The organism is Arthrobacter sp. Soil_N43, assembly GCF_057655195.1.
The window spans coordinates 56,814-109,013 of the sequence record NZ_JBDGML010000100.1; the positions used below are offsets into that span (position 1 = coordinate 56,814).

The 52,200-nt window shown below is 60.6% G+C and carries 43 protein-coding genes and 1 pseudogene; 33 read left to right on the plus strand and 11 right to left on the minus strand.

Features of this window, described 5'->3' with window-relative positions; genetic code table 11:
- Positions 1–616: 616 nt before the first annotated feature.
- The 7 genes and pseudogenes from AC3A3W_RS13310 (at position 617) to AC3A3W_RS13340 (ending at position 10,046) form a co-directional block, all read left to right on the plus strand.
- A complete protein-coding gene (locus tag AC3A3W_RS13310; protein ID WP_487443495.1) occupies positions 617–2,074 on the plus strand; it encodes a hypothetical protein in 1,458 nt (485 codons plus the stop codon).
- Positions 2,075–2,242: 168 nt separating this feature from the next.
- On the plus strand, positions 2,243–3,643 hold the full coding sequence (locus AC3A3W_RS13315; protein WP_487443497.1) for an ApeA N-terminal domain 1-containing protein: 1,401 nt from the start codon (positions 2,243–2,245) through the stop codon (positions 3,641–3,643).
- A gap of 79 nt (positions 3,644–3,722) precedes the next feature.
- A pseudogene (locus AC3A3W_RS13320) lies at positions 3,723–3,860 on the plus strand (SDR family NAD(P)-dependent oxidoreductase); the annotation flags it as partial.
- Positions 3,861–3,866: 6 nt separating this feature from the next.
- On the plus strand, positions 3,867–4,058 hold the full coding sequence (locus AC3A3W_RS13325; protein WP_487443499.1) for a hypothetical protein: 192 nt from the start codon (positions 3,867–3,869) through the stop codon (positions 4,056–4,058).
- Positions 4,059–4,753: 695 nt separating this feature from the next.
- Positions 4,754–7,789, plus strand: coding sequence for an RHS repeat-associated core domain-containing protein (locus tag AC3A3W_RS13330; protein ID WP_487443501.1), 3,036 nt, complete (start codon positions 4,754–4,756; stop codon positions 7,787–7,789).
- Between the two features lie 873 nt (positions 7,790–8,662).
- The gene (locus AC3A3W_RS13335; RefSeq protein WP_487443503.1) at positions 8,663–8,884 is read left to right on the plus strand and encodes a hypothetical protein; all 222 of its coding nucleotides are present in this window, start codon (positions 8,663–8,665) and stop codon (positions 8,882–8,884) included.
- A gap of 625 nt (positions 8,885–9,509) precedes the next feature.
- Positions 9,510–10,046 (plus strand): hypothetical protein, encoded by a 537-nt coding sequence (locus AC3A3W_RS13340; protein WP_487443504.1) that lies wholly within the window; start codon positions 9,510–9,512, stop codon positions 10,044–10,046.
- Here the strand turns inward: AC3A3W_RS13340 and AC3A3W_RS13345 are convergent.
- Positions 10,043–10,999 carry an RNase H family protein gene (locus tag AC3A3W_RS13345; RefSeq protein WP_487443506.1) on the minus strand — a complete coding sequence of 319 codons (957 nt, stop codon included), beginning with the start codon at positions 10,997–10,999 and terminating at the stop codon, positions 10,043–10,045. The two genes, AC3A3W_RS13340 and AC3A3W_RS13345, sit on opposite strands and share 4 nt — an antisense overlap.
- A gap of 92 nt (positions 11,000–11,091) precedes the next feature.
- Between AC3A3W_RS13345 and AC3A3W_RS13350 the strand changes: the two genes are divergently transcribed.
- Both AC3A3W_RS13350 and AC3A3W_RS13355 read left to right on the plus strand, forming a co-directional pair.
- Entirely contained in the window at positions 11,092–11,754 is a 663-nt protein-coding gene (locus tag AC3A3W_RS13350) for a hypothetical protein (protein ID WP_487443508.1), read from the plus strand.
- Positions 11,755–12,045: 291 nt separating this feature from the next.
- Positions 12,046–13,086, plus strand: coding sequence for an ATP-grasp domain-containing protein (locus tag AC3A3W_RS13355; RefSeq protein ID WP_487443510.1), 1,041 nt, complete (start codon positions 12,046–12,048; stop codon positions 13,084–13,086).
- On the opposite strand, the gene AC3A3W_RS13360 is transcribed toward AC3A3W_RS13355, so the two are convergent.
- Positions 13,037–13,402 (minus strand): histone-like nucleoid-structuring protein Lsr2, encoded by a 366-nt coding sequence (locus tag AC3A3W_RS13360; RefSeq protein WP_487443512.1) that lies wholly within the window; start codon positions 13,400–13,402, stop codon positions 13,037–13,039. The genes AC3A3W_RS13355 and AC3A3W_RS13360 overlap by 50 nt on opposite strands.
- A gap of 51 nt (positions 13,403–13,453) precedes the next feature.
- The gene (locus AC3A3W_RS13365; protein WP_487443514.1) at positions 13,454–13,597 is read right to left on the minus strand and encodes a hypothetical protein; all 144 of its coding nucleotides are present in this window, start codon (positions 13,595–13,597) and stop codon (positions 13,454–13,456) included.
- Between the two features lie 173 nt (positions 13,598–13,770).
- Between AC3A3W_RS13365 and AC3A3W_RS13370 the strand changes: the two genes are divergently transcribed.
- The 5 genes from AC3A3W_RS13370 (at position 13,771) to AC3A3W_RS13390 (ending at position 18,234) form a co-directional block, all read left to right on the plus strand.
- Positions 13,771–14,130, plus strand: coding sequence for a hypothetical protein (locus AC3A3W_RS13370; RefSeq protein WP_487443516.1), 360 nt, complete (start codon positions 13,771–13,773; stop codon positions 14,128–14,130).
- Positions 14,131–15,038: 908 nt separating this feature from the next.
- Positions 15,039–15,641, plus strand: a complete 603-nt coding sequence (iscB, locus tag AC3A3W_RS13375) for an RNA-guided endonuclease IscB (protein ID WP_487443518.1) — start codon at positions 15,039–15,041, stop codon at positions 15,639–15,641.
- Positions 15,632–16,312, plus strand: coding sequence for an HNH endonuclease (locus AC3A3W_RS13380; RefSeq protein WP_487443520.1), 681 nt, complete (start codon positions 15,632–15,634; stop codon positions 16,310–16,312). The genes iscB and AC3A3W_RS13380 overlap by 10 nt, the downstream gene beginning before the upstream one ends.
- A gap of 118 nt (positions 16,313–16,430) precedes the next feature.
- Entirely contained in the window at positions 16,431–17,018 is a 588-nt protein-coding gene (locus AC3A3W_RS13385; protein ID WP_487443522.1) for a hypothetical protein, read from the plus strand.
- Positions 17,019–17,469: 451 nt separating this feature from the next.
- Positions 17,470–18,234: a hypothetical protein gene (locus tag AC3A3W_RS13390; RefSeq protein WP_487443524.1), complete on the plus strand. Its 765-nt coding sequence runs from the start codon at positions 17,470–17,472 to the stop codon at positions 18,232–18,234.
- Positions 18,235–18,494: 260 nt separating this feature from the next.
- On the opposite strand, the gene AC3A3W_RS13395 is transcribed toward AC3A3W_RS13390, so the two are convergent.
- Positions 18,495–18,803, minus strand: a complete 309-nt coding sequence (locus AC3A3W_RS13395) for a transposase (RefSeq protein WP_487443526.1) — start codon at positions 18,801–18,803, stop codon at positions 18,495–18,497.
- Between the two features lie 935 nt (positions 18,804–19,738).
- Here AC3A3W_RS13395 and AC3A3W_RS13400 point away from each other — a divergent pair.
- From AC3A3W_RS13400 to AC3A3W_RS13410, 3 genes are all read left to right on the plus strand, one after another.
- Positions 19,739–20,380 carry a hypothetical protein gene (locus AC3A3W_RS13400; RefSeq protein WP_487443528.1) on the plus strand — a complete coding sequence of 214 codons (642 nt, stop codon included), beginning with the start codon at positions 19,739–19,741 and terminating at the stop codon, positions 20,378–20,380.
- Between the two features lie 1,110 nt (positions 20,381–21,490).
- Complete coding sequence (locus tag AC3A3W_RS13405) at positions 21,491–22,093, plus strand: ATP-binding cassette domain-containing protein (protein WP_487443554.1); 603 nt, start codon at positions 21,491–21,493, stop codon at positions 22,091–22,093.
- Entirely contained in the window at positions 22,090–23,142 is a 1,053-nt protein-coding gene (locus AC3A3W_RS13410; protein ID WP_487443529.1) for a hypothetical protein, read from the plus strand. The genes AC3A3W_RS13405 and AC3A3W_RS13410 overlap by 4 nt, the downstream gene beginning before the upstream one ends.
- Before the next feature lie 1,221 nt (positions 23,143–24,363).
- On the opposite strand, the gene AC3A3W_RS13415 is transcribed toward AC3A3W_RS13410, so the two are convergent.
- Positions 24,364–25,551: a hypothetical protein gene (locus AC3A3W_RS13415; RefSeq protein WP_487443530.1), complete on the minus strand. Its 1,188-nt coding sequence runs from the start codon at positions 25,549–25,551 to the stop codon at positions 24,364–24,366.
- Between the two features lie 229 nt (positions 25,552–25,780).
- Here AC3A3W_RS13415 and AC3A3W_RS13420 point away from each other — a divergent pair, with 229 nt between their 5' ends.
- The 4 genes from AC3A3W_RS13420 (at position 25,781) to AC3A3W_RS13435 (ending at position 29,728) form a co-directional block, all read left to right on the plus strand.
- Positions 25,781–26,143 (plus strand): hypothetical protein, encoded by a 363-nt coding sequence (locus AC3A3W_RS13420; protein ID WP_487443531.1) that lies wholly within the window; start codon positions 25,781–25,783, stop codon positions 26,141–26,143.
- Between the two features lie 32 nt (positions 26,144–26,175).
- Entirely contained in the window at positions 26,176–26,427 is a 252-nt protein-coding gene (locus tag AC3A3W_RS13425) for a hypothetical protein (RefSeq protein ID WP_487443532.1), read from the plus strand.
- 22 nt (positions 26,428–26,449) lie between these two features.
- On the plus strand, positions 26,450–28,504 hold the full coding sequence (locus tag AC3A3W_RS13430) for a hypothetical protein (RefSeq protein WP_487443533.1): 2,055 nt from the start codon (positions 26,450–26,452) through the stop codon (positions 28,502–28,504).
- 321 nt (positions 28,505–28,825) lie between these two features.
- Entirely contained in the window at positions 28,826–29,728 is a 903-nt protein-coding gene (locus tag AC3A3W_RS13435) for a hypothetical protein (RefSeq protein ID WP_487443534.1), read from the plus strand.
- A gap of 563 nt (positions 29,729–30,291) precedes the next feature.
- Here AC3A3W_RS13435 and AC3A3W_RS13440 read toward each other — a convergent pair.
- Both AC3A3W_RS13440 and AC3A3W_RS13445 read right to left on the minus strand, forming a co-directional pair.
- On the minus strand, positions 30,292–30,774 hold the full coding sequence (locus AC3A3W_RS13440) for a hypothetical protein (RefSeq protein ID WP_487443535.1): 483 nt from the start codon (positions 30,772–30,774) through the stop codon (positions 30,292–30,294).
- A 97-nt stretch (positions 30,775–30,871) separates the two neighbouring features.
- Entirely contained in the window at positions 30,872–31,915 is a 1,044-nt protein-coding gene (locus tag AC3A3W_RS13445) for a DNA methyltransferase (protein ID WP_487443536.1), read from the minus strand.
- A gap of 342 nt (positions 31,916–32,257) precedes the next feature.
- Here AC3A3W_RS13445 and AC3A3W_RS13450 point away from each other — a divergent pair, with 342 nt between their 5' ends.
- The 8 genes from AC3A3W_RS13450 (at position 32,258) to AC3A3W_RS13485 (ending at position 42,313) form a co-directional block, all read left to right on the plus strand.
- Entirely contained in the window at positions 32,258–35,632 is a 3,375-nt protein-coding gene (locus tag AC3A3W_RS13450; protein ID WP_487443537.1) for a DNA primase family protein, read from the plus strand.
- A 146-nt stretch (positions 35,633–35,778) separates the two neighbouring features.
- Positions 35,779–37,452: a DNA polymerase gene (locus AC3A3W_RS13455; protein WP_487443538.1), complete on the plus strand. Its 1,674-nt coding sequence runs from the start codon at positions 35,779–35,781 to the stop codon at positions 37,450–37,452.
- A gap of 382 nt (positions 37,453–37,834) precedes the next feature.
- A complete protein-coding gene (locus AC3A3W_RS13460) occupies positions 37,835–38,692 on the plus strand; it encodes a competence protein CoiA family protein (RefSeq protein WP_487443539.1) in 858 nt (285 codons plus the stop codon).
- 43 nt (positions 38,693–38,735) lie between these two features.
- Complete coding sequence (locus tag AC3A3W_RS13465; RefSeq protein WP_487443540.1) at positions 38,736–39,089, plus strand: hypothetical protein; 354 nt, start codon at positions 38,736–38,738, stop codon at positions 39,087–39,089.
- Between the two features lie 105 nt (positions 39,090–39,194).
- On the plus strand, positions 39,195–39,740 hold the full coding sequence (locus AC3A3W_RS13470; protein ID WP_487443541.1) for a hypothetical protein: 546 nt from the start codon (positions 39,195–39,197) through the stop codon (positions 39,738–39,740).
- Positions 39,741–39,825: 85 nt separating this feature from the next.
- Positions 39,826–40,122 (plus strand): thioredoxin family protein, encoded by a 297-nt coding sequence (locus tag AC3A3W_RS13475; protein ID WP_487443542.1) that lies wholly within the window; start codon positions 39,826–39,828, stop codon positions 40,120–40,122.
- A 309-nt stretch (positions 40,123–40,431) separates the two neighbouring features.
- The gene (locus AC3A3W_RS13480; RefSeq protein WP_487443543.1) at positions 40,432–41,358 is read left to right on the plus strand and encodes a hypothetical protein; all 927 of its coding nucleotides are present in this window, start codon (positions 40,432–40,434) and stop codon (positions 41,356–41,358) included.
- 517 nt (positions 41,359–41,875) lie between these two features.
- Positions 41,876–42,313 carry a L,D-transpeptidase gene (locus tag AC3A3W_RS13485; protein WP_487443544.1) on the plus strand — a complete coding sequence of 146 codons (438 nt, stop codon included), beginning with the start codon at positions 41,876–41,878 and terminating at the stop codon, positions 42,311–42,313.
- A gap of 171 nt (positions 42,314–42,484) precedes the next feature.
- Here the strand turns inward: AC3A3W_RS13485 and AC3A3W_RS13490 are convergent, their stop codons facing one another.
- On the minus strand, positions 42,485–43,045 hold the full coding sequence (locus AC3A3W_RS13490) for a hypothetical protein (RefSeq protein ID WP_487443545.1): 561 nt from the start codon (positions 43,043–43,045) through the stop codon (positions 42,485–42,487).
- 277 nt (positions 43,046–43,322) lie between these two features.
- Between AC3A3W_RS13490 and tcmP the strand changes: the two genes are divergently transcribed.
- A complete protein-coding gene (tcmP, locus tag AC3A3W_RS13495; RefSeq protein WP_487443546.1) occupies positions 43,323–44,471 on the plus strand; it encodes a three-Cys-motif partner protein TcmP in 1,149 nt (382 codons plus the stop codon).
- Here the strand turns inward: tcmP and AC3A3W_RS13500 are convergent.
- Positions 44,468–45,220 carry a DUF5131 family protein gene (locus AC3A3W_RS13500; RefSeq protein WP_487443547.1) on the minus strand — a complete coding sequence of 251 codons (753 nt, stop codon included), beginning with the start codon at positions 45,218–45,220 and terminating at the stop codon, positions 44,468–44,470. The two genes, tcmP and AC3A3W_RS13500, sit on opposite strands and share 4 nt — an antisense overlap.
- Before the next feature lie 375 nt (positions 45,221–45,595).
- On the minus strand, positions 45,596–46,240 hold the full coding sequence (locus tag AC3A3W_RS13505; protein WP_487443548.1) for a hypothetical protein: 645 nt from the start codon (positions 46,238–46,240) through the stop codon (positions 45,596–45,598).
- Positions 46,241–46,577: 337 nt separating this feature from the next.
- On the opposite strand from AC3A3W_RS13505, the gene AC3A3W_RS13510 reads away from it, so the two are divergent.
- Both AC3A3W_RS13510 and AC3A3W_RS13515 read left to right on the plus strand, forming a co-directional pair.
- Positions 46,578–47,621 (plus strand): ATP-dependent DNA ligase, encoded by a 1,044-nt coding sequence (locus AC3A3W_RS13510; RefSeq protein ID WP_487443549.1) that lies wholly within the window; start codon positions 46,578–46,580, stop codon positions 47,619–47,621.
- A gap of 517 nt (positions 47,622–48,138) precedes the next feature.
- Complete coding sequence (locus AC3A3W_RS13515) at positions 48,139–50,124, plus strand: AAA family ATPase (protein ID WP_487443550.1); 1,986 nt, start codon at positions 48,139–48,141, stop codon at positions 50,122–50,124.
- 33 nt (positions 50,125–50,157) lie between these two features.
- On the opposite strand, the gene AC3A3W_RS13520 is transcribed toward AC3A3W_RS13515, so the two are convergent.
- Positions 50,158–50,727, minus strand: coding sequence for a recombinase family protein (locus AC3A3W_RS13520; RefSeq protein ID WP_487443551.1), 570 nt, complete (start codon positions 50,725–50,727; stop codon positions 50,158–50,160).
- A gap of 310 nt (positions 50,728–51,037) precedes the next feature.
- On the opposite strand from AC3A3W_RS13520, the gene AC3A3W_RS13525 reads away from it, so the two are divergent.
- A protein-coding gene (locus AC3A3W_RS13525; RefSeq protein WP_487443552.1) for an IS3 family transposase occupies positions 51,038–52,185 on the plus strand; the annotation gives its coding sequence in 2 pieces (ribosomal slippage) (positions 51,038–51,311 and positions 51,311–52,185; 1,149 coding nt in all).
- Positions 52,186–52,200 lie beyond the last annotated feature (15 nt).

The following is a 52,200-nucleotide window of genomic DNA, read 5'->3' on the forward strand; positions in this document are numbered from 1 at the left end:
AGAGAGAAACAGGAAGAGGAACCAGGAAGAGAACCGGAGAGGAAGCAGAACGGTGTTGAGAGAAACAGAAAGAGAATCATATTGGTCATCAAGAAGCCTTCTGCCCGGATCCGGTTACTCAACGATCGACGTCTTGTTCGTCGGATCGAAAACCCTGCAAGCCGTAACGGAGGGCGCAGCCCGTAGTGAAGGTGGCAGCCGTAACGCCAACCACCACGAACAACGACACGGGAATACGTAGAACCAACAAAGCGAACCCCACAGAACAGTCGGCCTTCCCTTGCTCCGCCGCCCTATCCGATTCCCTCCATGCAGTGCGTTCAGCCGCCGGAACGAATCATGCCAGCTGCCGGCTCTTCCCTTCTCCCCGCGGCTCCTTCACCACTACCGCGGTCCGCGGCGAACCACCACAACTCCCTTCTAGCAACAATCGTGTTTCTTTTAGCCTTCTACTGCCGCTTGGTCGCTACGCTCCAAGCGGCATAGAGGGTATAGAATAATTGTCATGAGACCGTTGCATTCTACCGATCCCGCTCTGATTGAAGCCTTGATCAAAACCGCCTCTAGTCTTCCCTCTACCCGAGCCACCCCCTCAGAGTTCGTCAAGGCTGTCGCAGTGCGTGCGTTCTCGCTCGGTCTGTCTGAAAACGACTTGAGTCTCTTCCTGAAAAGGCAAACAGCTTCCCATCCCGGCCTCTCCGAACTGCTGGCAGCCCGCTCCACTTACAGCCGCCTCGTTTCGTCCTGCCGCGCAGCGTCTTTTGATTCCTCTCCCCAGGCGGCGGCCGCCAACTCACTCAAGACCGCCCGGCTTACACTGGGCCGGATCCTGTCCCCGGTGGCAATGAGCGAGGTCGAGCCGGCTCCGCTGGAAGACGGCACTGCGGTGGAGCCGAAGCTGGTTCCGGTGCTGACGCCGGCACGGCAGATCCGGGCCCGGGCCACTCTGGCCATCCTTTGTGTGGAGCAGCTCAAATCCATCCAGGGGGAGAAGGGCTGGAATACCTTGATGGTGTCCTACGCGTGGCTGTCGCTGCGGATGGGCGTGTCGTGGCCCACTGGCAAGGCGGCGCTGAATGACCTCGTGGCCCTCGGCTGGCTCAAGGAGGTCGGCGGGGTCAGGGTGGACTCGGCCAGGCGGTTCAAAATCGCTGGCAAGCTCACCCGTGAGCAGGGTCAGGTCATTGCGCCGGCTCACCTCTATGAGGCCATCGGCTCACTGGCCGGGCGCAATGATGAACCGGCTCAGACGGCTATCGTCACCCGGTCCGTGACCCACCCTGCGTGGAACTATGGCGATGAACCGGTCGGCTTCCGCTCCTGGTTCGTGGCCCTGGCCCAGGCGGCTGATGTTGACCCGGTTCAGCTGGGTGTCCCGAAGCGCTCCCTGGCGGGGTCAAGGAAGGCTCTGACCCTGGCCGGGCTGAACCTGTCGGACCGGTCCAAGAAAGGGGACACCGTTGACGTAAATGACCGGCTCACCGAGTGGGCTCACCGAACCGGGTCATTCGATGCCGCAGCCGAGGCCAAGGGTACCTACAAGGCTCAGGCCGCGGAACGCATTGCGGAGTTGACCCGGGTCAGGGAGGGGCGGGCCAAGGCCAGGACGGACCTCGAATCGGCATTCGGTCCGGCCAGCTCAATCCCGACCGCGGACGCACCGGTAGACCGTCGGAATGCCTGGCTACAGGGAGCTGCCCAAGCTCTTTCCCGAGAGCCGATCATCGACGACCGCCGGAAGGCTCTGCAATACGAGCTCACCAGACGGCTCAAGCTCCGGGGCTACAAAGGGAACACTGTAACTCGTCGGGTGGACCACCTGCTGAATCACGCACCTGCCCTGCTCGGATCCGAGGAGACCATCCCGGCCTCGACGGAAGATGCGTCGGTGAAGCGGGAATGGCTCCAGGGTGCGGCGGCGACCATGGCTGGCCGGGTCATGCGGTCCAGCGAACGCGATGCGTTCAGAGATGAGATGTTCAGGAAGTTCCGCCGACGCGGCTACGAAAAGGCGAAGGCGCAGCAGCTCTCTGACCTGATAGTGGAGGATGTCCACATGGCCGATACGGTCTAGATAGGGGACACCACTCCCGCTCGCTGAAGCCGTTACGCACCACACGTTGTCGAGCAAAACACACACGTAATGGTTGTGGAAGGATCGGAAATGGCTATGGTCAAACGATAAGAACCGGCTTGGGCGTCTGCCTGTCGGGCACGTTTAGCGAAACTACGGGGAGAGCTGATGGGCACGGGCAGTTTCACGATGGGGGACACTGTTCCGGGTCTCATTGTCGACAACGTCGAGGGGACGCCGTATGTGACGGGGATGCTTGCCTTTGAGCAGCTGAAAGGGATCAATCTCTTGATCCCGTTTCTCAACAACACTCCTCAGTTCGCATCAGTGAAAGGTTGGGCCCGCGCGGGTCGGCCTCCTTCCAACCTCCAGTTGCTGACTGGCAGCGGTCGATTCACGTTGTATGGTTGCCGCACCTCTGGATCCTCGCTCAACTTTGGGGGCCAGGGGTTTTCGACAGTGCAAGTCAAGCCGCAGGAAGTGGTCTTCAAGGATCGTGACGGCGACTTCGAGGACGCGTTAGAAGTCACAGAGCTTCGCTCGCATATTGACGGGCTTACCGAGTGGACTGATATGGGTGCCACGTCGTACTCCTTCATTCCAGACGAGAACAACCGCGTTCAGAAGATCAGCGTTGAGGTTGAGTCCCCGCCGCCTCTGACGTGGAGTCACGGGGATGTGACGTTCGACTTGAGCACTAAGTGGATGACGGACCAAGAAGAGCCGGGTTTTCGCATCCGCGAGTGGGTCTGTCTTACGACGAGGTACGAAACGTCGCGGCCGTGCTCGGACCATTTCGAGGAACAGCGCAAGGTCATCGCGCTATTGACGCTGATGTACGGTCAGCCGGTCGTTTTTCGGCGTCATGAAATACGCGACTCCCGGTTCAGTGCAAAGGTCATGACCGGCAAGGTTGTTGACGTGCCGTTCTTTGAGATGGTCTCCGAGAATACAGTTTCGGACTACTGGCGGCCGCTTCCGGAGAAGCTGAAGCATCCACTAGCGACTGCTTCGGAAATTGCTGTTGTGGGCCTCGAACGCTGGGCAGCTGAGTTCGACAAGTGGCAACGTGTTATCCATCCTGCCGCTGGAACGTTGAGGCGGCCAGAATCGTACCTTGAGGACCATGTTGTAAATGCTTCCGTGAGTTTGGAAGCGGCGGGCCACATCATCGGCGAGGTGGAGGGCGAGAAGTCTTCGTGGCACCGAGGACGCCCGACTACTGCCACCTTCGTGTTCCGGAGTCTGGCCACAGTCAATCTCGATTGGTCCGATTTTGCCGAATCTCCTATGGCCCTGGCCAAGGCGATCGCGGGCAACTATAACGACGTCAAGCACGCCAAACGGGGACCAATGCCTCCCGCAGAACATACATACGTCGCCGGAGAGGTGGCCCTTCTGGTTGTGCGGCTCTTGGCACTGCGGCTTATGGAGCCGACCATGACCCTGATTAAGGCTTACGGTAAGGACTGGAAGTTCGGGCACTTCAAGAAACAGATAGTCGATCTGAATATCTACATCGATGCCGATGGCAAGTTTGGCCCGTGCCCGCAGGAACAGAGCCCATGAATCGCCTGATTGACGTGTCGGCGGTCTGATCAAGCAGTAAGGCCCCTCTCGGAGCCCAGAACTTAGTTCGGGGCTCCGAGGCGTCACCCCACGCGGAACTTACTCTGCGGCGAAGGCGTGGGTCATCAACTTCAGCCGCTGGGCCAACGCGCACTACGGCCCGCAGGGCATTCCGGTCGCCTCTGTCTGCCCGGGGTTCGTCCGTACCAAATTCCACGGGCGCATGGGCGCCGACACGTCCGGAATCAAGGGCTGGATGTGGCTGGATGTGGACCGGGTAGTCAGCGAAGGGCTAAAGGACGCGTTCGCCGGCAAGGGTGTCTCGATCCCCACGAAGCGCTACAAGGTGCTCACGGCAGTCTCGAAGAATCTTCCTGATGCCCTCGTTACGAGGCTTGCAGTGCGGGGCAGGTAGGCTCCAATCAGGGACCGGCCTACGTTCAGGTGGAACTGCCCGGACTTCGTACTGCTGATGCTCTGGGCTATCGACAGGGTTCGCCGAATTTTGGGGTTGTCCCTATGGGTGACAACCCCGCGGGCCATGCCAAGGCGGCCACGAGCACTCCATGCTGAAAATGTCGAGAACGTGACAATTCTGTAAGCCTCTTGTCAGAGCGTGCTTCTTAGACGATAGACACGCTGCAGCGTGGGGCCATGCTGCGCGCAGCAGACTTGGTTTGTATGGCTGGAAAATTCCGCAAATCGCCCGTACTGGGGGATGGTCTGAGCCGTCCCCGGCAATCTCTTGAAAGCTGGTTGTGCGGCTACTGCCTCGTCATACGCCAAGGCGGCGGTCCGGTCGTGCCGGGCCGGGTTACACCAGTGTCTGGAAAAATCGCAGGCATATGTATTGCAATGTGTGCGTGGCGTCGCTGATGATCATCCTGTGCTCGCTGGGGAGCGCGAAGCGGCTCACTGGGGAGCACATCATATTGGGGGCACAGCGTGGCTGCATGTCGGTCTCTTTTGTCAGGTCTCGTTCTTTCCGCGGTTGTTCTGACAGGGGTCAGCGCCCCGGCCAGCAACGCCCAAATACCGACAGCCGTCCAGCCTCCCTCTCTGGCTCCCGCGGCTCTCGCACCGGCCGTCTCCGAGCCGATGAACCTGGCGGTGGCGCAGAGCCTGCCGCTCGATGATGACCTGCCGCCGTCCATGGGCCCGAATGGTCATCTGGCAGGTTCGAGGTCCGCGGCCGGGATGGTCTCGCGCAGCCTGACGGACCGGATTGACCTGGCGTGGAACCCGACGACGGGGAACATCCTGGCCACCGGGAAGCTGTTGAGCCTGTCCGGGCAGAACCGGGGGATCGACCTGTCGTGGCGGTACAACAGCATCAGCGACGACCGGCCCACCCTCTCCGAAGGCACGGCCGAGACTGCGCTGACCGTCGGCACGGATAACTCGGTGACGTACCGCGCAGCGGACGGCGGGACCTACAAGTTCGTGCCCAAGACGGGCGGCGGCTGGACTACGCCGCCGGGCCTGAAAGCGACCGTCACCCAACTCACCGCCACCGCTGCGGCGATCCGCTTCAACGACACGGGGAACGCGAACTGGTACGAGAAGGTCGGTGGCGTGTACCGCCTCGCCTACACAGGCGACCGCCACAGCCTTGTCCCAGACCGGAACGCCTACGCCTACGATACCGACGGGCGCCTGGAAACCATCACGATGGCAAACGGCCGCCAGATCCTCTTCGAGTACAACGACGACAACAACACCGGCCAGCCCTCCAAGATCACGGACCAGAGCCTGAACCGGGCCATCTCCATCGAGTACGACAGCGACGGAAGGATGAAGGACCTCACCGACGCCGCCGGCGCTCCCACCAGGCTGGAGTACACCAACGGGCGGATGGCGCTGGTCAGGGACGGCCTGGGCACCGAAAACCAGCTGTCCTATGACGGGAACGGAAAAGCAGCCGAAATCGTCTACGCCGCCGCCACCGGTGCCTCAACGGTTCATACTTTGGACGCCGTCGATGGCACCACATCTACCCTGACGGATACCGCCGGCCGGGTGACGACGTACAAGTTCAACGCCGCCCGCCAGATCACCTCCATCACCGACCCGCTGGGGAACGTCACCAACAAGACGTTCAACGCCCACGATGACCAGCTCACCAACATCGACGCCCTGGCCAACACGACCACCTCGGTCTACAACCCGAACAACACGCTGAAGAACATCACGGCCCAGGCCAGCGATCCCGGCGCCAAGAGCGGGCAGATCGCGTTCAACTACCCGGCGGCCACCGCAGGGGAGGCCTGGCTCGAGTTCCAGCCCACCTCCTCCGTGAACACTGAAACCGAGACGACGAGCTACACCTATGACACGGTGTTGGGACTGCCGTACCAGACCATCACCCCCAACGGGGCCGGCGGCACTCCCAGGAGGCAGTACCAAGGTGACGCGGCGGCCACCACCTGCGGGGGCCTGCGTGGCCAGCTGTGCAAGATGATCGACGGCAAGGGCAACACCACGTCCATCACCTACAACGCTTCCCGCTACCCGGTCACCGTTACCCGCCCCGCACCGCTCGGGGCCATAACGAACACCTTCGACGCCGCCGGCCGGATCGCCACCAGCAAGGACGGCAAGGGCCAGACCGCCACCTACGTCTACGACGGCAACGACCGGCTGCTGCAGACCCGCTTCGGCGCCACCTGCGTGCCCGCGACCTGCGTGACCTACACCTACGACGCCAACGGCAACCTCAAGACCCGCGTCGACGGCTCCGGCACCACCACCCACAACTACGACCAGCAAAACAGGCCGACCTCAAAGACCATCGGCGGGGTGACCACCTCCCTGACCTATGACGCGGCATCCAACGTCACCAGCTTCACCGACCCGACCGGCACCGTGAACTACCGCTACGACGCCTCCGACCGGTTGACCGCCCTGGCCGAACCCGGAGGATCGTGTCCGACCACACCTGTCTTCCCCAACAGCACCAAATGCACCGGCTTCGACTACGACAAAAACGACCGCCGCACCGGAACCAAGTATCCGAACGGCGTAAAGAACACCACGCTCTATGACAAGGCCGGACGGATCACCTCCATTACCGCGACCAACACCGCGGCCACGGTTCTGGCCAAGCGGGAATACAACTACAAGACGTACGGGATCGAGCTCCAGGAAGGGCGGCTGCGGCAGGCCATGGTCACCGAAACCGGCGCCGTCACCATGTACGACTACGATGCCATGGGGCGGTTGACCCTCGCCGCAACCGACCTGGTGGATGAAACCTGGACCTACGACGCCAACGGCAACCGGCTGACCTCCGCCAAGACCGGGACCACCACCGTCCGCGCAGCCTATAACGCCGCCGACCAGCTCTGCTGGACGTCCACCGGGACGGGCACCTGTGCTGCCCCGCCAGTGGGCGCAACAACGTACACCTATGACGCCAACGGCAACCAGACCAAGGGCGGTACGCCCACCAGCACATGGAACACCTTCGACCAGCTGGCCACCCACAACACGACAAGCTTCACCTACGCCGGACAAGGCAACACCGAACGGCTCACCTCCGGCGGGACGTCCTTCCTGAACGGCTCCCTGGGCATCACCAGGCAGACCAACGCCAGCGGAACCACCTCGTTTATCAGGGACCCGGAGGGTACGCTCATCAGCATGCGCAACAGTGCCGGTGCGAGCTTCTACTACACCAATGATGCGCTGGGCTCCACGATCCTGCTCACTGACAGCGCCCAAGCCAAAGCCGCCACCTACCTCTACGACTCCTGGGGCAACACCACCACCCAAACCGGAACCCAGGCGGCGGTCAACCCGTGGCGGTACGCGGGCGGGTACAAGGACGACGCCACCGGATACACCAAATTCGGCGCCCGCTACTACGCCCCTGGCATCGGCCGCTTCAGCCAACCAGACCCTTCCTGGCAGGAAGCCAACCGCTACGCCTATGCAGCCTGCAACCCCACCAACTTGACCGATCCGACGGGCCTTGATGCTTGGTCCTGCTTTACGAACTGGTTCGGGCTGACCACAGGCATAGTCGCATTCGGCGCCGGAGTGCTCTCTGCACCACTATCGTTTGGCGGAGGTGTTCTGCTGGCTGCTGGCGGCGCTGGTGTCGTATTTTCAGGAATATCGGCAATCAAGGATGGGTGTTACTGATGTTGGGTAAGACAGCCAGAGCTATCTTTTTCGGCGTTGCGATTGCGTGCACAGTAGTGCTCCTCATACTGCTGCTTGTGGCTAATCGGCCGGAGCTGCTAGTTCTCCCGGCCATTCCCCTGATCGTCAGCGTTGGGTTCCTGGTCATGGACAGAAATAAGAACAAACGAGCCTAATGACTGGGTTCACCTAGGCGTTTCTGGGATCAGAATGTACCGCTCGTGTCGCTCATGCTGCTCGAATCCTTTCTTCAAGTCCTTGTCGGAGCAGCCACTTTCTACGTGATCGGTCTCGTCAGCGGCGGCTGGGAGGGTGCCCCCTTCACGGCTCTTACTGGAGGCGTAGTGGCTGTACCGGCAGCCTTCGCAATGCGAGCGGCCCCACGTTCCCAAGCCCCTTCCGCCAAAGCCAAAGCAGACTGGCTCCGGAAGCGCGCAGGAACGACAGGTCGGCGACGAGGTCTATTTGCCGGCGGAACCACCTCGTTTATCCGCGACCCCCAAGGTACCCTCCAGCATGCGCAACAGTGCCGGTGCGAAATCTGACAGAAAGAGGCCAACATGGCAAACGTAGGACCGAAGAGCAAAGCGGGCCCAATCTACCAGCGCTCAGAAACTTGGCTCGCGGCCGGCAGTCCCGAGGACGTCAAAGCCAAGGTTCTAGAGGCCTTCAACAGCAGTCAATATAGCGTCAGAACGACTGGACCTGAGGTCGAGGTCACGACGGGATCGAAAACCTTGTACAGACTCTGGGGGGAACTGATCCCGTGGGGTAAGAACAATGCTCCAGTGGGCCTTACCCTCTCGATACGGTCAGCTCCGGGAGGTGCAGAAGTGAAGGCGTCAGCCTTCGACAGGTTCGGATGGAGGCTAAGTGACAAAGCTTTTTTCGGTGCTGACGAAACATTCACCGCAAAGATGGACCACCTCATTCAAATGGCCCGGTCTGCCTCCGCAGGATAACTCGAGCAGCATCGAGACCTATGTGGGACAGTCCCAGCGAAACTGGCTGCGGCAGAAAACAAGCATTCCGGCGGCGAACAGCTCGAGAGGCTCCTCGGCCAATAACTTTGATCCGACGGTGCTGGCGTGGTGATCTGGCATGCAGCCTTCCTCGGGGAGGGACGCAGGAGCGGGGCACAGGATCCCTGGTCGGCCTCTGAGGGTTCCGTGGGGAGGACTGTCCAAGGCGAAGGACAACGATTAGACAGAGTCCACGGATAATTGCCGAGGTTCAGCCGGGAATGGAGAGTGTTGAGCGGACTCAACTTCCCAACGTCAGAATCTAACGACCGATGGGCTGAGGCTGAACGCCGGGCCCAGGGCCTAGGACCTCCTACAGATCGGAAAGGTGCTACATGGCTCGCAACCCGCGGTTACGAAATGTGCTGGTCTCATCAATCGTGACCTTTGTCGGAAGCGTAGGCCTCACTCTCGTCCTACGCAGTCTGTTTCCTCAGGCAGGAGTAGCGATACATCTCATCCCCATGGCTCTCTGCGTTGCCATAATCGTGCCGGTGGTGCTCGGCTACATCCGGCAAGGCCCAGTCGATAGTGATCGGTCGTGACCGTTACTAGGCCACGGGCGGGACACTGACCAGCACCTGGAACACCTTCGACCAGATGAGCGGCCTTGACGACTTGCGTCAGAATCCAACGACCGATGGGCTGAGGCCGAACGCCGGGCCCAGGGGCTGGCTGACCACGGCCTCGGCGCGGCGTTGCGAACGTACTACACGCTCTACTTCCCGGTCGGGTTTCTGGTGTTTGTGTCCTTGGGCACCCTGGTGGCGACTCTGGCATTCGGTGATGAAGTGGGGTGGCCTGAATCTTTGGGTGGAGGTTTCATCTTTGCCGGCCTGGGAGCGCTGGTCGGCGGCCTAATCTATAACTCGAAGAAGGTGGTCCCAGCGGCCGAGTACGGACAGCTGAGTGTGGTCATGTCCCTTCGGGATGACGAAAGGAAGCACATTCGCAGGCAGGTCCTCGGTAAAGATCACCTAGTCCCGGCGCACGTCGCTGTTGCCCGCGGGTTCGCTGTTCAGACGAGGAAGGCGTTGGCGACCCAGATCCTCATGCTACCCATGCTCCCGCTTATCCTCACCCCGCAGGCCCTTCGGCCAGACGGCTTCATCTGGTGGCTCACCGCTCTTGCCTACGCTGTCCAGATCCTCGCGTCCATCGTGGCGGTGCGTCAGTTCCGCCAGGCCGGCCGGTTCCTGGAGAGCACTGGTCCGATGGTCTCAAGGTCCGGTTAGGCTGCGAGCGGTGAAACCAGTTCGTCCCGCAGGTCCCGGAACATCCTGGTGCCGACCTCACTGGTGACACCGAATTCCCGGTTCCGGCGGGCGAGTACAGCCAGCCGGTCGGCGGCCTCGTTGGCCTCGTTCCCCTGATGACCTTTCACCCAGCGGAACTGGACCGGCATGTTGCCGATCTCGTCCAGGATGCGCTTGGCCAGCTTGACCTGTTCGGTGGTGCAGCCGGACGGGTGCCGGTCGGCTCCGAGGGTTTTCAGCAGCCGCAGTGCCGCCCTTGAGTCTGATTGAATGACGACGGTTCCCTGCCCGTGAGCGGGAATCGGGTGCCGGCTGATGACGGACTGCAGGCCCCAGCGGATCGCGAGCAGCTCACCGCTCAGGATGTCCCCGCAGCGGCTCACATCGGCCGTTTTCTGGCCGACGGACAGCACGGTGCCATCGTCGGTGGCAATGATCCAGCCGAGGCCGGCGACCAGGCCGCCGTTGGCGATGGAGGCGTCGGTGCTGACCACCATGCTGCGGGCGTCAGGGTTGAACCGCACCTCTGTGCTGACGGGGATGGCTTCGATGGCCTTGAGCACGGCTGTGCGGTTGTCGCAGACAGCTGTCGTCTCGGAGAGCAGAACGTTCGGCACGCTGTCGATCATGGCGGCAATGGCTTTACGCACCAGAATGTTCGACACATCCAGGACCACGTACTGACGTGTAGCGGCGACCTCAAGGACCGCGGAGAAGGCGGCGATCACGGGTTCGGTGCGGGTGGCGCTGAAAGACTCCTGCGGCTCGACCTCGCCGGTGCGGATGCTGAGGCTGCCGTCACCTTCGAGCACACCGATGCCCCACTGGCCGACCTCGTCAAGGACACGGACATGGAAGATGACGTCGGTGGGTGCGCCTGTGGCGGCAATGATCTCGGGTGCGGCGGGCATGAGGCTGTTCTTTCGGTTCACGATGCGGCACCATGCCGCTCACAACTCATGTGTGCGGCAAATTCCCCGGGAGTGCCCGGAACCGACAAGACCGTCTACGCATGTTCATCTGTATGGACTTGACGCGCGACCTTCGGATGTTAGAAGCATCCTTCAGCCGGAACTTTTACAACGGCGATGTCCTCGACGCTGTGCGCCAGCACAAGTCGGACGGATACTTCCTTTTGACGGCACCGCACGCGACCAACCGGTGGCAGGACGGCCGCCGGAAGTTCGCCGACCAGTACACCGGAGCGATGGTGCAACTGCTTGGGTCCACGGCCGGCCAGAGCTGGCTGGCAACGGACGGCATCGCCTCGGACTGGACATACTGGGATGAGCGCAACGACCCGTTCAAGCTCGCCCTGGACAGCCCGCTGGACGAAGGGAAGTACCTCATCAACGTCGTGGGCGTGAGCGCCCGCTACGGGGCGGACATCTACGTCGGGCTCGGAAGTGACCCCCGCGAGGAAGAGCTCGAGATGGCCGAGATGATCGAGGACACCTTCGGCGACTTCCTGGTGGTGGCCGGCGGCCAGTTCAACGCCGTCAGCCCCAAGTCAGTCCGGACCTATGCCCGGTCCACCGGCAGCGGCGGCATCCAGCTGGAGCTCGCGCCGAGCATGCGTGACCCGCTGGCGCACCCGGACACCGCGGGGGAGTTCGTGCTCCGGTTCTCTGAGCTGCTGTCCACGCGATCCGCCCGCTGTATGGCTCTGGAATCTGCTCTCGTCTAAGCCTTCACCACAGGATCAAGCCGCCACACCTGAAACCCCGGTAAGGGTACTGTTTTTCGGATGGGGAAGCTGACGCACAAGCGCTCGAATAGGCAACTAGGCGCCACGGCAATGTGGCTTGGTGTTGGCTCTGTTGCCCTGGCTCGTCGGGAACGCCCGTGGCCGGCGGTGGTTCCCCTCTTCATAGTGGTAGGGCTGCTCGTGAATTGGGCCGCCCGCTGGTGATTCCGCGGGGAGCCCCGGACCGGACTCCGCACACATGAGGGGAAGAATCTGTCCCTGAGGAGACCCATGCCCTGGCTTGTAACCATCGTCGACCGAGACGCCCCCGTGCGCCGCCACGCCACACCCAGGGTCCAGGACCGCAAAGAGGAACTCCTGGCGCTGTGGCGCACATACGTTGGCCCGGTTGCCGAGGGCGGCAATGGTGACTACGAGGACTTCTATGAACAGGCCTACCGGCTCCAGGCCGCCATCCATGGGTTTGGCCGGGAGAACATCTGGCTGACCCTCTCGAGCAACCGCGAAGAGTACGCCGTCCACCTCGGCACCGGGGAGCGCCGGCCGGTCGCCGACCTTCAGGACCTGCCCAAGTACGGGGCCCAGTCCAGCGCGCGCCACCAGTTCGTCCGGCAGCCCCAGGCGCTGCTCGCTGACCACTACTGGCGCTACGAGGCGTTCCGGTCACGGGCAGGACGCCGAATCCAAATCTGCGGAGTCAGCCCCGAAGGCGGAGGATCGGACATCCAGGCTGTCCTGGCCGGTTTCGCCGGCGGCGGGACCCCCAAGGCGTTCGTGAAGGTGAACCTGAACAAGTACGCGACATTCCCGGTGAACCTGGCGGGTGTGAAGGATTTCAACGACCTGGGGGCTGTGTTCGACCACGAACAGGTCTGGAGCCTGATCTATCTGGAAGGCGCCCGGGACTCCCTCCAGGTGCAGGAGTTCGTCGCCATTGAGTACGAGTACCGGATCTTTGTGGTGAATCAGCGTCCGGTCACCGGAGCCGGCTGCATCGAGGAGTTCACCCCACTCGATAACACCGGGAACGCCTTCGATGACAAGGTTCGCCGCAACCGCTCCGAGATGAGCGAGGTCGAGGTCGCCCCGGGGATTACCGGGATGCTGACTGCGTACGCCCGGGAGGCCATTGAAGCCCTGGCCAAGGAAGTCCCGGAGCTGACCGACTACGTCATTGACGTTGCGTTGGGCGCCGACGGCGAGCCGCTTGTGGTTGAACTGAACCCGCTGCTGAATTCCGGTCTGTACGCTTCGCAGCCGGTCAGGGTGACCTTGGCGATGGCGGCAGCTGGGGACTTGCCTGTCGGCTAGTTGGCCGCAGGTACTGCTGCACGATTGAATCGGCGACACGGCCGCGCGGGCTGACGTCCAGCCCCTGCGCTACAGCCCAAGCCCGGACGGCCTTAGGGTGCAGGCCGCCGGTGCGGATCTCGGATGTGCTCTGCTTCCGGCCTCCGGCGCGGCGCGCCTTCGCCGCGAACGGGGCCAGCGATGACCGAAGTGCCTCAGCATTCTCGTCGCTGAGCTCCATCTCGTAGGAGGCGCCATCAAGGGCGAGGGAGACGGTCTGGGTCGCGACGGATCCGTCGAGGTCATCGATGAGTTCGATCATTACTTTTTGAGCCACCCGAAGAGGCCACCATCGGCCCTGACCTGCGTTTTTGTCACAGGCGGCAGGTCACCGCTCCGTCATGATGGACAGCAGCTGCCATCCTTCAGGAACCTGCGCCTTCAGCGCGTCACGGGCGTCCTCGTAGCTCTCGCCCTCAGCCCTGATTTCCCGCTTCTCTGTGGGGCTCATGACGCCCACGACTTTGACCATGCACCCATCGTAGGGTGCCGTGGAGCGGCAACAGGGCATTCCCGGTTTGCTGTGGGACACCGCACGGCGGTGCTCCCCGGTTCGGCGTGTCGAAGCCCGGGAGGCTGCGGCGGCTGCCGAACCGGGGAAACATGTGTGTGTGTGTGTAGATACAAATTAAGAAGGAGGAAATTATGATCACCCATCTCGTCCCTCAAGGAGAAGGAACCCGTCCAGCTTGTGGAGTGACTTGGTCCCCGAGAATATCGGACATCACCTCGTTCAAAAACTATGTCACTTGCAACAAGTGCAGAGGGACCAAGTTGTTTCTGGAAGCTGAGAACGGTCTTGAACCAGTACATACTTCAGCCCTCCACTACCTCGGGATAGCGCTTCGAGCTAACGAGGCATCCATCCAAACAGCCGTTGACGAAAACAAGGAGAAAGATGACCCTGGCGAGTGGGAACGCCTGGCTGAGGAGCGAGACCAGCTACTTATTTCCATCGCCACCTTGAAGGCTCTCCAGTCAGTTGAACTTATGGTCCAAAAATAGATGTAGAAAATGATATTGGAGATGCCACCGCCTCGGGCGCCAGTAGAATGGGATTCAGGCGCTCGAACATTGACTTGTAGTTTCCGCTCAGGGCCTCCCGAAATTGTTGCATTGACTGTTGGAGCGATTCCCCGAACTTCCTCATACTCAGCCTTTTCCTCATCACTGAGATATAACGGCCCCCGGCAGCGACTGCGTTCTCAATCTCGCGGTATCGGTCAATGGTCATGCCATCTCATGTCGTCCGGAAGATGGAACACGTTCGGGGTTCGTCGCGTTGGTTCATGAAAGCATCCTAGGCTTCCCTTGAGATTGGCTCGGGCGACGGCGCCAGCGCCAGTTCCTCCGGGGCCTGTGCGGTTACCGACTCGGAGAATGGCGCAAGCTCAGGCGCTAGGAGCACGCAAAAGCTCATAGAGGACACCACTCCTCCTACACGCCAGAGTCGGTCTCTGCCACTGGGCCCGCCCTGATTCGGACATTGCGCCCGAGGGATCGGCAGCGCACACTCGACGCATGGAAGGCGTCAACCCTTTCAACGCACACATGACCGGCGGCAGCCGCTCGGACCCTCATGGGTTTGGCTGTCCAGATCCAGACATCAGCTGCGTGAGGTGACTCAGATGTCTACGTTGCACGTGAGCAAAAAGACCGACGGACGGGTGCTTCCTCAGCCCGGCCCAATCGAAACCGCATCAGCAGACCCTCCTCGGGTAGGTTCGAAACGGGGTGTGGTTGACGGGCATTTGCCCCGAAAGACTGACGTGCAACCTGATCGAGGGGAGACTTCCGACAGTTCACCTGCTGCCGGAAGCGTCACGGCCGCGCCGGACAAACCCGGCCGGCCAGACCAGGGCCGTAAGGCTCCAATCATCGTTCCTGTTCTCGGCAGAGACAAGGAACCGCTCATGCCGACCAGCCCAGCTAGGGCCCGGAGGCTGCTGAAGCACGGGCAGGCGGTCAACGCTTCGGAGGCACCTTTTGTCATCAGGATGAAGCACATCACGACCACAGATGGCAGCGCCATGGTGCAAGGGATGGGGCTTGGTATAGATCCCGGTTCCAAGCACACCGGTCTCGCCGTCTTCACGTCGACCAGCTCATGCAAGGATGCCCGTCATGGCGTCTTCGCTGTCCATCTCGATCACCGGTCTGACGTAATCACCCGACAGCTGCGGTCCCGTTCCCAGCACCGTCGCGGTCGTCGTCACCGGCTACGCTACCGTCAGCCCCGCTTCATGCATCGGACCAAGCCACGTGGCTGGTTGGCCCCGTCCCTTCAGCACAGGGTCGATGGGATCACGTCCATGGTCCACAAGCTGAGGCGCTGGTTTCCGATCACCGCGATCCACCAAGAATTGGTGCTCTTTGACACTCAGCAGATGGGGGACACTGAAATCAGTGGTGTCCATTATCAGCAGGGGACCCTGGCGGGATTCGAGGTCCGGGAATTCCTACTGGCCAAATACGACCGAAATGCGTTTACTGTGGCGCCCGCGGCGTGCCGCTAAATCTTGACCACGTCCTGCCAAAGTCCAGGGGCGGATCTGACCGGCTCTCCAACCTCGTGCTTGCCTGCATCCCGTGCAACGAGGCCAAAGGTAGCCAGCGTGTAGAGGATTTCGTCATGGATCCGGCTCGTCTCGCGCGGATCCAGTTACAGGCCGAACAACCCCTGGGAGATGCGGCGGCAGTAAATTCGACAAGATGGGCCCTTTGGCGCGAGCTCCAGGAAACCGGGCTCCCGGTCCATGTCGGGTCCGCAGGGCAGACAAAATTCAACCGGACCCGCAACGGTCTGAGCAAGAGTCATTGGAACGATGCCCTGGCTGTAGGGGACGTAGAAATCATCACGTCGAATATCGATTCGGTGCTCGTAGCTGATCAAACGGGTCGAGGATCCTATGCGAGGACGAGGTCGGACAGGTTTGGCTTCCCTCGGCTGATCTTCCCCAGGCGCAAAGAACACTTCGGTTTCATCACCGGTGACACGGTCCGTGCTGTCGTTCCCAAGGGTAAGTACTCAGGCAGTTACGTCGGGCGGGTCTCGATCCGAGCCAGTGGATCGTTCGCGATCAGGACCACCGGAGGCACAATCCCGGCGGTCTGGCACAAGCACTGCGTCCGTGTGCAGCGCGGGGCTGGCTGGTACTTCACGACTGAGAAGGCGGGGACAAGGTAATCGAATCGTCTACCGAGGTAGCGGAGTGCCGACGACGGCGCGCTGCTCGAACCAAGGATGTCGTTCCACCTCACGTTTGCTGGTTAGGATCAGCCCAGACAATGTCAGGGGAGGACACATGAACGCCAAAGACCAGCCGACTGAAGAAGAACTGCGATTCCTCAAAGAGATGGGAATGACCGAGGTCGAGCCCGGCCGCTGGAGTAGTGGGTGGCAGGGGAGTGACCCGGACACGCAGGAGTGGTTCGACAATCTGGGCGGCGCCGGCGAAGAGCAGTTGGACCTGCTCATGCGGGCCGGCCGGGTGCAGAACGAATTTGACATGGAGCAGACCGGAGGCGTCGCTGCGTCCAACGTTCAGCTCATCACCGACGGTCCCCTAGCGGACTCACCGCCGCTTGAGGCCCACCAACAAGCCGCGCTGGCCGTCTTCGTAGCCATCAAGGAATCCAGTGCCGAAGACTTTGATGATCTGGATGGCGAAGCCATCGAGTCGGCACTCGAGTCGATCTTCGAGAAGTTCGAGGCACTGCCTCCGTCGGATGCGATCGCCGCGGCCCTCCGCAAGCTCGGGATCAAGAGCAAGGCCATCCACAACGACGCGCACACGGCAGGGCCTGACGAAGGGCCTGATCCCCGCGACTATCCCGGGTTCCGTGCGGTCCTGATCCATTTCCCCGGCGCGGTGCGGCTCTGGCTGGACTAGCTATTAGCACTGCCCTCCGGGGACATATAAACAGCGGGCCAGCATCGGTGGCGGTTCAGAAGAGACTGCTTCGCTTAGGAGTCGTCATCGAGCTCGTCCACCTCAACGGCGTCCAGGAGAGATTCGACCGGCTCGTTGCGGGTCCTGGCGAGAGAGTCCAGGGCAATGAAATGCTGTCAGGCGAGGGCAATCGCCTGGTCTATGGCGCCTTCCGGTCCGCTCCGGGTCATGAGGTCCGGGCCACGGAACGCATCCTGCCTGTGAGTGTCCCCGGGCCGTCATTCTCTACGGCCTCGATTCGAGTGAGCGTGACGGCCGCCAATCCGGCGCGATCGTAAATGAGTCTCATGGAGCAAAGTTAAGCTCCAGCGTTCCAGGGTGCGGGGTTTCGTAGGTCGTCATCGGCTCATCGCCTAGACTCACACAAATACAGGCCCTCGCAAAGGACCCCGTGAAGAATCCATTCCGTCCAACTGCCGGAGCTACTCCGCCAGAGGTCATCGGTCGCGAAGGCCTGCTGGACGAGTTCGAGTACGGGCTTACGCTCGGTTCGGGTGTACCGGGACTCCTGACCATTATTACCGGGGCCCGCGGCATCGGAAAGACCGTGATGCTCGGCGCGGCCCAGGCCTTGGCGCGGGACCACGGCTGGGCTGTCGTCGCCGAAACCGCAACCGCCAGCTTCATGGGGCGAATCGTTGAATCGATGCGTCGGCTAGGTGAGAATGGCACGGGACTACTTATCACCGTCGACGAGATCCACGCTGCCGACCGTCTGGAACTGGAACAGCTCGCGGCCACCGTCCAACTTTTCGTTCGCGACAGGCTCCCCATCGCCCTGGTTCTGGCGGGCCTGCCGGCAGGAGTAAGCGAACTTCTGAACGAAGGTGCGGTGACATTCATGCGCCGAGCGACCCGGCTCGAGCTGGGCAACGTGGCCGTCAGGGACGTTGCGACATCGTTCCGCGACACCTTCGCCGATGCGGGGTTCGATTCCACGCTCAACGACATACACCGCGCAGCCGAAGCCACCGGCGGTTACCCGTTCCTCGTTCAACTGGTGGGGTATTTCCTCTTTCGCGAAGCCGAAACTGACGGCTCCATCACCTCGGCATCCGTGGACCGCGCCATTGAACGGGCCAACAACTGGTATGCCCGCACAGCCCTCGCTGCAGCATTCCCGGGGGACGACGGGCAGCCTTCCCCCGGAACCTGAAGTCAGCACACTCAGAACGAGCCCGAAAATTCGTCCAGGGGACAAGGAGACTCACTTAGCGCAGGAGGCGTCAGTCGCCGTCGATGATTGAGGCCAAATGCCAGGCAGGAGAACGGGGATCCGTTGCAGATGGAAGATCGGCAGCCGAGCTTGAGCCGAGTCGGATTATCTGCCCCCAGCGGACGTTTGGGGTGGTCGCTGAGGTATCCCACCACGAGGCATGTTGGGCACGTTGGAAATTCTGGCGTTGTTGTCACAATTCAAAGGGAAGTGAGACAACACGAATGTGGCCCTTCGCAATTTGGGTGTGGTTGGTCTGCTTGATCCGGAGAGGTGGTGGACGCCGACGGCGAGTAGGCATCTGAGCCACTAGTTGGAAAGTTCCGGAAGTCGCGGACGAATCTGCGGATGGTTTCGATGACGCCGATGATGGCGTCGGTGGGTCCGTTCGAGGCGCCGTCGGTGTTGAAGTAGGCCCCGATCGCTGTCTTCCAAGCCGGCAGGGTCCGTCCGATTTGGGCGCACTCCGGGATCGGGCGGGACGGGAATGATGCGATCGCCTCGATCACGAGCTCCTGTCCCTTCCCCAGGCTGGGGGTAGATGTTTTGCGGGCTTCTGGTGGCTCTGCCGTGCGATGGTGACTTCCTGGCAGGGTTCCCCAGCGGTACGTTTGGCATCCGGCCGCGCGGTCTGCTTCTCGGTGAGGTGTACGGCTTTTCCCCGCACCAAGCTGCAGCGGAAACTTAGATTCGCCAGCCTCCGGGAGTAAGACAGCCCTAACCGCGCTCAAATGCGAAGCCGCTTAACAGCTGTCCTACTTTAAGTACTGTGCATGGACATGAAATACGAAGTCGGCCTCAGAATCCGCCACGAGCGGACAACGTGGGTTCCCAGATTGCTTCAAAGACGTCTCAGACCCTCGTCCGTCCAGTAAGACTTTGGTCTGTTTTGTAACGGATCAACATCAAATCACACAGAGAAAAAATCTCCCAAGCTTTTAACTATCCAAGGCCCATCCTCCATGCTATTTTTCACTCATATGGTCTCAGTTGAAAAAAATCGGGGGGTTCACTGTGTTCAAAAAAAAGATAATTACTGCTACTTGCACGGCGCTTTTCGCGCTAGGTGTGACGGTATCCGCAGCAGGTCCGGCCAATGCCGGAGCTAGTGGGTGTGACTGGGCCTCTGGAGGGTTTGGTGCGAGTACTTGCATCAACACTTATGGCTCGGGTCTATACCCTCGGGACACTAACGTCGAGTATTGGTCAGGGTGGTACTCGACGAATGTCTGTTATCCGCAAGCTAAAAGTTGGGGACAGTCATACTGGACCGGTGGTTACGCGGAGAAATGGTCGACGAGGGGTACGGGCTGCTTCCCGAATTACGGTCAACGGTGGGTATATTGGGGTACGGCTGCAATGAAGATGAACTCGCGCGTATGCTCGCATTTCTACGCCACGTTCGACGCCGCCCAAGCGATCACATATAAGGGTGGCACTCCCTGTGTCACGATTTCGTAGGCTGAGTTTTCGAGACGAGGCACGCCGAGGGCGATTCAGCACTCCCGCACTGATCGTTGCCTGTCTCACAGCAGCCACGCTGGTCCCTTCCTGCGCCGCTGCAGAGCAGCGGCCCCAAGTAAATATTGACGAACTGCTCGCTCGAACTTCTCCATTCCAGAAAGAAATTCTCAAAGATGGAAAAGTCAGCAGGGATGAGTACGAGAAGTCAATTCTCGCCTGGAGAGCCTGTGTTGTTGACACAGGCGCCGAGGCGGGAGAGATCGTCGTCGTGGATGGTTTCGGACTTGGATTTGAGGTGAGCATTAACGCTCCAAATAAGGAACTAGGAGAAAAGATTTCCGCCGCGTCTCAGGAATGTGGGACTGAATACAATTCCGATATTGCCGTCGCCTGGTTCCACCAGAATCTCTTAACGGAATCTGAAAAGGATAGGATTCGACCCGAGGTTATTCGATGCCTGAATGATGCGGGATTGGCACTCAAAGAAGAATCAAACTTTGCTGAAATCAATGAGGCGGTGCAGCAAAGCCTAAAAAAGCGCGAGACGATAAGCAAGGTGTGTATTGAAAAGTTTCCTCAATACTTCGCCATATCCGACGAGGATGCCCGACGACTCAAATAGAAAGGAGGACCGCAGTCGCTTTTGGGGGACATTTCTGCCCGGTGTAATTCTAATTGCAGCTTTTGTATTCCCCACAGCGGTGCTCGCTATGGCGCTATGGGCGGCGAGCAACCCTCAACCTCTAGTTCCGCCCGTTCACGACGTTCTGAGCCAACCGCTAAGCGAGACCGCCTCGAGCGACGAGCAACCCATAACGTTGAGCGTCTCTTGGAGCGACGGCATTTCCATGCCTTCACCAGCTTGGAATGGAACGGTTACGGCCGTCGACGTCCCCGCTGATCGCACCGTTCAATCCGGGCACCGCCTGGTGCAAGTCGATGGCATATGGCGGGTAGCTATCGCTACCAAAGTTCCATTCTTTAGGCCTCTCAGGAACGGAGCTTCCGGGGACGACGTCCAAGCCCTCAACGACGAGCTTAGAAGGTTAGGGTTCGCTGCAGGATCCGGAAAAACGTGGACCGTGGAAACGTCCGTCGGAATGGCATCTTTCCGCGACTGGCTTGGCGCGACGACAGGAGGGCTTCCAGCGGAGTTCGACCCCGCTCATGTGATCTGGATGCCGGCTCCGAAGTTTGTGGTCGGCTCATTTCATGCTCGCATCGGCGCCCCCGCACCGCCGCCTGGAAGCCCCCTAACGGAGTCACCAGCGGTCCCTGTGGGTGTCCGCGCAACGTTGGACAAGGGTGGGACGCCTCTATTTGACACGCAACCCTGGGAAATACGCTCCGGAAACAACTCAACAACGTTCTCAGGGAATCTTTCAGCACCAGTGAAGGACCTCTCCTTCCTCAACCCATTCAGGGGTGAGAAACCAGCCTCCATTCCCGCAGAACTAAGGCGCAAGTCTCCTCTAGTCTCGTGGTCCGTTCCGCCGTCAGCTGTGACAGCGGCATTGGACAAGAAGTGCATCTTCATCCAAGGGCCCCAAGGAACCTGGAGTGCCGTCCGTGTAGAAGTTCAGGGTGGGACACTAAGCCAAACCAGAATAGCCGCGCACTCGTCGCGGACGGCCAACCTAAGTACCTCGACGAGAGTCATCGTGAATCCCTCACAAATCAGAGGCCTTCCGCCGTGTCCATAGAAGTCAGGGACCTGGGGTACAGGCTGCCCGTGGGGGACGCATGGTTATTCCGCGGTTTGGCCACGACGCTCCCAGCCGGATCGATGACGGCAGTTACGGGGCCATCGGGCTCTGGCAAATCCACCCTTCTGGACATCGTCGGAGGACTAAGAAAGCCCACGTGCGGCTCTGTTATCACCACGCATTCTTCGGTATCGGACGTGAATGCTCCGGGAGTGTCTTGGGTCCTTCAATCGAACACGATCTTGGGAGGTCGCAGCACCTTGGATAACGTTGCCATAGGTGCAATTGCCTGCGGAATCGAGCGCAGGAGGGCCCGCGAACTAGCTTTGGAAGCCCTGGATCTTTTAGGCATTCAAGCTAAGCGCTCAACTCAAATTTCCCGTCTCTCAGGTGGGGAAGTCCAAAGAGTCACAATAGCCCGTTGCTTGATCTCGCTCGCACCCCTCATCCTGGCGGATGAGCCCACCGGCCAACTGGATGCGAGGTCCACCCAGCAAGTCGTGGAGGCATTTCAGGTGGCCGCTAGGCAAGGAAAAACGGTGCTCATCGCAACACATGACGAGGCCGTTGCCAAGGCCGCGACCAGTCGGATCGAATTGTCGAAACGTTTGATGGGGCGAGATAATTGACTGCATCCGCAATAGCCAGCGAAGTTTGTTCCAGGCTAATTAGCCGACCGTGGAGAACGCTGCTCACCGTTATCTTCGGTGCGATGGCGATGACTGGCGCGCTTCTGCCCGAGATTATCCTCGCTCGGGATGCCGAGCAGGCGTACATGGCGTCCTTATCCAAGGGGTCGAACATCCTCATCGTTCGTTCTGAAGGCCGCCAACTGGCGGCAAGTTCGTGCGATCGGGCCGGCGAAAGCAGTGCAGTAGAACAAACCGGAACCGTTTATTCACGAAAAGTAACGACCTTCGAGGTTGCACCAGGTCTTCCGTTCCAAGCCGTCTACTCCTCACCGGAGATAGTCAGCATGGTGGCGCCGGAAATGGAGTTCCTAACTGGCATTGCAATAGGAAGTGTCCTTGCCGAGGAAATGAAATTGCCTCCGCAGTCGGATGTTCACATTTCGGATGCAGCCGGGCCTGTCGCTTCGCATGTACTACCTGCAACCCCGCGTTCCGACGGGCGCGGGCGCTGGGTCTACATCCCACAAACCGGCCAATTACAAGCTGAAGAGTGCTGGATAGAAGTTCAACCCGGCCAGCTACAATCGTTCCGATCTGTGGCCCAAAGCTTTTTTCCCGAGGCCGGAGACGCCACATTGGCCGTCATGTCGGAGTTCGATGAAGACGAACTAGTTGACAGGTGGGAGACTCGGCCAACGCAGTTTCTTTGGCTGTCCAGCGTCCTGTCAATGCTTGGGCTTAATGCCGCCTACGTCTGGCCTAGACGGAATGAATACGCGCTATATCGCCTCCTTGGACTGACAGCCACGCAACAGAAGCTTCTTGTAGTCTCAGAACTAGTGCTGACACTGGGAATTGCGTTCATGTTGACTGTTACTCTGGCTCTCGCCGCGCGCATTATATTGGACGCCGAATCACCTTTTATAAATGGCGTTGCCGCAGTGGCGTTGTCTCAATCGTTTTCCGTAACCAGTCTCGGATGCGTGATGTTGGGCATCGTGGCCTGCCGCGGTGACCGGGCCCTGATTGTTCGTGGTCGAGATTAGGAGATGCGCCCTGCTCATCCCTGTCCGCGACCACCACATGCCGCATGAGTCTAGACTGTCCCTACTACTGGTTACACGAGCAATTGGTCTTGGGGAAGGCGTTTCCTATGAATAGCCCTAAGTGGACAAACGACACGTCAACGATTGGCCTTTTGGCACTTGCTGTTTACGGCGGCAGCATGGCACTCGGAGGGTCCGTGACTATTCTGGCGGGCATCCGTGACTTCGTGGGCCCTGGGCTTGCGTCCCTACTAGTCTATTGGATCGCCCGATCCCTAAGGAATAAGTACGGAGTCCCCCCGAGTTCCAAAACGTACGCGCTGCTGGCTATCGGCACGCTCATCACCTCCTCATTCTGGATATTGTCGGTGATCTTAGGCAGCCTCATTTTCTACGGGCTCGCCTTGGCGGTCACGGGCACCCTTGCGAAGGACCGTCTGGTAATCGCGGTGGGAGTGGTGCTTACGGCTCTGTCACCCGCGGTCAACTCCCTTGTGTTTCCAAACTTCGGCTTCCCTCCATTGGTCCTTGGCTCGATTCTGTTGCTGTTTGGTTGTTCGGTCCTTCTTGCCCGGAAACGCGGAACCAAAGGCCCGCAGGTGCTTCACGCATAAACAGCTACTTCGCACGGGCGATGGGCAAGGACGACTGACCGAGACCCGACGTCCTGACCGAATTGCAGGAAAGGTCTCGCTCTGCTGGTTTTCGGCGGTCGGCGTCTCTGGGGGCCGGGGCTGGTGATACCCGGGGGCGGAACGTGCCAAGACCCACGCGGCGGACCAACGTGCGCGGCCTCCGTTGGAAACCTTGGCGGCCTCTCAGTTGCGCTCAGATGCTGAACGTGAAGACAAGGTCGGGAAGCAGAGCGTAGCCGAAAACAACTCACGCCCCGAGGCACTTACCGATGAATCAGCCCTGAACTACGACTCGGCCGAACGACGGGAAGCATTGGCAAAAGGCCTTGATGGTGTTGGTGATAGGGAAGCAGTGGAGGCCAGGCTGATGGCCGACCGTGACCAGCAACCCCGGCAGCCACCATTCCTCCAGGCATGGCAAGCTCCTAAAGCGCGCATGACGCGGGGCGCGCCAAGAGCCACCCGACAGGTCGAGAAGGGCACGAGCCGCTAGCGACAGGCGAAATGAATCAAGGAGGATCCAGCATTGGTGTGTCGCTGTGGATCGCGATTCCAACCTGTGTTTCGGGTGCTTGGCTGACAGTGCTTAGCTGTGCCCGCCCCCACCTGACCCACCGTCCGGGCCCATCTGGAGGAGATCCAGCAGATCGGCCTTCGTAGACCAGACAGTTCGGTTCATGCCGCCAATCGTGCTGTTTGCCGGCGCGAGAACTGGTAACTGCACGTGTCGATGTAATGCCGATATTCGCGACGATGTCTCTCGTATGTCATCCGTGAGAAGCACTAAGTCGTTTGGACCCTCCAGTACATCGCGAATCCAACGCTGGATCACTGGGAGGGCACGTACGTATTCCTCTAGCGCCTCTCTGTCCCGACGGACCGACGGCGACATAACGTAGTAATCCGCCAAGATCGCACGTCCCGCTTGCGACTGCGGAAGGAACTCCGTGATGAATTTTCTTACCCCTACGAAATCCACCTGGTCCGGCGAGATCAGCCCCGCGCGTATGGCTTTCGTGAACACGCCCACAAACGGGTCACCGCTTGAGTCGGCCTTGCAGTAGTACCCCGCAGACATATTTGGGGGGACGGCCTCGCAGGAGCCGCTTCCGCCGCCGCAGGATTCGCTGTTTCCGCAATTACCGCTTATTCCCCCGGGAGGTCGCCGCAGCAGCGCCGTGTAGATTTCATCGCCATAGAGCCCAATTGCCGGGGCGCCGGCCAGCCTCTGCCCATCAACGAGGACCGCTTTACGTAGGCCTTTATCCGAAATCTTGAGTAGGTGCTCGATGCCCCAGAAACCTGCCTTAAACTCGTAGATCACAGACTCGGCCGGGAGTTCGTTAAGCTTGAACGCGGCGAAGTGAAGTAGCCGGATGTCGTCAAGGTCCAGCATTGCCGTGACCGTGGTCGCGAGTTCTTTGACCTCGCTGTAACTGTCACCAGCGCGCTCGAAGTACCGGTGACCCATGCCATCGGCGGTGCGACTGAACACGCTTACTGCGTGGACGGAGTCCTTGGTCACGATCTCATCAGAGCATCCCGGCCCGTTGGCGAACATGAAGACCCAGATAATGTCTCGTAGATCTTGCTGAGGGGCTACGCCTTCGTTGAGAATCTCTGCTAATTCCTCCACCCTTTCGGGGCGGATTTCATTATAGAAGACGTGGCGCAACTCCTTGACGCCGACCACGTCGAGGAAGCGTCTATTGTGCCGGTAACTTCCGCGAGGAATGCCGACATCTACTTCGCTGGAAAATATGGCAACGGACATCTTTGGCATCCTGTCTGAAAAAGAAACCCCTCCACAAATAGTCCTCGGCTAGTGCAGGGTTGTCTAGATCCACTTACCCGGATGGTTTTGTAACGTAGCCGACGAGTGAGATTCCCCGATGATTCTCAGAGTTCGTCAGGAAATTTAGGGCCAGACATCTGGACAGAACACTGGCGGTTCGCCATGCTTGCGTTAGCCGGTAAAGAACCGATCCTCCAAGAGGTGGCCCATGCACGACGTGTCAGATGCAGAGCCGGGAACAATGCAGGATTCGCTGCGGCAGCTTGCTTCCAAAATGACAGGGGCCAGGCATGCACGAGATGGTGACATTCTCTTTCGCCTATCCGGACAAGGAGGCGGGACCTACCGATTGTCGGCCGGCCCGAACGAGGCCACGGTTTCCGAGTCTGCCGATGTTGCAGTAAAGCCGCTAATCGAGGTGATCGGCGATGCGGAAACTGTCCAGGCTGTTATTGACGGGCGAGTCGACGCTAGGGAGCAGTTTCTCGACGGGGGGTTCCGGGTCCGCGGAGACCTGCGGCACCTCAGCGACCTCGCACTCGAACTCGGCCTGCTAAAGCACCCGCTCTGAAGGTTTCGCTACGCGCCGAAGGGAGCACCGTTATGGCAGTAACAACCGGACTGGTTCAGCAACTGACTGTTGCATCAGAAACGATTACCTGCGTGTGGATTGGGCCGACGCCCAACAACGCCGAAGTCCTCGTGGTAATCAATGACAGTTCGGCCGCGGACGCCGCGTTCGCGGCCAACGTCATCCTGACGCTCGCTGCGGCAGCAACCAACTACCGGAGAGTGACAGTGGGGCACGCGGATAACAGCGCGAAAATCACCTTTGCCCGCGTCGACCCGGTGTGATGGGCGGGGGGGAAACACTGAGATGGCTGTCACGAAGGGCTATGTCCAGCAGCTGACGACTATGAGTGGTCCACTGACCTGCATCTGGATCGAGGTCGACCCAGATGCGAGCGAACTGCTCTTCATCAGGTCGTCGGCCGGCGACTCGGATGCGGCCCGCGCCAACAAACGTGTGCTGGTCGAGGCCTTGGCCAATGCCCTGACCAGCGGGCGGCTCGTCGAGGTCCGCCATCCGGACAACGCCGCTGGGGTAACTAGTGTCACGCTGCCTGCGGGAAACGTTAGCCTCCAGCCCCTTCAGATGGACGGGCTGGAGGTCGTTCAGGCAGTACAAGACCTCGCGCACTCCTTGCCACTGATCGCCGGCAAGGGGACCGTCGTGCGAGCCTACTTGAGTTACTACGGTGGCGCGGCATTGACCGTTTCCGGGCAGCTATCCGTGCGGTCGGCACCCGATGCGGCACCGGTGGTCGTTACCTCGTCAAACACGGTGACCCTCAATCCGGCCGAGGCCGGGAACATCTCGGCTACTCGCAATGACGCAGCCCGCAGCCTTAACTTCGTGCTGCCGGCGTACAGCACCGTCGCCGGCCAACTATCGGTCCGACTTTCAAGCGTGACAGACATAGCCACCGGCCTTCCGGTTTCGGTGGGTAACGAGGTCCGTCCGATCGTTTGCTTCCAACGAGCCGCACCGCTGCGGGTACGGATTATTCGTATTACCTACCAGCAGGGTTTTCCACCCGTGACCTACGCGCCCAGCGACCTTGATTTCAACCGGCTGGTTTCCTGGCTCCGCCGGGCCTTCCCGGTGGGGCAGGTCATGGCTTCACAGGCCACAGTGGCTGCCTTAGCGACGCCGCGCTTCACGTCCGGCAACATCAATGCTCAAATTGCTGCGATTCGAGCATTGGACATGAACGCGGGCGCAGACAATCGTATCCACTACTACGGGCTCGTCAGCGATGGAGGATTCTTCATGCGCGGAGGCGCAGCCGGCATTCCGGGCAACCCCGACCCATCAGTGGTGGCGTGCGGACCGACCGGCCCCGCAGACTGGGGTTGGGATTTCGACGGCTCCTTTGGAGACTGGTACGGAGGTCACGAATTGGGCCATACGTTCGGTCGGCGGCATCCGGGATTCTGCGGGGAGACACCGGCCGACTTGGACAACTATCCGTTCCCGGCAGGGCAATTGTCCACAACCGATGCCGGCTTTGTGGGCTTCGACGTTGGTGATCCTAGCGGCCTGCCGATGACCGCGCTGCCCGGAACTCTGTGGCACGACGTCATGACCTACTGCAATTACCAGTGGCTGTCCGCATACACCTATGAAGGGATCCGACGCAGACTCTCCGCCGAGGATGTATTGCCAGCCGGTGCAGCCGGACCATCCTCCGACCCTTCATCCGGCAGGCCAGATGAGCGTTATCCCCGCCAGATAAGCAGGACGCCGGATGCGGAAATGGACGCGACTCCCGCCGAGGCTACCAGCGTAAGCGTGGTCGCTCGTGTGAACCTGACGCAGCGCAGCGGTAAGATCCACTTCGTTAACCCGGTGCCCAATCTCCCGACCGCGGGCATTGACCCAAGCAGCCCCGTCGTGCTGCAGATCGCGACGGCGGACGGCACAGTGCTGACGCAACACGCCGTCATGGTGAGAATCGACTCCGAGCTCGGCCCCGACGACGACCGGGCTGGCACTGTGAACGCAGTAGTCAGTGCTGATCCAGACGCGGCGGTCATCCAACTCGTGATCCATGGTGAGACCGCCGATACCTTCCGTGCCGGCGGCGCTCCTCCGATGGTGAGGGCCGTTCGGACGATGCCCGCCGGTCCGGAAAAGCTCGGAATCGCCATCGACCTCGACAAACCCGCGGGCAAAGGTCACACGTTCATCGTCCAGATCAGCACCGACTTCGGTCGGAGCTGGCAGACGATCGGCATGGCGCTGAAGGAACCCTACATAGCCTTGGATCGGAGCCAGTTCGCACCGGGTCAGGAAATCCATGTACGTGTAACTGTGACGAACGGTTTCACTAGCTCTGGTGTGACCAGCGGGACGTTCCATGCCTGAGGCCGCACGTATGATGGGGCCGGCCAGATTTCGCATTCACGTACGTCATGCAGCCGCTACCTGCGCCCAGACCTGTTGAGAGCGCCGGCATCGACGACTTCAACACCTAGGCGGCGACGTTCGGCCAGATGGTCGGGAAGTTGAATTCCAACGAACTGCGGCAAGGGATTGGGTGACAGTGGCTTTGAAAGAACGCGGCACCGCCGCACCGGCCCCCGGATGCTACATCTGAGGCCTATCAAAGACATGTGGCCCCAGCTAAAATGGCCGCGCTGGATCTGTCGTCGGCGACACCAGGCCGCCGGCCGAGAGGAGGTAGCCGTGTGGAACGTTCGGAGGAACAACGGGGACGGGTCTGAAGGAAAACTACCCAGGCGACTAAGCAAAAGAACCACCGGAGACGGCCGCGTTGTCGCGCTGCCCGACGGGAAGGCCGCAGACCTCCTGTTTGACACAGTCAACGTCACGACTGACAGCGTGGTTGCCCATCTGACGGTCAAGACCCAGAAAACCATGCGCCGGCTCGACATCGACTGGGGAGACGGAAAGAACGACAGCCTCACCCGGCCCCCAGGCACGATTGACACCGGCCTTCCGTTCCGGGTCCCACGCGGCACTTACGAGTTCTACCATCACTACGACTCACCAGAATTGAACTTGCTCTTTAGCCGCGTCGTCACAATCACGGGGAGGGACGGTAGCAGGACCGAGGTCCGCGTGGAAAACGTCACGCTGGTCCCGCTCTACAAGATGACCTTCTACGGCGCGTACGTTCGCACGCTCATTCCGTGTGACCCGACCTACGAGGTCACCAGTGAGTTTGACATTGTCCAGGTCCGGAATGGGTTGTCGCGAAAGACTTGGAGGTGGGAGACGCCCAACGTTGACTTTCTGGAACTCGATTGGCCCTCGTATAGGCTGCCGGGAAGCGAGTTCGAAGTCGTCGTGGCGTTCAACCAACTTGTCTTCAACACTTTCAACTTCACCGAGACGGACTGGCTCTTCGACGACTCGTACAGCTTGACCGGCTGGTTTAGTCCCGCGAACGGAAGCACTCACTATCACGAGGAGCTTAGAGGTGGCTGCTGGCTTGAGGTGGATTACGACGTCGACGTAAGGCTTAGCGTGCCGATGCCACAGCAAACGGGTCCGGCGATGGCCCCGGCCGGCCGGGGTGGTCGCCTTCGCCGGGCGCGGTTGGCAAAGGGCAGCGCGGCACGCTAGCAGGAAGCCAGGGCTCTGCGGTTTGAAACTCCTGCCGTTATGGTGCGCTCCATAGAGCCGTGACCTTTTTGGGAACGGGTAACTGCAGGGTTGGAATCGCTACAGCTCAAATTTGCTCGAAAGATGGCCGCGGGACGCGCGTCGCGTCTACCGACGTAAGACAAGAATTCGAAGGCCGGTTTCCCGTCAAATCTGGCCGAAGAGGCGCCAATTGGGTTGGAAAACGGGTCGATTCCACGCGGAATCGGTGCCGATTCGGGCGGGTTTAGCGGTTTCCGCGCCCATAAGTACTCTTTTGGGACGTAACGCCAGCTGAAATCAGGACCCGTCAGACACTTTTGGGTCGGGTAGATCTGGTGTCAAAGGGGCCGGAACCGCAGTAAAACGGCTGAAAGGGCCCGAAAGCAGGGTTCTCAGGGTAAAGAAGGCAAAATTTGTAGTTTTCTAAACTGCTTTTGTGGAGAAGGACGAAAAACAAGCAGTTACTGGCGGTCCTACAGGGCAGTTAGGTGCGACCGGTGCCAGTGTTGCCTGTTTTGCCCTGACCCGCCTCCGCGGCTGGGTTACCCCAGCTCCTCTGGTGGCGTCAGGACCCGGATGCGGCCGTTCTCCAGTGTTTGGGTCTGCAGCTCGCCTTTCTTGATTCTCCAGTAAACGGTTGATTGCGAGAGGCCCGTCGCACGAGCGAACTCGATTACGCCTAGGCCCGGCAGCTCCTGCCGCGCAACGGGTACTACTCGCTGCTTGGAGTACTCTAGAGCCTTCGCAAGCCGCTCGCCCCTGCGCGGCGCAAACAACCTCTCGGCGCTCTGCCTCCCAGCCAGACCCAGCACGTCCGAGATCTCCTGCCAAGTGGCGCCCCCCGCCCGCGCCGCCCTTCCGGCGGCCGTGAACTCATCCCCAGCCAGTGTCTGGAGGCGCTTCGCGGCTTTCAGATAGCCGAGAGCACCGCCCCCTGCCTCTCCCTGGTTCGCCATGAGGCCTTTTACAGCCTGTTCCACGATCTGTCGCTCGGTGAGATCCGTCTGCGTTGTCTGCTCATCCATGACACCAGCGTACGCGGGCGCAGTGGCTCTTGGGCCCTGCTGGTGCCCGTGAGGCCCGACGTTGCGGCAATGCGCGGGGCCTCGATCGCTGCCGCCTCTACACGAGTCTGGGCTTGATGAACTTTTCGATGCTGGTGAGCTGCTCCTCAATTAGTACGAAGTTTCGCCCAGTCTCCCTAGCCGCGACAGCCGTCGTACCTGAGCCGCCGAAAGGATCCAAGACGCTGTCTCCCGCGCAGGTCGTGCGCTCAAGTATGTGTTTGAGGAGCCCTGTGGGCTTCGCGTAGGGAAAGGGCCGTGCGAAGCCGGCAGCGAGTTGCTCCCGGTAGGCGTCTTCATTGGTCGGCACCCGGTCGTCGAACCGCCATGACCAAAGGTTCGGGGGGGCTTTGGACTTCCCGCCAGGTGCCAGGTAGGAGGGGCGAAAAGGCACCCGTGGGATTAGGAACGTCGCGCCGTCGTGCAACAGTCGGCGGACCGATGCCTGGCTGTAGCGGCTGGGGAGGCGCAGATGGAGGGGTGTCGCGTTGTGGCCATCCTCGACGAGGACGTGCTGCGTCAGCTCGACACGCAGACCGGGCGAAGAGTGGTCGCCTGCGGGGTACAGGCCGTCTGGGCAATTGAATTGCACTCTGTTTGCCGGGAATGCCAGTTCTGTCGCAGAGTTCCCCCGGTGGGTGAGCGGAATTCTCTTGCCCGGCTCGGTCACGCCGTCCGTGAAGGGCTTCAGTGCCTTCGGGTCCTTTGCGTAGACGAGGAGAAAGTCTGTAGTGCTTGCAAGCTGGCGGCCGGGCACATAGCTAGCCCGCCGTGTTCGCTCCCAGACTACCGTCCCTATAAAGCGCTGCGGCCCGAGGATTAAATCGCAAGCGGTTTGCGCTGCACCAAGCTGGCGGTCATTTACGTGCATCCAGAGGCTGCCATCCTCCGTGAGTAAGGGGAGCATCCCACCGGCCACGTCTGAGATCAGGCTGGCCCACTCGTTGTCAGTGCGTTCATCTGGGAAGGGCCCTCGGTCCGCTCTGCGGGTGTTGAAAGGCGGGTCCGCGTAAGCCAAGCGGAACGTGCCCTCGAACCCCGCTGCGGCAAGGTCGGGCAGAATCTGGCGGGCGTCGCCATGGATGATCCGGTCAGTCTTCACCGCCCCATTATTCCGGTTGTGGAGAGATCCCCGAAGTGCCGCACACATGGATCTCAGACGCCGAGGAAATGAAGCCCGACGCGTTGCCAAAGGCCCTTCCAAAGACGCATTTTGAGTGTTGTCGCCTACATGTGGACAACACTGCGCAATGGGTCTAGTGTAAACAATGTAAGCAAATAGACGACATTGCGCAATAGATCCAGCGCTTACGAAAGGCCCATCTTGACGCACGAGGCTCTCCCCACCAGCACGGAACGGCATGCCGAAGCAGCTCGTTTTTACAAGGAGCTGTACACACGCACGCCTCGTCTTGAGCCGGCCTTCATCGCCATAAAGCGAAGCATGCACGTCAATCGGAACCCGAAGGACACCAAGCCGGCCGAGACACTCTGGCTGCCGCTGAACTGCGGGCCAGGGGCCTTCGCTGATGCGGTCCTCGCGTCCGATGGGTACGACGACGTGTATATGAGCGTGACGCCTCACAGGGAGGTTTCAACAACCTACGGCTCGCAGGGCACGGCCGCCACCCTCTGCGCAACTCAAGTCCTGCAATTCGACTTGGACGCCGGCAAAGAAGGCACTCCTGCTTCTCAAAGCGCCCTTCTGGCGGTGACTATGCAGGTCTTCAAGCTCGCCGGTCTCCCCCTCCACCTGGTTGTTGGTTCCGGTGATGGCCTGCACGTCTACATCCACATTGATACCCCTTTGCTGCTGCCGAACCAGAAAGAGCTGCTCGCCCGCGCCGCGGAATGGATCCGGGCCGAATTCGCCGCCCATGGTCACAGCGTCGACCATCAGGTGACGTCGGACGCCGCCCGCATCCTCCGTCCGGCGGGTTCGGTCCACAAGAAGGACCACGCCAACCCGAAGCCGGTTTACGTCATTTCAACTGATCCGGCGGCCCCCGTCACGCTGGACAAGCTGGACGCACTGTTGCCCATGGTCGATTGCACCCGCGCGGGTCTTAAGATCCCTCTCGAAGATGACACGCGTCCGGGCACGCTCCTGTCCCTCGGGCTGGACGTCCGCAAGGTCTTGCGCGTGCTGGGCTGGGCCGAGGTTGGCTCCGACGCGAAGAAAGAGGAGTGGACGGCAAACCTGGCCTCCACCGCATCCCACGTCAACGGCCAGTTCTACAAGGCAGACGCGGACCTGCCGAAAATCTACATCTGGTCCACAACGACCGCGGACCACTATGGGCTGACCTATAAGGCGGGCTATACAACTTTCGGTCTGCTTGCGGCACTGCTCTGCAAGAACGACTTGAGCTTGGCGACCCGACTCGCCGACCGCTTCCTCGAAGCTCCGGAAGGTCTGCTTCCACTCTTCTCACGCTTCGGCTCCGATGACGCGCCCACCCACAAGGAGCTCGGGGACCTGGCCCGATCCGCGTCCGCCAGCTGGCCCTCAGGCCTGTCTAAAAAGCACCAGGCCTATCTGGCGCAACGCGGCGTTTCCGCCGATGTCGCCGTGGGGCGTGGGTATAAGTCTCTTGCGCAAGGCGAATTGGCCAAACGCTACAAGATGACGGCCAGCACAGATGCGCTCCTCATCCCCATCCACCCACTTTCCGGCAGGGCTGCTGCTGAGCTGCGCCTCGACAATCTGGTCGCCACAGAGGCTGATCCGAAGGGCAAGGTCTTGGCGGCCACGCAGACCCAGCGCAGCGATTCCCATAGCACCCGTCTGCTGGATGTTCACCCCGAACAGCGTGCTGCCGTGCAGGATCCGACAATGGATCTGGTCGTCGTGGTGGCCGAAGCTAAATTCTCGGGCGTCGCGCTGCCGCCCAGGGTGCACCCTGCCGAGGCTCACTATGGCAGCGTGCACGCCGACGCGGTCCTCTCCTCTATCCGCCGCGAGGGCCTGTCAGTGGCTGTCTGCTCCCCGTACTCCTGGTCACGCGCCATCCGCCAGCCTGGTTCGGAGGAGAACTCCACGCCGCATGCTCGTCTCGCCGGGTTCTGGCAGGGTCTTTCTGTCAAGGGCCGTCGGATCTATCTTGCCGGCCGGGAGCACTGGCAGAAGGCATATGACCTCATCACTCTGGCAAAGCTGCTTGCAGCCGCGGGTGCCGATGTCCGTATCATCTCCATCCCCCGGTCGGACAACACGGCTGCCGCGACGAGCGGCCATGACGTATCCGTCCGGTCGATCGGAGACTACCTGGCTCTCAGCTCCCGCAAGCGGAGCCCTCTGGCGAAGCTGATGAGCACTGCTCTGTCCGTGGCAGAGGCAGACTTTCGGTCACACTCCCTGGAATCCGACGACGCTTCCCGCTATCGGCACGCTTCCGAGGGCCTTGCTCGGGAAGGCAAGTACCTGTACGACGCTACGAGCAAGGAGTGGCTGACCAACAAAGGAACACACTTCGCGAAGGACAAAGCCAGCACCCCGCGGGCTGCAGTCCTCGAGCTGCTGGAGCGGGATTACCTCGACGTCTCTAGGGCCTACTTCATCAAGGACGCCCTCACCGCAGCCGCAGAAGATCCCCGACTGGCGCGCACCCTTGAACAGCTGGAGACCCCCCGAAACCTCATGAACACCCCCGCCGGGGTCCTCGACCTCCAGACCGGCGTCACTCGTCCCCGCGGTATCGGAGAGGCCTACTCTCAGGTGACCGGCGGAAACGCCCTCCCTGGTTACACCGGAATCAGTGGCAGTGCTTTCGAGAAGTTCCTGGAGGAAACGTTCTGTGGTGACAAGGATCTGATTGACTATATGCAGTCAATTACGGGCCTGGCGATGTATGGCTTCAACCCGGAAATTCTGGCCCTCTGCCTCGGCTCCGGCCGTAACGGCAAGTCGGTCTACTGGGGCGTGGTTGCTGCCCTCTTCGGCAGCTACGCGGGTTTCGCCCCCGCGTCCTTGTTGACTGGTAGCGCAAAAGAGCACCAGCATGCTGACCTGTACGAAATCCGGTTGCTCATAGCGTCAGAGACCAACGAAGGCGCGCCCCTTGATTCCGCCGCCGTCAAGGATCTCACCAAAACTGACGTGCTCCGGGGCGCGCACAAGTACGGCCATGCTTTCGACATCACCCCACGATTCCTCACCGTGCTGATGACCAATTTCAAGCCGATCATCCGGGTTTCGGACCCTGGAACATGGGAACGCATCAAGCTGATTCCGTTCGATAACTATGTCGCAGAGGCGGACCGTGATCGCACTTTGGAGGCCCGTCTGCGGAACGAGGGTGACCTGATCTTCAGCTGGATGGCAGAGGGTGCCCGCCGCAGCTTTGCACGCGCCCACGTTCTTCCCAAGGCAGCAGCCGTCCTCTCCGGTACGGCCCACTACCGCGAGAGCCAGGACCTGATAGGGGGCTTTCTCGACCAGGAGGTCGTTTTCGGCAACGGACACATGATCAAGCGTTCTGACCTGACGGAAGCACTCAACGACTGGCTGAGGGCCGAACAGGGCATGACGTTCCGTTGGACCACGTCCAAGATTTCAGCCGACCTTGGCCAGCGCGCTGCTGCTCTCGGCATCGAGCTGCAGAAAGTCAACGGCGAATACCGGTGGCTGGGCATGAACCTCCGCGCAGTCGCAGGCAACGAGCCCGCCAACCACAGCAATGTCCGCCAACTCCGGCCTGCCGTAGCAGTGGCCGAAACCGCAGCGCCCGCGAAGCCCGCGGAGCTCGCGGTAACAGGTACCGACACCTTTGTCGGCACCCCGGGCCAGCTCGATGACGACTCGGAGATCTCCCTGTGAGCGGGTACAACGTCCGGCTGGTCCGGAGCGCCGCAGACATCCCCGGCTTCGTTGCCTGGCTGGACCAGCACCCGGGCCGCCTCGGCCTGGACACCGAGACGGACAACGCCAAGAATGTCTTTCTTCACGGATTCCGGTGCCACATAGTGTCCGTTGGGGCTTCTGACGGGTCCGGCTGGTCTGTCAGCGGTGGCGACCGTGCGCTGGCACGGAAGTTCATCGTAGAGGCATTCAAGGGCGCAGGCCGCCGTGTATGGGCGCACAATGCCAACTACGACGCTTGGGTAATCCGCAAGACGCTAGGCCTAAAGCTGGATAGTCTGCGCTGCACCCTGCTCGGGGCCCGCGTTGCCTATCCTGGCCTCAAGAGCCACAGCCTGAAGGACCTCAAGCCAGAGACCGAAAGCACGCTGAAAGCCTTGCAAGATGCCTGGGAGCTGCACTCCGGCGCAACCGTCCGCGCTGCGGGCAAGGAGTGGCTGGCACAGGCCGTCGCGGGGCTCGGGCTGGACACGCCAGAGCTGCTGTCTTACGCCACTGTGGACGCCATCGAGTGTGCCCGCTTGGCAGATGATCTGGCTGAGCTCGACTGGGCGCGTTGCCACATACTCCGTGAGATCAAAGTGGATCAAATGTGGCGCTGGACAGGCTACGAGGGCATTCGGATCGACCTGCCGGACCTGCAAACACTCATTCATGACATCGAGGGTGCCGTGGCCGCCGCCACAACCCGTCTCGGCTTCAGGCCTGCTACCGGCGGCAAGGAGGTGCATGCCTTCGCCGTGCGACTCGGAGTCGAACTACCTCGGACCTTGAAGGGCGCGCCATCCCTGGCTCAGGCCTCAAGAGTCCTGGCCATAGTGCCAGAGGAGTCGTTGGAGGAATGGCACTATTTCTGCGACATTTTGGAGATCCAAGCATCTCTGAGCAAGCTCATCGAGATCCGAGACCAGGTGGACATCAATGGCCGGGTGCACCCGAAAATCAACACAGCCAAGGCCATCACGGGGCGCAGTTCGGTGACCGAGCCGGCCATGCAGAACCTGCGTTCGGCCAAGGACCCGAAGAAGCAGCCTGCAGCGTACGCCTTGAATCCCGGTCTCGTGCGCTCTCAGCGGCACGTCCTCATGGCGGACCCGGGCAAGGTCCTGGTCGGTTGCGACCTCTCGCACGTGGAGCCTTCACTGCTGGCCGTGGCCACTGGCGACTTGGGATTGATCCGCGCAGTCGGTCGTCAGAACGACATCTACGTCGAGATCGCGGCCAAGGTGTGGGGTGAGGGTGCCCGTGGGGTGAATCAGGAAGGTGAGCGCACTCTCGAGGCTGACAGACACAGGTCCGCGGCGAAGGTGGTGCTGCTGAGCTTGATGTATGGCAAGGGAGACAAGATGCTGGCCAACGACATGAGGATGTCAGTTAAAGAAGCGGGCAGGCTCAAGCGTCAGATTCTGGATGCGTACCCGACTATGAAGAAGTGGATCGAGCGCCAGAAGAAGCTGGTCGAGTGGGGCGGCACGCCACAGACACTGTCGGGCCGCAGGCTCTTCGGAGACAAGAACAAGCCATACACCGCGGTCAATTACATCATTCAGGGCAGCGCCGCCGATGTGTTCAAGGACTTCTGTATTGCCATCGGCGCCCGCCTGCCGGAGGGTGCCCGCCCGTTCCTTCCCGTTCACGACGAAATCGTCATCGAATGCTTCCCGGAACAGGTCGAGTCCGTCATGGCCCTTCTTCAGGAAGAGATGTATGTCGAGATGGACGGCGTCGAGGTCTGGGGTGACCCCAAGGTGCTTGGTAAGCACTGGGCGAAGGCGTAGAGGGGGACTGGTTGCGCACTATTGTGCATTGTCATCTAATGGTGGACAATATAAGTACGGACATCCGCAAATGGAATAAAAGGAAAATGGCGCCATGAAGGTAAGTGAGAACCCTAAGCAGACTGCGGAGGCGAAAGTCAGCGCGCCGTCCCTACCGTCAGCAGAAGGGATGCTCCGTTGTCTGGGACTGGAGGGTCGCACCTCGGTTTCTCTGTCCGAATACGCCGCCTTGGAGGGGCGATCCATGGCGGCCATTTACGCTGACCTCCGCCGCAACAAGCTCCCAGTCCCCACCCATCAACATGGTGAGCGTGGTGCTCATCGCATCCGCGTGGCGGACCTCTTGGTTGCCTCTGCACCGACGACCTAAAGGACGGCTTTCATGTTCACCGCAACCACGACCGACCGCTCCGCCCGCGTCGCCCTTCCGGGGGCCTCAGACATCCAAAAGGCTTCTGCCGCGTTGGTGGACGGCGCCCAGGCGCGCAAGCTGGCCGCGGCCGGAAATCTGCGCTGCGAGGAGATTCACTGCGACGCCCCGATCTTCTACCGTCAGTCGGTGGACCGGGCCCCGCATTGGTATCACGCCTCCGGAACGGCAGGGGAGTGCGCCACCAAGGGCGGTCCCGCCGGCGAATTCCACCGCTATCTCCAGTTTGACGTGTTGGGTGAGGCCTTTGCTCACGAATTCTCCGTACCAGGCGCCCGCGCCGACGCCATCGTCCAGCGCATCGGTTCCAAAAAGAACATTGCCATCGAGGTCCAGCACTCGGCCATTGACCCTGAGGTTGTCCTCAAGCGCCACGCTGCCCATCGTGCTGCAGGCATCGTCGGGACCGTCTGGATCATCAACTCCGCGGACATCGCCCGAGCGCCAGGCGGTGTCATCATCACCTCATGGGTCATTGATCTGCTCGAGGCCTGCCAGAACACCCCGGGCGGATATGCCTGCACCGTCGTCATCTACAGAGACCGCCGTCATGCGGGCGCCGGAGAGACCCTTCGAATCGTCGACCGTGCCGAGATCGGCCACGACGGCGAAGGGCGCCGCGCAGCCGTCGTGAAGCTCTCCGCAGACACCGTCCGCATCGAAGCCCTCCGACTCTTCGCCGCCGGAAAATATCGTCCGCGCGAAATACCAGTCGGGCTGGAATCTGGCGTCCGCGCCCTGGACGCAGTGCCGACCCGCCGCGTGAAGAAGGCCATCCCGGTGTGGCAGCCCGCCGCAAGGGCTGCCTAAGGCCCCCGCAGGCCCGACCATTAGAAGAGAAAAGAGAAGACCCTTGAGCACTGCAACCACTGAACCATCTACGACCATCGCCGACGCTCCCTACGCACGCTACAGGCGGAATGCCAAGCGTGAATGGGTCATCTTTGGTCCAGAGACTTTGATTGTCGAAGGTCCGGTGACCGTCACGCAGAAAAGCGGCAAGACCTCCATCGTCGACGTCCTGGGCGTCGGTAAGAGCTTCCTGGTCGAGGGCGTAGCCCACCGGTACGGATACCTCCAGCCAACGGCTCAAGATGATGTGCACAGACCAGCCGTCTCCGCCCCGAGTATGTCTGAAGCAGGCTTCGTGCCGGACGATTTCGTGCCCGCCGACGACGATGAAAACACGGCCGCATGGGACTCCTGACCCTCCGATGAATCTGCAGGCTTTCCTCGCGTATCTCTACACATCACGCAACCTATTGGTTGCGAATCCGCACCGCAAGCAAAACCACTCACTGATCGGAATACATTGACCAAGGCTGCCCAGTACACGCTCAGCAAGGCCGAAAGCGAAGCCATTCGGAACGACATCCGAACGGTCCAACTGGACTCAGACATCATCTGCTCGGAGTGGACCACCGACGACGTTTCGACTGACGGTATCACCCGCCGCATCGTCTCACTGGCCCACACTCTTATAGAGAACGAGGGGGAAGAAGACAACAGGGCCACGGCCGAATTCCTCTTTTACACGGATATGAGGTTCACGGTCGACGACTTCGCGGCAGCCTTGATGGATACCGGACTGCCGCGCGTCTTGGCCATCATGACCGACATCGAATCCCTCATCGTTGCTGAGATGCACGCGACGGGCTACACGGATCTGGGGTGGCCCCTCGCCCCCGACCGTGGTGTCCCCGTTGGTCGCAAGGCTGACGGCACGATCATCCACCCTGTATTTACTGAGGCGAACGCTCGCGCCCGCTACCTGAGGGTGCTTGAAAACGTCATCGGTCGGGCCGGCTTCAGCGAGGATCTTCACAAACAGCTGAGGCTCGCAATGATGCCGTCGTAAATATGACGGAGCCAGCGGTGTTCAAAGCCCTCGCCTACAGAGAATCTGCGTTAGTTCTCCTCATCCATCAAAGAAAGAAGATGCCGTGTCAGCTAAATCTGTACTCATCTACAGCAAGGCCAAAGGCTGCGTCCAGTGCGACGCCACCGAGCGCACCATCGCCAAGACCGATCTCCTTGTCACCAAACTGGACGGCACCGAGGACCAGAACCGCGAATTCTGCAGGCGCCTTGGGTACACCCAGGCGCCCGTGGTTGTCGTTTACCAGAACGGCGTTATCATCGACAGCTTTTCCGGGTACAACCCAGGCAGGATCGACGAGCTCAAGGATGACCCCCTAGTTGAGCGCGTCACTGACGAGGCGCACGGACTGGCCGCCTAAAGCCATGTCCGGCCGGGTCGGATGTCCTAGGTCCCGCGCATCCCGCAACGACCTGCGGGAAGGGTTAGCCTCCGTCTTAGTCAGCGCTTGGCACTCCGCGTCGGCAGTTCCCAGACCGTGGACCGCGATGCGGACTGCTCGTGTCGAAGGGGATTTTGCCCTGGTAAACAGCCTTACCCCGAATTCTCCACGTTCCTAGCTGTTTCGGGTCCCGTAAGAGGAGCGGCGGGTGCTGGTCCACAAATACCGATCTGCCCGAACTCACCAAGCTCCACACCTCCAATCCACCCGACAAAGGAGATCCACCGCATGGACGCTAGCACCATGATTAAGACCGCCGGAGCAGGTTTGCTCCTCGCAACCGTATTGTCCACTGGTGTATCGCCGGCCCAGGCTGCATCGAGCTGCACGTGGCCCGTTCAGTTGAACGGCATCCTCAATGACAACACCTGCCGGCGCCCTGCTTTCACCATCACTCAGACCGAGCCGTACACGGTAGGAACGCCTGTTTCGATCGACGGTTCCGGCTTCGAGGCGGGAGAGCGGATCAGCGTCGTGGACCGAGGCGGAAGGTACAACCTGTCGGTTGTGGCCGCTCCCGACGGCGCCTTCCACATTGACTGGGCTGTGCCGGACTTCAATCGGAGCGGGGCAGTAATGTTTAGCGCCATCGGCGCCACCTCCCAGTACGAAACCGAGGCCTTTCAAGTGCAGCAGGCTCAGGCGGTCGTCAGCGCTGGGCAGGACGGACAGCTCCACGGCTGGTACCCAGGCGAAGAGCTGATCATCACTGTAAACGGGCAGCACTACCCGAGCCGGTACGCCTCTGCTGAAGGGACCTCCGACACGTTCATGGACGTCTCGGGTCCGGGCGGCGCAACGATCGAAGTCGTCGGCAAGCAAAGTGGCGGTTTTTTTGGCCGCATCGCCATCGGTGCCCCCAGCGGGAACGTGCGCCCGATCAAGCCTGCGCCGGCCGAGGTGCCCGCGCCGTTGCCTGTCCTGGAGCCTGTCGCGGACGTGCCCGTCCAGGAGCTACCTGCTGCTCCCATACCGGAGGCCGCCCCGGTCACGGACGTCCCCATTCCCTCCCGCCCCCAGCCCCAGGCGGCAGTCGCTGCCAATGAGGTTGACGGCACGGCCCTGGCATTCGGCACGACCGCAGGGGTCCTCCTCGCCGGCGCCCCAATATTCCTCAGGACTCGCGGGCTCCGCGTGAAGAACAACGGTCGGTAGGAACTGAGCAATGAACATCGGCATCGCCCGAAGGCTTGCCACTGCTGGCATCATGGCCGTCGTGCTCTTCATGGGGCCGGCGGTGGCGGTTGTGCCTGCTGCGTCTCCCCACAGAGCCGTTCAGCAGGCCACAGTGGTCACCCGACAACTGGGGAGGCCTGCTCCAACTCCAGTCCCTGACGCATTTCCGACGGCCGCACGCACGTCATCTCAGGAGTCCTCAGCGGCAGGGGTACCAACCACCGGATCATTGCCGTGGATAACCACTGAGGTGTTCATCCCGTCAGCTCCAGGCGATACAGGTATTCCCTACAGCCGCCTTCTGGCAGCGCCAGGAGCTGACGGGCTGGCCGTGCACGCTGCGCCTGAGGGCATCGCCTTCGGTCGTCTCCCCGCCCGTGTTGTCGACTCTGACGGCTCAGACCGGACCTGGATGCCGGTAGTCGGACCCACAAACGGCCCGTGGCTGCAGGTGCTCCTACCGGCCCGCCGCAACCTGCCTAGTACCGGAGCCCCCGTGAACGGGGCCACCGGCTGGGTGCGGACCTCGGAGGTCCTCACCAGGGTTTCGACCATCACCGTCGACGTGGACTTGGCCGCTAAGACGATCACAGTGGCTGAAGCGGGGAAACTCTTGGAAGTGTACCCGGTGTCAATCAGCGGGGGAGATGACACCGCCCGCGGCCGGTCCTTCGTGATGGGACGCTATTCGACGTCCCTCTCCCAGCGGTGCTCGGCGCAGCCGATGTTGATTCTCTCAGCGCAAAGTGAAAAGACTGACGGATACTTCGGCCAGGACACCGCAGTCCAGGCGATTCACGCATTCTCCGATGATTGCCGGAGCATCTCCGGTTACACCAACGCAACCCCCGGCTGCGTGATTGCCAACGAAGGTGACATCCCTCGGTTGCTGGCCCTTGTCCCGGACGGTACGCCCGTCACAGTCCGGGGGTAGTGGGCATTCGGCGGAAGGGGTTTCCGCATCGTCCTCACCTCGAAGCCCTTGCCGGACAAGAAATAGGGCTGCCATACAATTCATCCCGGACGCCGCCGACGTCACGGCTTTGATGGAAAGCCACCTACCACATCCTTCCGGCCCGGCCCATCGCAGACCGGCATCAGTGGGTTACCGGCTAAGCGTCGCCGGGCGGACCACATCCATCCAGTCCAAGAATTCTGTAACTGTCCCGATCCTCGCGATCCGTTCGTGGATGGCCTTCTGGTCGTGGCCGGGGATGAAATCGCCGGCGTTGGTGTTTTCTCCGCAGCCGCACCTGCAGGACCTGCCTGTGGTGTTGTCGAACTCGGGATCCCAGAAGTAGCGGACAGGGTTCCTTCCGGGCGTGACATCTTTCGGGCTGGGCTTGTTGACGTATTTGTCGAACACAGGGTGCCCATCGGCCAGGATCGTGCCATTCATTGTGTACTTGTCGTCGCGCCTCTCGTGCTTCTCGAACTTGCGAGTCCGTTCAAAGTCGAGGATCTCAATGGCCTGGACGACCACGCCGGCGAATGAGAACAGCGCGAAACGTTCGGTGCTGTGGCGCTTTGTGCCGATGGCCCATTCGCCATGGTTAGCTTCGTACATTTCCTGTTGGCTCATTTCGGAACGGTAGCCCACATGCGACCGGTGCAGGCCGTCTTCCGGATCCGCCGCTTTCCATGGTCCGATGGTGATGTGCAACATGACGAGCCCCCTTATTCGCGGGATACCTTGCGATCCCGGCTGATGGAACTATCGTCGCCGGTCACTATACTTGTCAATGCCGGGACACCATCTATGGATTGAAGATCGTTCCTGTGGGCAGGGCCGGTCTGTGCACGGTCCGAAGCCTTGAGCGGCTATATAGCACTCACGAGGGTGCCAGCGTGTCGCACGCCTCCCGCGTCGGCTATGCGATAGTTCTTAGTCGGAGATGCTGGCGGCGCGGTGCTCCTCTACCGCGCGGAGGTAGGGGGCGCGCATGGCTGTAGGGACGGAAGCAGGGCTGCTGGAAGGCCCCAGGCCTCAGTCTGTCTACAAACACGGAATACTCGAACAGTATGTTGTCCGATACGCAACGATGACGGCCAGCGCCCTCCCGTCAAAGCGATCGGTTCTCTTCGACGGCTTCGCAGGGCGGGGCCGGTTCGACACAGGAGAGGCCGCGTCGGGGGAGCATATGATGTTGGCTGCGCAAAAGGCTAAGGCGACCACGCGCATCGACATCTTTCTGGTCGAGAAGAACAAGTCCGACTTCCTGAAGCTCGATGGCGTCGCTGCCGAATATCGTCAACGTGGTATCCGCGTGGCGACCCGGCATGGTGAGTGTGCGGGTCATCTGGACGAGGCCTTCGGCTTGTCAGCCGGTGCCAGCCTCTTCCTGTTCCTTGATCCCTGTGGCGCGATCCTGCCTTTCGATACCTTGGCGCCAGCGCTGCGAAAGCGCGGCACCTGGCCCCGAACTGAGGTCCTGATTAACTTCAATGCCGACCTCATCCGCCGCGCGGGCGGCCAGTACAAGAAAGGACAACTCGATCTCGGAGGTGTGGCTCAGGCGGACAAGGTCTGCGGTGGTGAGTGGTGGCGGGACGTGGCACTGCAGGCACACCTTGAGTCTGGTTCAAGGAGTTGGGAGGCTGCGGCCGAAGCCGTCGCACTGGAGTATGCGAAGCGCCTCACTGTAGGCACGGTTTTTCGTTCAGTTGTCTCGCCGGTCCGGCGGCAGGTACACCATCAGCCTGTGTATTTTCTCATTTTCCTGACCGCCGATCCTCATGGACTTTGGGTATTTGGAGTTGCGGCGGCGAAGGCCCGGGAAAAATGGTTGAGGGCATTGGGCCCGGACCAGGATGCTGTAGCGGGTATGCTTTTTGACTCCGTGGAACACCAAATTAACCGAGAGCATGAGAAGGCAACGGCAACAATCGCGGGCAACATATGCGCTCTTGTGGAGGATGGCCAGGAAAAGGCTGTCGTATGTTTCACCCATGAAATCTTCGGTGATGTCTACGGTGAGGCAAAAGAGACAGCATTCACAGCAGCCTTGAGACATCTGGTGAAGGCGGGCAAGGTGGACTTTGTGACCAAAGGCAGCAAGCCCCACCAGCACGTCATTCGTAAGGCGGCCTAGCCGCGGCTGAAGGCTGTCCCCGGCATTTCGTCCCAGGTTCGTCCGTCGAGTTCGCGTCCCTTTGCTTTTGGGGTTCGACCTCCCCATTGCTTGAAGAAGAAGGGCACTCCGGCTTCCTGACATTGGTCGCGAATATCGAGGACCCACGCTGGCTCCATCGGGCGGGCCTGAGGGCCAGACTCGCCGCCTACTATCACCCAGTTGATGCCGTCCAGATTCAGTCCAGGCAGACTACTGAGGAGTGGTTCACAAGATAGAAAGCGAACGGCGGCGGGGACAGACCGCAGGCTATCAATTCTATCGACGACGTCTCGTTCCTCAACGGAAACCCCCATCCATAGGTTGTGCGGCCAATCCAGCTTGTCCGCCAGCCGCCCCATACGGTGAGCCCGTTTTGTTAGCGCTTGATATGTGTGCTGCGGGGTTTCCCTTATGACATCAAAGATGTCGCGGACATAAGAGAGCGGGACTTTGGCGTGGAAGAGGTCGCTCATAGAGTTCACGAAGATGACCTTTGGCTTGTGCCATAGGTAAGGCTGCTTCAGCACAGTCGGATGAAGGGTGACGCCAAAGCCCGGACCAGAGGTCCGGTGATCTCCGTCATTTTGATACTTGCCCGCCCCCATTGCTTTGAGCCGCTTTGCTAAGGCCAGTGCATAGCAGTTGTCACATCCGGCTGCGACCTTGTCGCAGCCGGTGACGGGGTTCCAAGTTGCCTCGGTCCATTCAATGGTGCTCTGTGTCCCCACGATGCCCTTACTTCCCGTCGAACATTCGTTCGATACGCGACTACGCTAGCAAGTCGACGGGCGCGGCGACGCGATTCGCTCGCATGCGCTGGCCGTGGCGCGTCGGACGACGGGACACTGTCAGCCAAGCCACGAGGTTGGCCACGCCATCGCAGCGTAGCCGTCATGGTCTATGCCGCACGATGCACTTAAGGAAAGCATTATTTCCGATAGCCTCAGGAGCAGTAGTTGCTTGCTTGTTTTCTTGCTAGCGAGGATTGGGTTGGGGAAGTGGTGCAACCACGCGAGTGTCACTCGCAGAAGAGCAAATCAGACCCGGCGGTGCGCAAGTTGGATCAACCTTGCCTGCCCTGAGATGCCTTGCCTGCAGGCCGTCTAGGCTCTCTCGCGTTTTGAAAGCTCGTGGAGCTCACCCAGGATTTCCATCCACGGCGTCCCGTCTTGGATCAGCTTCGCGATATGTCGTGCGTGCGAGGTGTTACTGGCCATAGCTTCATCGAAACGCTCAATTAGACCTCTCGCGCCTTCGTCGAGGATATAGAGGACTTCGAGATCCGTCGTCGGCCTAAAATGCCATTCGTCATTGTCCGGATGCGTGCTGCTGACCTTGGATAGGAGGACAGGAGCGTCAATATTGGCCAGGGCCAACTGAGGCAGATTGGCGTCCATCAGCAGCATCGGCTCTTCACATGTCACAACAACGTGGCCCGTATTCTCCCCGTTAGGGAGTTTGGTTTGCGCCTTTGCAAGCGAGGACCCCGAGACAGATGCTGCAGCCTTTGGCCCCATCAGTATCGCCGCGGGCGGCGAATAGCTTTGCGCCATGAGCGACACGGGCCTTACCGTAAGCGTGTAGCCAAGGTGTCGGCCGATTTCACACAGCAGTGCTGCCGCATCTGCGCAGCGCGGCTCGGTGCCGAAAATGTTACCGACGACCAAGACCGCCGTGCGCAGCTCGTCGTAGGCTTTCGACTCGGTCGTTTCCGCCGCCTGCTTATTTTCCTGCCCGGCACATTCCATTACATCTCGCTGTCCAACTTAGTTCGACCCTGCGTCGAATCTGTCTCCGATAATAAGCCAGCGAACATGCAGGAGCTGCACCGGCAAGAAGCTCGTTTTGCCGCCTGAGAAACTGTCTGGGATCGATGAGGCACGGTGGGTCCAGGATCTCAGCTGTCGCCACGAAGCCGGCCTAAAGCCGCGCGACCATGGGCTGACTGCTTCTTCTCCGGATGGAGGCTTGCTTCGACACGCGGACGACAACGAGTTAGCCCGGGCTACGTGCCACCATGCAGGGTGCCGCGGGGCCACCGGTTGGACTAGATTCCTGCATCCTAAAGGGGCCTATTCTGAGGGCATGTCGCAGTCCGGTGAGACGATTCCCCCGGCGCTCCGCCCACCGCTGGAGGTCGCGCTGGCAAAGCGTGTGAAGGGCATTCCGCCGGCGTCCGCCTTGCCGGGTCAAATGCTGTTCGAGCCCAAGTTTGATGGTTATCGTGTCCTGATTTTTCGGGATCGGGATCAGGTCAGCCTGTGGTCGCGCCAGGGTAAGGACCTGACCCGGTACTTCCCGGAGCTGGTCGGGGCGGCACTGTCCATGATTCCGGCCGGTTGCATTGTCGACGGCGAGGCGGTGGTGTGGTCAGAAGACAGATTGAACTTCGAGGCCCTGCAGGGGAGGTTGTCAGCCGGCAAGGAACGACTGCGGTCGATGGTCCTCGAGTTACCGGCGACTTTTGTGGGCTTCGACGTCCTGGCTGTTGCCGGCCAGGACGCGAGGGGCTTACCCCTGGTGGATCGGCGGGCGCTGCTGGAGGAGTTGGCAACTGTCTGGGCTCCCCCGCTCTCGGTGTCCCCTCAAACGACTGATCGGGTGCTGGCCAGGCAGTGGTTTGAAGGTCTGGCTGACGTTCGGATGGAAGGACTGGTCGCCAAGAGCAGTATCCAGCCCTATGCCGGTGGGAAGAGGATCTGGCTTAAGGCCAAGCATGTTTCGGAACTGGACGTCGTGTGCGGGGCCGTCATCGGACCTGTGCACCGGCCGACCGAGATCGTGGCGGGGCTGCCGCTGCGTGGTGAGCTGCGCATAGTGGGGCGGAGCTCACCCTTGAAACCTGCAGACAGCCGGATGCTTGCCAGTTGGCTCCGGCCCGCGGTCGGACCCCACCCATGGCCGTCTACGGTTAAAGGAACCGCCCTCGACCGTTTCAACCGGGACGCCTCGCCTGTTGAACTGACGCTCGTTGATCCCATCGTAGTTGAAGTCCAGGCCGACGCCGCCTGGTCAGGTCAGTCTTTTAGACATTCGCTGCGCTTCCGCAGGGCCCGTCCGGAACTCGACCCGCTGGAGCTCGAAGTCCCCGCCAGGCTCGCTGCCGATGACAAGGAGCAGCGTCTCTGACAGGCCCCCCCGTTTACCCGGGCATCGGTGAGTGGGCCGTGGCCAGCTGCTGCGCTTCGTCACGTCGATGGCGCGGGTGCACGAGGCTTTCCTCAAGCGCGCTGACCTCGCCCAGCCATTGGTGTTTCCGGGCTTCGTCGAGTCGTTGTTCCGGCGCTGTCGTCCGTTCCGTGGGGGGGGGTCGCAGAGCGATGGCGACGAAGGCACACAGAGCGGTCACCAATCCGGTCCCATTGCAAGTCGCCCTGGACCCAAAGGTTGTTGGTCCAGTCGTTTGCCCGGTCGGCTCAGTTCCGCATGCTAAAGGCTACGATTGAGCCATTCGCGCTCGGAGCAAGCAGCAATGCGCGAATCCGGCACTATACATTGGGGAGAACGCATGCCTCTTGAGGCTCAGGGTTACGAAATCATTGGCGCTTCAATATTCGGGCCGGAACCACTGTCCGGGGTCCACATTGATGTTCGGTCGGGATCCACAATGTTGTACGGCAAGAATGGCACGGGCAAGACTCGGCTCTTGGACGAACTCACCAAGGCGTTTAGGGGAGTCGGTCAGCCTAAGAACAAGTCGAGGCCTCGGCCGCTGATCCACGCATCGATCGAAGTCCGCCCAACCAGTGGCGACAACAGTTTCGTGGCGGCACTCTATGAAATGCTCGACGTTGCCAGAGAGCTCCAAGCGGATGACAAACATCGTGAAGAGTTCCAATCGGCTCTGCTGGGAAGGGTCAATTTGTGGGAGGACCTCGAATTAGAGGATGCCCTCGAGCTGATCGATTACCCCGAACTCAAAACGAGCCAGGGGTTCCACCTTTCGCTCGTGCCCTCCGGGACGCCCGCTGACGCACAATGGACCGTCTATTTGTCGGCAATCCTTGGGGAGGAGGATTTGCGCATGCTCGCCCAGCATGGTGCCTTGCACAGCAACATTAATCGCGCAATTGTGGAAGGCACAGAGCCAGACTGGGAGTCCTTGTCTGCTGCTAATCGCCCCTTTCGCTTGGCGCAGGCGGAGGAGTGGTACTGCGAACCGTTTGATGTTATTCGCGACCCGGCAACGGCGGCACCAAATTACGTTCCCACGAACTCCTCACCGCTGGACGCCTGGCCGGCTCATTTCCCGGTGCCCTTGGTAGGCATTGGATCAATTGCACGAGGTCCGGTCCAAGTTTTCGTCAACTCGTTGCAAGTGGACGTGATCCAGCAGCGCACACTGTCGCGTATTTCCAAAACTCCCTGGCGAACACCGATCGTCGAGGCCTCGGCCGGAACTGAGATAGTACTGGCGGACAGCGTCCTAAAGTCCGTGGCGGTGGCCGAGTCCGAAACTAACAGGATTTTGAGCATCCTGGCTGACTTTCCCTTCCGGTTACGTTTTGACCCCGGCAGCCCCTCTGACTGGTTTGCTGGACAACCCCCAAGATGGGTTGCTGTCCCTTATCACGGCGGATCAAACAAGATTTCGTTGGATGACCTCTCGTTCAGTGAGCAAAAATGGGTTCGGTTCGCTTTGAGCCTGTTCCTCAGCAAGTCAGATCAGGGCATGCCTCGCGTGGTCATCGTTGACGAACCGGAGCAGGGTTTGCACAGGCAGCTAGAATCCCGAATATCGATGGGCCTACACAGACTGGTGGCCGAATTTGATGATCTCGCAATTGTGGGTGCAACCCACTCTCCGGCGTTTCTGGACCCCCGGCACGGCGCGAACCTATTGCACGCAGCGTTGACTGGATTTGGAAAAACCACGATTTCTGCACTGGAATTCGGTGTCAGTCAGCTGAGACTCGACGAAGATTCCAAGCGGCTCGGCCTCACTCCCAGCGACATTCTCTCAATGACTCGTGTTGCTGTAATCGTAGAGGGTACTCACGATCAGATTGTCTTGGAGGAGTGCCTGTCACAGGAGATATTCACGTCGGGCGCCAAGGTCTTCGTCATGCGCGGGACAGACAATGCAGCCGCCCTTCCCGACATGCAGTTTTTGTTTGATGCCCTCGATTCCCCGATTGTCGTTGTGGTGGACAACGTCGTTCAAGCGCGTGTACTCCCGATTTGGCAACGGGCCGTTGATGCCTTTCGCGCTGGAGATAGCAAATTAGCTGAGCGAACTCTGGCGGAGCTGGAATCTCGATCGGCCACCAAGGAAGAACGGGCGCTGGCTGAGCTTGGCAAGCGGGCAATCCGAGTTGGGAGGTTGAGCCGAATTACACCCTTCGGGCTCCAGCAGCCGGACATCCTTGATTATTTATCACCGCAACACTTCAATTTAGAGGACGCGGATTGGCAAAGTTACAAATCAGCGTTCCGAGTCAGAAAGCGAAGCGGGGAATCCTTTAAGGACTTCGTACGACGAGAGTATAGAGCCAAAATCAACGTCGCTGCCGTTGGCGAAGCCGCGAAAGCCATTGTCACCGTCCCCGACGACTTTGCCGAGCTGGGCAGATTGATCTGCCAGTTAGGATACTTGGGTGCAATCGACGACCTCGACGTCGCGATTGACTAGATCACACTCGACTCATGCGCTGTCATGTGCACACTAAGGCCTGGCTTGGATTCCCTTGGTCTTGAGGGACCTGTAGAGCGTGGCTTCCGACACGCCAACCGCCCCGGCAATCTCCTTCACCGTCATCTCGCGTGCGTCGTAAAGGGCCTGTGCTCGTTCCATACCTTTCGGCGAAAGTGCTTTAGGCCGCCCACCGTTCCTTCCTCGGGGCCGTCCAGCCAACGCGGCCCTGGTTCTGTCACTAATGAGTGACCGTTCGAATTCAGCCACCGCCCCCAGCATCTGCAATTGGAGCAAGCCAGCCGCCGTGGATGAGTCAAGAGCCTGATCTAGCACTTTGAGTGTGACTCCTTTGCTGTTCAACTCGTCCGAGATTTCAAGCAGGTGGCGCAGCGATCGCCCTGCACGGTCGAGCTTCGTGATGACAAGGCTGTCGCCTTCCCGGAGGGCTTTGCGGCATGCATCCCACTCAGGGCGCGATGCCTTCGTTCCGGTCATGACGTCTGCGTAGATGACCGTGCAGCCTGCACCGACCAATTGGTCTTCCTGGGCGGTGAGGGACTGGTCTGCGGTTGAAACCCGTGCATAGCCGATGAGAGCCATTTCAAATCCTTCGTTTCGTAGGCGGCGTGGCTTTGAATCTCAATCTCGTAGGACTTTTGAGCGGAAGGTTCTCAGAACTCGGCCCCCTCTGCCAGTTAGTTTATGAGGGGGTTGTGACAGTTTAAGAAGATGCTTGATTGGACGAGTCTGAGACCTCTTAGAAACGACCGTCATTTTGAGAGTCAATCGGAGGTGCCTGCCTACGCCCACCTCGGCATGTGAAAGGCTTATGGTTGGGTCCCCACGTAGAAGTCCAGTGTTTGTGTGAGTTTCGTGTCCGAGAATGGACACAGGAGGAAATTCACGAATCATGGCACGCAGACACACCCCGGAGCAGGTCATCGCCAAGGTCCGTCAGGGCCAGAAGATGCTCAACGAGGGCCGCCCGATGGTCGAGGTGATCAAGGAGCTCCAGATCACGGAGGCGACCTGGTACCGCTGGCTGAACCAGTACGGGTCCGAGAAGAACGCCGAAGCGTCCAAACGGACCAAGGAGCTGGAGAAGGAGAACGCCCGGCTCAAGCGCCTGTTGGCCGAGAAGGAACTGGCCATCGACATCCTGAACGAGGTGGCCAAGGGAAAATTCTGAGCCCCGAACCCCGCCGCCGTGCCGTGCGCATGGCGGTGGAGAGGTCCGGGGCGTCCGAACGCTTCGCGTGCGCGCTTCTGGGCCAGAACCGGTCCGCGTTCCGCAAGAAGAAGCCCGACATGGGCTTCGAAGAGGCGCAGCTCCGCTCGGAGCTGCGTGCCATCGCGGTAAAGCACCCGGCGTGGGGCTGGCGAAAGGCGCGCTGGCATCTGCTGGCGCAGCCGGCGTGGGACGGGGTGCCGCTGAATAGGAAGCGGGTGCGCCGGCTCTGGCGCGACGAAGGCCTGGTCTGTAAACCAAAGGCCCGGAAGAAGCGTCGCACCGGGCCCGGCGCCGGGGAGCAGAAACGCCTCACGGCCGAGTACCCGATGCATGTTGTCAGCTTCGACTTCCAGTCCGATGTGACCTCCTGCGGGCGGCACATCCGGTTCTTCAACGTCATCGACGAGTACACCCGCACGGCGTTGGCGATCATCCCGCGCCGGTCGTTCAAAGCATCGGACGTGGTCGCGGTGCTGGAGAACATCATCGCCGAAACCGGTACCGCACCTGCCTACGTCCGGTGTGACCATGGGCCGGAGTTCACTGCCGCGGCACTGATCGAGTGGTGCAACACCGCCGGGGTCGACACCGCGTTCATCGACCCGGGATCACCCTGGCAGAACGGCTTCATCGAATCCTTCAACGCCCAATTCAGAAGGGAACAACTCTCGGGAGAAATCATGGACACCATGGCCGAAGCGAAGTATTTGGCCGAGGAATGGAAAGCTATCTACAATCATGAACGGCCCCACGGATCCCTGGACGGCATGACGCCGAAACGCTACTGGGAAAACTGGACGCAAGAAAACCAATTAGCTATCGCATAGACGCTGGACTGCTAA

Bases quoted from the DNA above. Each gene is read 5' to 3' on its own strand.
- AC3A3W_RS13520 (WP_487443551.1), bottom strand. From the start codon at position 50,727: ATGGCTCTCATCGGCTATGCACGGGTTTCAACCGCAGACCAGTCCCTC.
- AC3A3W_RS13460 (WP_487443539.1), top strand. From the start codon at position 37,835: ATGTTCACCGCAACCACGACCGACCGCTCCGCCCGCGTCGCCCTTCCG.
- AC3A3W_RS13355 (WP_487443510.1), top strand. From the start codon at position 12,046: ATGCCCTGGCTTGTAACCATCGTCGACCGAGACGCCCCCGTGCGCCGC.
- AC3A3W_RS13350 (WP_487443508.1), top strand. From the start codon at position 11,092: ATGGACTTGACGCGCGACCTTCGGATGTTAGAAGCATCCTTCAGCCGG.
- AC3A3W_RS13450 (WP_487443537.1), top strand. From the start codon at position 32,258: ATGCACGTCAATCGGAACCCGAAGGACACCAAGCCGGCCGAGACACTC.
- AC3A3W_RS13440 (WP_487443535.1), bottom strand. From the start codon at position 30,774: ATGGATGAGCAGACAACGCAGACGGATCTCACCGAGCGACAGATCGTG.
- AC3A3W_RS13425 (WP_487443532.1), top strand. From the start codon at position 26,176: ATGGCAGTAACAACCGGACTGGTTCAGCAACTGACTGTTGCATCAGAA.
- AC3A3W_RS13315 (WP_487443497.1), top strand. From the start codon at position 2,243: ATGGGCACGGGCAGTTTCACGATGGGGGACACTGTTCCGGGTCTCATT.
- AC3A3W_RS13505 (WP_487443548.1), bottom strand. From the start codon at position 46,240: ATGGAATGTGCCGGGCAGGAAAATAAGCAGGCGGCGGAAACGACCGAG.
- AC3A3W_RS13510 (WP_487443549.1), top strand. From the start codon at position 46,578: ATGTCGCAGTCCGGTGAGACGATTCCCCCGGCGCTCCGCCCACCGCTG.
- AC3A3W_RS13415 (WP_487443530.1), bottom strand. From the start codon at position 25,551: ATGTCCGTTGCCATATTTTCCAGCGAAGTAGATGTCGGCATTCCTCGC.
- AC3A3W_RS13365 (WP_487443514.1), bottom strand. From the start codon at position 13,597: ATGGTCAAAGTCGTGGGCGTCATGAGCCCCACAGAGAAGCGGGAAATC.
- AC3A3W_RS13430 (WP_487443533.1), top strand. From the start codon at position 26,450: ATGGCTGTCACGAAGGGCTATGTCCAGCAGCTGACGACTATGAGTGGT.
- iscB (WP_487443518.1), top strand. From the start codon at position 15,039: ATGCCGACCAGCCCAGCTAGGGCCCGGAGGCTGCTGAAGCACGGGCAG.
- AC3A3W_RS13385 (WP_487443522.1), top strand. From the start codon at position 16,431: ATGAACGCCAAAGACCAGCCGACTGAAGAAGAACTGCGATTCCTCAAA.
- tcmP (WP_487443546.1), top strand. From the start codon at position 43,323: ATGGCTGTAGGGACGGAAGCAGGGCTGCTGGAAGGCCCCAGGCCTCAG.
- AC3A3W_RS13370 (WP_487443516.1), top strand. From the start codon at position 13,771: ATGATCACCCATCTCGTCCCTCAAGGAGAAGGAACCCGTCCAGCTTGT.
- AC3A3W_RS13480 (WP_487443543.1), top strand. From the start codon at position 40,432: ATGGACGCTAGCACCATGATTAAGACCGCCGGAGCAGGTTTGCTCCTC.
- AC3A3W_RS13420 (WP_487443531.1), top strand. From the start codon at position 25,781: ATGCACGACGTGTCAGATGCAGAGCCGGGAACAATGCAGGATTCGCTG.
- AC3A3W_RS13325 (WP_487443499.1), top strand. From the start codon at position 3,867: ATGGGCGCCGACACGTCCGGAATCAAGGGCTGGATGTGGCTGGATGTG.
- AC3A3W_RS13490 (WP_487443545.1), bottom strand. From the start codon at position 43,045: ATGTTGCACATCACCATCGGACCATGGAAAGCGGCGGATCCGGAAGAC.